We start from the raw sequence: 57,671 nt of genomic DNA on the forward strand, positions 1-57,671 counted from the left end.
CGGGGGGGCCGCCCGGGCGCCCCCCCCGGCCCCCCGCCCTGGTGTGTCAGCCCTCGTCCGGCGTCAGCCGCAGCGAGATGGAGTTGATGCAGTACCGCTGATCGGTCGGGGTGGGATAACCCTCCCCCTCGAACACGTGCCCGAGATGCGACCCGCACCGGGCGCACCGCACCTCCGTGCGCACCATGCCGTGCGAGCGGTCCTGCAGCAGTTCCACCGCGGACGAGTCCTTCGGGTCGTAGAAGGACGGCCAGCCGCAGTGGGACTCGAACTTCTCGTTGGACGTGAAGAGTTCCGCGCCACAGGCTCGGCACGAGTAGACGCCCTTGGTCTTGGCGTCGGTGTACTCACCCGTGAACGGCCGCTCCGTGCCCGCCTGGCGCAGGACCTGGTACTCGGCCGGGGTCAGCTCCGCGCGCCACTGCTCGTCCGGCTTCTCGACGTCGTACGACATGAGTCTTACGCCCCTTACTTCGACTGCAGGTGGTCCAGGATCAGCGGGCCGAGGTCCGTGACGTCGCCCGCGCCCATGGTGAGAACCAGATCCCCCGGCTTCGCCATTCCCGCGATCACCGCGGGCACCTGGGACTTGTCGTGGAGCGGCGTCACGTCCGCGCCCGCGGAGCGCGCCGCCTCGATGATCAGCTCGCTCGTCACACCCGGGACCGGGTCCTCGCGCGCCGGGTAGATGTCCAGGACGACCGAGGCGTCCGCCAGGGCAAGGGACTGGCCCATCTCCTTGCCCAGTTCCTGGGTGCGGGAGAAGAGGTGGGGCTGGAAGACGACCAGGATGCGGGCACCGTCCGCCGCCGCGCGCATCGCCTCCAGGTCCGCCGTCATCTCCGTCGGGTGGTGCGCGTAGGAGTCGATCACCTGGACGCCGGCTGCCTCGCCCTTGAGCTGCAGTCGGCGCTTGACGCCCGTGTACGCGGCCAGCGCGGGCGCCAGCTCCGGCGCCGGGATGCCCATGGCCACGCCCGCCGCCAGCGCGGCCACCGCGTTGAGGGCGTAGTGGCGGCCCGGGACCGAGACCGTGAAGGTGCGCTCCGTGCCGTCCAGCAGGACCGTGACCTCGCTCTTCAGGCCCTGGGGCACGATGCCGAGGACCCGGACGTCGGCGTCGGCGGCCTCGCCGTACGTCACCGTCCGCACCGACGGCAGCCGCCGCGTCAGCTCCCGCGCACCCTCCTGGTCCGCCGAGATCACCAGTGTGCCGCCGGGCCGGATCTTCCCGGCGAAGGTCTCGAAGGAGTCGTAGATCTCCTCCATCGAGGCGTAGTTGGCGTGGTGGTCCAGCTCGACGTTGAGCACGATCGCCACCTCGGGCGCGTACTTGTGGAAGCTGCGGTCCGATTCGTCGGCCTCGGCGACGAAGATGTCACCGGTGCCGTGCAGGGCGTTCGAGCCGGGGGCGTCCAGGTCGCCGCCGATCGCGTAGGACGGCTCGAGGCCCAGCTGTGAGAGGGACACCGCCAGCATCGACGTCGTGGTCGTCTTGCCGTGGGTGCCCGCGACGGCGATCGGGCGCAGTCCGTCCATGAGGGAGGCCAGCGCGTCGGAGCGGTGGACCACCGGGATGTCCCGTTCCGCGGCCCGGGCCAGCTCCGGGTTGTCGGCGCGGATCGCCGACGAGACGACCACGCAGGTCGCGTCGTCCGCCAGATGCTCCGCCGCGTGCCCGATGTGCACCGTCACGCCGAGCGCCCGCAGGGCGTCGGCGGTCGGCGACTCCTTGGCGTCGCTGCCCGCGACCTTCGCCCCGCGCTGCGCCAGGATCTTGGCGATGCCCGACATCCCGGCGCCGCCGATGCCGATGAAGTGCGGTCGGTCCATGGCGATAGGAAGGCCGGGTGCCATGCGCGTTTCTCCCAAGGCTGGTACGGGTCCGTCGGCGCCCGAAGGCGCGGGCCCCAGCCTATTGCCTCGCCCTGCCACGCCCCCACTCACCGTCGCTGTCCGGGCGGCCCGCCGGCCGCTACGCCTTGCTGTGCGAGAACAGCTTCAGCACGGGTACGCCCACCTTGTGCCGGGCCCGGGAGGCCCAGTCGCGGTGGAAGAACTCCTCCACGTAGTGCGGATCGGTCAGCACGATCACCTCGTCGGCGCCGGCCTCGTCGACGAGCGTCCTCAGCGCGTCCAGCGGATGATCCTCGACGAGCCGCCCCTCGGCCTCGCTGCCCGCCGCCCGCAGCGCCGTCAGCGACACCTCCAGGGCCTGCCGGCCGAGGGCCGCCGCGTCCTTGCCCTCCGGGGTGTCGCCCTCGTGCGTGGCCTCCTCCAGTTCACCGAGGGCCACGTCGTCGATGGCCCGCAGCAGGCGGTCGGCCTGCTCGCCGCGGGGCTGCAGGAGCACATGGAAGGCGACCGGCTCGTCCCCGTGCAGGGTGGAGACGAACTCCACGTCGGCGGACGTCAGGGCCTTCTCGATCATCAGAACGCTAGTGAACACACCAGGCACCCTTCTCCTGAGTGGGCCGTCCGTAGACCCCGACACAACCATCCTGCCCCTTGAGCGGTCCGGGGCCGTGGGTTTCCGTGTGCCCGGCGAAGAAGAACCGGAACAGTCGACAGTGATCGAGGCCCCCGGTCACTCACCGCGCACGCCGGTAACTCACCGTTCACGCCGGTAACGCCCGAAGAGGAACCCGCCGTCCTCCAGCAGCGAGTCGAGCTCCAGCCGCCGCGGCACCTCGACCCCCGGTCCGCCCGCGATGCGCTGGGCGTCGCCCGCCGTGAGCATCGGTGCCACCGTCAGGCACAGCTCGTCCAGCGCCTGGGCCGCCACCAGCTGGCCGAGCAGCCGCGGTCCGCCCTCCGTGAGCAGCCGGGCCAGGCCGCGCTCGGCCAGCGCGGACACGATCCGCTCGGGTTCCGCGCCGACGCCGTCACCGGCGACCACGACCTGCACGCCCACCAGCTCGGCCGCCGCCCTCCGGTCGGCGGGCGCCGCGGCCCCCGTGACGATCAGCGTGGGCACCAGCGGCGAGGTGAACAGCGGCAGCGAGAAGTCCAGGTCGAGGCTGGCGCTGACCACGGCGACGGCCGGAGCGGGCCCCTGCCCGGCGGCCGCGCGCCGCGCCGCGAACTCCTCACGCGCGCGTGCCGGCCGGTACCCCTCCTTGCGCACCGTCTCCGCGCCCACCACCACGGCGTCCGCGAGCGCGCGCAGGGTGCCGAAGATCCGCATGTCGGTGGGGCTGGAGATGGGCCCCGAGCGCCCGTCGTGCTGGGCGGCGCCGTCGAGGGTGCTCACCATGTTGGCGCGCAGCCAGGGTTCGTCGCCCTCGGGATACGCGTAGGCCTCGGCGAGCTCGTCCAGCCCCCACTCGCGGTCCTTCTCCGTGGTCGCTGCTGTCTGGTCGGTCACAGGGAACAGGCGTCGCATGTCGTGCAGTGTTCCACGACGCTTAGCATGGGTAACCGTGTCGACCTCCACAGCCGCCTCCGGAACCGGCTCCACCTCCGCAGCGGCCCCGCTGTCCCTCTGCGAGCGCGCACCGCACGTCCCCGCGGACCGGCTCGTCGCCGAGATGGTGCCGCCACCGCGCTTCGACTCGGTCCGCTTCGAGACCTACCTCCCGGACCCGAACCAGCCCAGCCAGACCGAGGCGGTACGGGTCCTCAGCGGCTTCGCCGCCGGGCTGGGCGGCGCGCATGCGACGGGCGCCGGCAAGCGCAGGCTGTTCGGATTCGGCAAGCCCGCCAAGAACACCCCCACCGGGCCCCGCGGGGTGTACCTCGACGGCGGCTACGGCGTCGGAAAGACCCATCTGCTCGCCTCCCTCTGGCACGCCACGCCGGCCGAGCCCGCGCTCAAGGCGTTCGGCACGTTCGTGGAGCTGACCAACCTGGTGGGCGCGCTGGGCTTCCAGCAGACCGTGCGCACCCTCTCCGGCCACCGCCTCCTCTGCATCGACGAGTTCGAGCTCGACGACCCCGGCGACACCGTCCTCGTCTCCACTCTCCTCGGCAAGCTGGTCGACGCGGGCGTCGCCCTCGCCGCCACCTCCAACACCCTGCCCGGCAAGCTCGGCGAGGGCCGCTTCGCCGCCGCCGACTTCATGCGCGAGATCCAGGGCCTGTCCGCCCACTTCCGCGCCCTGCGCATCGACGGCGAGGACTACCGCCACCGCGGCCTGCCCGAGGCACCGGCGCCCTTCACGGACGCGCAGGTCACCCAGGCCGCGTACGCGACGCCGGGCGCTTCGCTGGACGACTTCCCGCACCTTCTGGACCACCTCGCGAAGGTGCACCCCAGCCGGTACGGCGCACTGACCGACGGTCTGAAGGCCGTCTGCCTCACCGACGTCCGTCCGGTACCCGACCAGTCGACCGCCCTGCGCCTCGTCGTCCTCGCCGACCGTCTCTACGACCGCGAGGTCCCGGTCCTCGCCTCCGGGCTCCCCTTCGACCGGCTCTTCAGCGAGGAGATGCTGAACGGCGGGTACCGCAAGAAGTACTTCCGCGCCATCTCCCGCCTGACCGCCCTGGCCCGCGACGCGAAGCCCCTGGTTTCCGGCTGACGACAGCCACCCGGTCCAGCCGGGGCCAGGCCGGTCCAGCCGGGGCAAGGCCGGTCCAGCCAGGGCCAGGTCCGCAGGGGCAGTCCGTGGGGCCAGTCCGTAGGGGCAGGTCTGACCCGTCGTGAGAAAAGCCACGGCCCCCGACAGGCGGACCATCGGCGGCGCGCACCCGACCAGCCGCGCCCACCAGCCGCTTCACCCTGCACACCCGCGAATCCAAGTCTCCAAACCCTGAGTTCACGCCACCTCACGTGCCGATTTGCTGCCTCACGAGAGCGAAACGTTACGTTAACCTTGCAACCAACTCCCCGGGTTACCGTAGGCATTCGGCCGGGGCCCAACGGGTAACGGCAGTACGGAGACGGAAGGGGGCGCATGGTTGGCGGAACGACGGCCCGGGCCTTGTTCGCGGCCCTAGCCGCCGTCCTGATGGCCCTTCAGGTCTTCTTCTCGATGGCAGGGCACACCACAGCGCACCGCCCTCCCGCCGTCACGACCGCCGTCACGACCGACGCGAAGGTCGTCACCGAGGCGGTCACCGAGGGCATCCCCGCGGCGGAGAGCGCCAGTTGCGGAAACTCCCGGCACTCCGAAAGCCGAATATCGCCCTTCCGAGCCACTCGCGACCGTTGCCGTCCGGCGGACTCCGCCCCCGGAGACCCCAGCGGCCCGCCGCTCGACCGCGATCCCGCCGTCGGCAGCGGCCCCGACACCGCGCGCCCCGCCGCTTTCCGGACGACGAGATCCTCGGCGTCCCACTCCGCAGCGGCCCTTCAGGTCTTCCGCTGCTGAACCGCCCACTCGGGTGGGCAGAAGGGCATCGGCCACCCTCACCACGCCACGTCCGCCGAGCGCGTCGACGTGGGGCCGTGTCCTCGTGTCCCCGTACCCGCACTGCCACGTTCTCGTAAACCGACGCGCCGCCCGAAGGCGCGCCAGGAGGAACTGACAATGCAGCCCCTCATCGATCACGCCCGTGCACACGGACAGCGCCCGGAGGAGTTCGCCCGGCTGGCCGAGGGCCAGTCCCCGCAGGTGCTCTTCATCACCTGCTCCGACTCGCGGGTCGTCCCCGCCCTGATCACCGGAGCCCGGCCCGGTGAACTCTTCGAACTCCGTACCGCGGGCAACATCGTCCCCCCATACATCTCCCAACAGCCCACCAGTGAAGCCGCCACCATCGAGTACGCCGTGGAAGTGCTCGGCGTGAGCGAGGTGGTCGTCTGCGGTCACTCGCACTGCGGTGCCGTCGGCGCCCTGGTGCGCGACGAGGACCTGACCGCCGTACCGGCCGTACGCGAGTGGCTCGCGCACGCGACGCCCCGCCCGGCGGGCACGGTCGAGGACCCGACCGTCGCGGAGGCGGTGCAGAGCCATGTGCTCACGCAGTTGCTGCGGCTCAGGTCGTACCCGTGCGTCGACAAGCGTCTGTCGGACGGCCGACTGCGCCTGCACGGCTGGTACTACGAGGTCCACACCGGATCCGTACTGGCCCACCGCCCGCAGACCGACACCTTCGCGGCCCTGTGAGCGCCGGCATGGAGAGCACACAGAGCAACAGTCCGCGGCCCAATCCCCGTCAGAGTCACCAGCTGAATCCGAACGCGAACCCGGACGCGGACCGGAACGCGCCCCGGAAACCGGTTCGCCACCCCCATCTGCGGCAGGACTTCGCCGCCTCCCTCGTGGTGTTCCTGGTCGCGCTGCCGCTGTGCGTGGGCGTGGCCGTGGCCTCCGGCGTACCCGCCGAACTCGGCCTCGTCACCGGCATCGTCGGCGGCATCGTCACCGGCCTGATGCGGGGCAGCAGCCTCCAGGTCTCCGGCCCGGCGGCGGGTCTGACCGTGCTGGTCTTCGAGGCGGTGCTGGAGTACGGGCTGCCCGTGCTCGGCGTCATTGTGCTCGCCACCGGGGTGCTCCAGGTCCTCATGGGCGTCCTGAAGCTGGGGCGCTACTTCCGGGCCATCTCGGTGTCCGTGGTCGAGGGCATGCTGGCCGGGATCGGGCTCGTCCTGATCGCCGGACAGCTGTACTCGCTGGCCGGAACCGAGGCCCCCGCGTCGGGCCTGGGGAAGCTGGCGGGCCTGCCCGGGGCGCTGGTCGCGGCGGCCGGGAACGCCGAGGCGCTGGCCTCGGTGGGCCTCGGTGCCGGCACCATCGCCGTGATGGTGCTGTGGAAGCACGTGCCGCGGCAGGTGCGCACGGTCCCCGGCCCGCTCGCCGCGGTCGGCCTGGCGACCCTGGTCTCGGTGGCGTTCAGCCTGCCCGTGGCGACCGTCGAGGTGAAGGGCCTGCTCGGGTCGATCCAGCCGCCGGCGCTCGACGCCTTCGGGGAGCTCGCGAGCGTGGGCGTGCTCGGCACGATCGTCGCGTTCACACTGATCGCGTCGGCCGAGTCGCTGTTCAGCGCCGCGGCGGTGGACCGGCTGCACGACGGGCCGCGCACCGAGTACGACAAGGAACTGGTGGCGCAGGGCGCGGGCAACACCATCTGCGGGCTGCTCGGCGCGCTGCCGATGACCGCGGTGATCGTGCGCAGCGCGGCCAACGTCCAGGCCGGGGCGAGGACCAAGGCGTCCCGGGTGCTGCACGGTGTGTGGCTGCTGCTGTTCGCGGCGCTGCTGCCGTCCGTGCTCGCGTACATCCCGATCCCGGCCCTCGCGGGCATCCTGGTGCACGCCGGCGCCAAGCTCATCCCCATACGGCAGATCGCCGGGCTGTGGCGCGAGCACCGCGGTGAGGTGGTGATCCTGGTGGTCACGGCCGTGTCGATCGTGGTGGTGAGCATGTTCGAGGGCGTGCTGATCGGCCTCGCGCTGGCGGTCGTGAAGACGGCGTGGGAGGCCTCGCACGTACGGCTCGAGGTCGTCGACAAGGGAGCCGGTCCCGTGCAGGCGTATCTGTCGGGCAACGCGACCTTCCTGCGGCTGCCGAAGATCCTCGACAACCTGGAGGCGCTCCCGCAGGACCGCCCCGTCGAACTCGACCTGTCCGGCCTCCACCACCTGGACCACGCCTGCCGTACGGCCCTGGAGACCTGGGCGGAGCGGCACAGCGCGGCCGGGACCGAGCCGGTGAAGGTGACCGCGGACGCGGTCTGACCCGGCGACCGGTGACCCCGGACGCGTGACCCGCAACCGGTGACCCCGGACGCGGTCTGACCCGCAATGGTGACCCCGGACGCGTCTGACCCCGACTCGTCACCCCGCGCACCGCGGCCCGGTGGTGAGACCCCAGTGGTCTCACCACCGGGCCGTTGCCGCACGGGCCGGGCCCCTCACAGCTGCCTCTCGCCTCTGGAACACACCGGGAATATCGTGGCAGAGCAGACATAACAGGCCCCTGCTGTGGGGGCCTCTCCCTGAGGGGGTCGTCATGCTCCAGGACCTGCTGGCAGCACTCGCGTCGGCCGCGGCCGTCGGGCTGGTGTACGTCGCCTCGGCGGCCCGCATCGTCAAGCAGTACGAACGCGGGGTGGTCCTGCGGCTCGGGCGGCTCTCCGGCCCCGTCCGCGCGCCGGGCTTCACCATGGTGGTCCCGGCAGTGGACCGGATGCACAAGGTGAACATGCAGATCGTGACGCTGCCCATCCCCGCGCAGGAGGGCATCACGCGGGACAACGTCACGGTGCGGGTGGACGCCGTCGTCTACTTCAAGGTGGTCGACGCGGCCAACGCCATCATCCAGGTCGAGGACTACCGTTTCGCGGTCTCGCAGATGGCGCAGACGTCGCTGCGGTCGATCATCGGCAAGAGCGATCTGGACGATCTGCTCTCCAACCGGGAGAAGCTCAACCAGGGGCTGGAGCTGATGATCGACAGTCCGGCCGTGGGGTGGGGTGTGCAGATCGACCGGGTGGAGATCAAGGACGTGTCGTTGCCGGACACGATGAAGCGGTCGATGGCCCGGCAGGCGGAGGCCGACCGCGAACGCCGGGCGCGCATCATCAACGCGGACGCGGAGCTGCAGGCCTCGAGGAAACTGGCGGAGGCGGCGCAGGCGATGTCGCGGCAGCCCGCCGCGCTCCAACTGCGCCTGTTGCAGACGATCGTGGCGGTCGCCGCCGAGAAGAACTCCACCCTGGTCCTGCCGTTCCCGGTGGAACTCCTCCGCTTCCTGGAGCGCTCACAGGGCGTGCCCTCGCCGTTGGAGACGAGCAGCCAGCCGGCGGCCGGGCCCCCGGAGACAGGTCGGGGGGAGACAGGGCTCCCGGACGCAGGGCATCCGGACACAGCACTCCCGAAGACGGGACCAGCGGAAACAGGACTCCCGAACAGGGGACTTCCCAACACGGGACTACCGGAGACGGGACTACCGGAGACGGGACTACCGGAGACGGGACTACCGGAGACGGGATTCCCGAAGTCGGCACTTCCGGAGACCGGCCCCCCGAAAGGGAGCCAGAGCCACCCCGACGGCGAGTCATCGGTCAGGGATCCCGGGCGGACTTACCCCGAGTGACAGCTGTTGCAGGCGTGGTTCCCGAGCCCTCCCGCCCGTGATACACACGGCTGGGTCACTGTCCTGTCCGCCAGCAGGAAGGTTGCCCCATGTCCGAAACCCCGTCCGTAACACGCCGTCAGGCGATCGCGCGCACGGCCGCGCTGGGTGCGCTGGGTACCTCGATCGCCTTCGCCGGAGATCTCTCAGAACTCTTCGCGGGCACCGCCTCCGCCCAGAGCGGCCGCGGCGGCTACGGCCCCCTTGTGCCCGACCCCCGCGGGCTGCTCGATCTGCCGGCCGGTTTCCGCTACCGGGTGCTCTCCCGCGAGGGCGACCGACTGCGTTCCGGCGAGGGCGCGGTCCCCGGCAACCACGACGGCATGTCGGCCTTCGCGGGCCGCCACGGCCGGGTCCACCTCGTGCGCAACCACGAGAACCGCCACAACGCCGCACGACCGGTCCCGGTGATCGAGGGCCTCACCTACGACCCGGCGGGCAAGGGCGGCTGCACCGCGCTGACGCTGGACTCCCGAGGCCGGGTCCTCGCCGAGCGCGTGGCTATCGCCGGCACCGCGGTCAACTGCGCGGGCGGCCCGACCCCGTGGGGCACCTGGCTGACCTGCGAGGAGACCGAGGACAAGGCCGGCACCAACGGCTACACCAAGGACCACGGCTTCATCTTCCAGGTCGACCCGGCGGACCCGTACCGCACCGGAGCCGTACCGCTCACGGCGATGGGCCGCTTCCAGCACGAGGCGGTCGCCATCGATCCCGCGCGCGGCATCGTCTACGAGACCGAGGACGCGTTCCTCAAGCCGTTCGGCCTCTTTTACCGCTTCCTCCCCCAGAAACCGCTGGGCGGTGTCGGCTCCCTGCGCGCGGGCGGCAGACTCCAGGCGATGCGCGTACCGGACGTGCCCGACCTCTCCGCCGTCCAGGAGATCGGAGCCGCCTTCGACCGCGTCGAATGGGTCGACGTCCCGGATCCACTCGCGACCGGGACCCCCATCCGTCTGCAGGACTTCGGTCCGAAGGGCATCACCCACGCGCAGAAGCTGGAGGGCTGTTACTGGGGCGGCCGGAGCGTGTACTTCGTGTCGTCGTTCGCGCGCAGCACGGAGGGGTCGGCCGCCGACCACTACGGGCAGATCTGGCGCTACGAGCCCACTGCGCGCCGCCTCACGCTGGTGATCGTCTTCGGTCCGGGCACCGACCTACAGCTGCCCGGTGAGTCCCCCGACAACATCTGTCTCGCCCCCAGCGGCGGGCTCATGGTCTGCGAGGACGGCAACGGCGCCCAGCACGTCTACGGCGTGACCCGGCGCGGCGAGGTGTACCCGATGGCACGCAACAGGCAGAACGTGGGCACGCCCGAGGAACCGGAGTGGGGCGAGTTCGCCGGCGTCACGTTCTCGCCGGACGGCGACACGATGTACGTGAACTGCTACGCCCCGGGCACGACCTTCGCGGTGACGGGCCCCTGGCGCCGCTGACGCCCCGACGCCCTCTCCTCGGGCCTAGTGCCCCAACAGGCAACGTTCACCCCGTCGCGACGCCCGGCACTCCCCCAAGCTCTGCGAGCAGGGGGACCCCCACTCGCCGCACCGGCCGAAAGCCCAAGTACATCCAGTACGAGGACTTCCGGCCGGCACTCCCCCAAGCTCTGCGAGCAGGGGTACCCCCAGAAGACGCCCCGGACGCCGCTCCTTGACGGGCAAGCGTTGCCTGCCGGGGCACTAGCCCGGAGAACTCCCAGGTCGTCTAGGTGCGCGTCGACGGGGTACCCGGGGCCGCATGACCGAGAAGCGCTCGAACAGGTCGTACTGGATGGAGACGGCCCCGGGTACGCCGCTTCCCCCGCTGGAGGCGGACCTCGACGTCGACGTGGCCGTGGTGGGCGCCGGTATGGCCGGGCTCAGCACGGCCTGGGAGCTGGCCCGGGCCGGGCGGCGCGTGGCCGTCCTGGAGGCGGGCCGCGTCGCCGCCGGGGTCACCGGCCGCACCACCGCCAAGCTGACCGCGCTGCACGGTCTGGTCTACGGCCGGCTGCGCCGTACCCGGGGCGTGGAGGGAGCGCGGCTGTACGCGCGCTCGCAGAGCGAGGCCGTCGAGCACGCCGCCGCGATCGTGGAGGAACTCGGCATCGACTGCGAGTGGGAACGCCGCGACGCCTTCACCTACGTAAGGGACCCGAGCGGCGCCGACAAGGTGCGGGCCGAGGCCGAGGCCGCCCGGGAGGCGGGGCTGCCCACCGAGTACGTGACCGAGTGCGGGCTGCCGTACCGGATCGCGGGCGCGGTGCGGCTCCCCGACCAGGTCCAGTTCCACCCGCGAAAATACCTGCTGGCGCTCACCGCCGATCTGCTCGCGCACGGTGCGGCGATCCACGAGGAGACGGTCGTGACGGGCCTCGACGAGGGGGAACCGTGCCGACTGCGGACCCGGACCGGGGCGACGGTGACGGCCCGTGACGTCGTGGTGGCCACGCACTACCCGCTCTTCGACCGGGCGCTGCTGTTCACCCGGCTGTCTCCGCGCCGGGAGCTGGTCGTTGCCGGGACGGTCGATGCCGAGCAGGATCCGGACGGCATGTACATCACGCCGGAGGAGAACACGCGCTCGGTACGGACGGCCCCGTACGGCGACGGGAAGCGGCTGCTCGTCATCACGGGCGAGCACTTCACTCCGGGTTCGGGCGACTCGGCGGAACGGTTCGACCGGCTCGCCCGGTGGGCCGACGAGCACTTCCCGGGCGTAGAGCTCAGTCACCGTTGGGCCACCCAGGACAACGACTCCACCGACACAGTGCCGCTGGTCGGCCCGATGCACCCGGCGGCCCGTCACACCTTCGTGGCGGCCGGGTTCGGCGGCTGGGGCATGAGCGGCGGCATCATGGCGGGACGGCTGCTGGCGGCGCTCGTCACCGGGAACTCCGGGGACTCCCTGGGCGCCGGGCGCGCCCGGGGAGACGCGGACGCCGCGGACGCCGGGGCCGCCCGGGCTTCCGGGCGGAAGCCGCCGTGGGCGGACCTGTACGATCCGCGCCGCGTCCGGTCGGTGGTGCGCGAGGCCCCGCAGTTCCTCAAGTTCCAGGCGAAGTCCGCCGCCCACTTCATCGGCGACCGGCTGCGCCCGCCGAGCTCGCTCGACGACATCACTCCCGGTCAGGGCGCCGTCGTGCGCGTCGACGGCCGCCGCCTCGCGGTCTATCGCGACGACGACGGCAAACCGCACGCCGTGTCGGCCCGCTGTACCCACCTCGGCTGCCTGGTCGCCTTCAACCCGGCGGAGCGCACCTGGGAGTGCCCGTGCCACGGCTCCCGCTTCGACCCGGACGGCCAGGTCGTCCAGGGCCCGGCCATCCGGCCGCTGAGGCGAAAGGACGTGTGAGTCCGGTGCTGGGCCGCACGGTCCGGCACCGGCCTACGCTGGAGGTATGAGCGACTACTGCAGCGCAGGCCCCGCCGCCGAGGCATCGCGGGGCGAAGGCGTGGCCGCGGTCGAGGGCGCGGTCACCGGGGGCCCGCCCTTCGCCGAGTGCGTGCTGTGCCGGGAGCCCACCGAATACCCCGAGTCCTACAAGGGCATCACGCTCTGCCCCGTCTGCGAGTGGCGGGAGGCCGAGCGCACGGCCTGCTCCGGCTGAGGAGCGCCGGCTGGGCACGCTCCACCCGAGCACGCTCCGGCTGAGGGGCTCCGGCTGAGGGGCGCCGACCGTCACCGGCGCGAGGTGATCGCGCAGGCCACGGCGGTCGCTGCTGCCGTGAGCAGTGCGGCGGTCAGCAAGGGGAGCACCGAGGACGGAACGGTCCCCGACTCGGAGCCGGTGACCAGGTCCGAAACCGCTGTGCGGGCCGGTGAGCCGGAGACCACCAGCGCGAGGAGCGTGGCGAGGAGCATCGCGGGGACGGCCTTGCCCGGGGAGCGCAGCAGCGGCCAGGTGGTCAGGGCGCCGACTCCCGTTCCGAGCAGGGCGCAGACCAGCGCCGCCAGCAGCCCCGCCGTACCGGCCGCGAGGACGGACACCTCCGTCCGCTGGTCGTTGCTGGCCGGGTCGCTGATCGCCGTGACCAGGACGGCCCCGACGACACCGAGCCCGACCGCCGCGACCAGCGCGACCAGCAGACATGCCAGGTGGGCCCGTCCGGGCCCGGCCGCTGCGGCGGCCGGGCCGCGGACTTCGGGCGGCTCGTTGGTGGCGCAGATCCGCACCAGCCAGGCCGCGACGGGTACCAGGGGCGCGGCCGCGTACCCGAGGGAGTCCAGCACCGGCTGGCCGGTCTGGACACCGATGCCGAGGAAAGCCGCGTAGAGGATGACGGGCGGCAGCCAGCGCTGTGAGCGCAGCAGCAGCGATGTCTGGTAGCGGAGCAGAGCGGTCATCGGTCGGCCTCGGTCCGTCGGGGATGGGCGGTGGCGTTACGGGGACCGTCCTCGGCCAGGGAACGAGGCCGAGGAATCCCACCGGCCCCGGCCCCCGCGGTGGCCCCGACACCGGCCCCGGCCTCTGCCAGGCTCCCGACGCCGACGTCGGCCTCTGCATCTGCCCGGCGCCCAATTCCGGCCCCGGCCCCGGCCTCTGCATCTACCAGGCGTCCAACTCCGGCTCCGGCCTCTGCCGGGCTCCCAACGTCTGGCCCAGCACCCGCCAAACGCCCGGCCCCGGACCCAATTCCCGCCGAGGTCCCAGAGTCGGCCGCAGCTCCCGCTGTGGTCCCAGCGTCGGCTCCCGGCCCCGCCATACTCCCTGCGCCGGGCTCAGCACCCGCCATACTCCCGGCCAGGGCCCCGGACCCGGACCCCGACCCGGACCCCGCCGTACTCCCCGTCCCGGCCGTGCCGGGGTCGTCGCCCGCCGCTCGCCCACCGGCAGCGTCACTGGCCGGTCCTGCCGACCTGGTCGGTTCTGCGAACCTGGCCGGTCCCGCCGACCTGGCCGGTCTTCCCGACCGGGCATCACCGCCCGCAGGCCCCTGCCGCTCGGCGTCGGCCCCCACTCGCGCCTCCGTGCCGAGCAGCCCCCGGTGCTCCGCCCTTACGGACGGCTCACGTGCCACCGTCACCACGTGCCACGCGGGGCGGGCGGTCAGCAGGGCGTGCAGGACCTCGTCCGAGCCGGACTCGGGGACGGTCAGCAGGAGCCTGCCGGGCTCGAGGTGTTCCACGAGCGCGGCCGGCGCCACCGCGTCGGCCGGCGGGGTCGCGCCGACGGGGCCTTCCGCCTCGATGACCAGCCGGGGGCCCGAACCGGCCTCGGGCGCACGGGCTTCGACGGAGCCGTCGACGATCTCGTACGTGGCGTCCGTCACGCCACCCAGGCGGCCCGGGTCGTGTTCCGTGAAGACCACGGCGGTACCGGCGGAGAGCCGCTCGGTCACCACACGGTCCAGTTCGGCGCGGGCCGCCGCGTCGAGGCCGGTCCAGGCCTCGTCCAGGACCAGGAGTGCCGACTCCGCGAGCAGCGCCTGTGCGACCGCCACCTTCTGGCTGCTTCCCTTGGACAGCTCCGACAGGGGGGTGTCGGCGTACTCCGCGGCGCCGAATCGTTCCAGCCACTCGTCGGCGGCGTCCGCGGCGGCCGGCCGGGACAGACCGTGCACGGCGCCGAGGTGGATCAGGTAGTCGGCCGCCGTGAAGGGCAGCACCGCGGGGAAGCGCTCGGGCACGTAGGCGGTGCGCGGGCGTCCGCTGATCCGGCCCTCGGTGGGGGCGTCGATCCCGGCCAGCAGTTTCAGAAGGGTCGACTTGCCGACGCCGTTGGCGCCTTGTACGCGCACGAGGGTGCCGGGGGCCACCACCAGGTCCACACCGCGCAACACCCAGCGGCCACGCAGCCCGTAACGGCCGCGGTAGCGGCGCCCGACCCCCTCCAGTCGCAGTTCCCCTGAGGTACGGAGGTCTCGCTTCATGGGGGCCATCCTCGCGCGAGCGCACGTCGGCGCGCAGTAGAACCGATCTTCCGCCTGGCAGACTGGGGTCTGTGAGCAGTGACCAGACGACCACCGCCGACCCCACCGGCGCCGCCGGCACCCCCGCCGTACCCGCCGTACCCGCCGCACCAACCGTACCGGCCGCGCCCGCCTCACCCGGTTCGAAGGACGACACCCCCTTCCGTACGGAGCGGACGTTTCGCGACGAAGTACCCCAATTCGTCCTGCCGTTGGTCGTCCGGATCGAGAGGGCCGCTCCCCCGCCGCGCACCGACGCGCTGGAGACCGCCGCCCGTGCGGTACTGGTGATGCTCGGCGACGAGCGGTCGACCGGCGACGGGGATTGGGCGCAGGCGATGCGGAACTGGCAGGACGCCCGGATCCGCAAGGTGGTGCGGCGGGCGCGCGGTGCCGAGTGGCGGCGGGCGGAGGCGCTGCCCGGCATCACGGTGACGGGCAAGTCGGCCGAGGTAAGGGTCTTCCCTCCGGTACCGCTCGACGGCTGGCCCAAGGACCTGGCCCGGCTGCAGGTCTCCGGCACGGACCTGGACGATCCGGAGCCGCCCGGGGACACCGACCCCGCGCAGCCCGTGCTGTGGCTGAACCCGGAGCTGGAGATGTCGGCGGGCAAGGCGATGGCGCAGGCGGGCCACGGCGCCCAACTGGCCTGGTGGGAGCTGACGGACGAGCAGCGCACGGCCTGGCGCGATGCGGGCTTCGCGCTCGCCGTACGCACCGCGGACCCGGCCCGCTGGCCCGGACTCACCACCAGCGGACTGCCGTTGGTCCGGGACGCCGGCTTCACGGAGATCGCCCCCGGCTCCTGCACGGTGGTCGCCGACCATCCGGCCCTGCGCCGCTGAGGCGGAGCCCGGGCGACCGGTGACACCGGGCGGCAGGTCGGGGCAGCACTTCGGGGCCGCACGTCGGGCGGCGCCGCGGGGCCGCACGTCGGAGCGCCACTTCAGGGCGGCACTCCGGGGCAGCCCTTCGGCACTGCGGGGCAGCCCCCTTCGGAACGGCGGGGCAGCCCCCTTCGGAACGGCGGGGCAGCACTCCGGACGGCGCTCCGGAACGGCGCTCCGGGACGGCACGTCGGTGCGGCCCCCGAGCCACACCTGCCCATGCCCGGTTGACGTGTGTGATCAGGACCGCTGGGCGTGATTGAACAACTCGGTGACCTCTCCCGTACCTGGTGGCAGGCAAGTAGGTTGCCCCGACGAGCCAGTTGGGGCGTCCCTCTCGGGAGGCACATTGCAGCGCGTCAACGGATCGATCATCGCGGCCGTGGCTCTGACGGTCACCGTCGGAGCGCTGGCGTTCCCCATGTGGGATTACGAGGACCGTTCGGGCACGACGCAGGCCTATGCGTCCGCCAGCTCGGTCGACACCCAGTGGGGGCCGCTCACCGCGCAGGACCGCGACCTGATCTACCGTGTCCGGCTGGCGGGTCTGTGGGAGATGCCCGCCGGGAAGCAGGCGATGGAGCGCGCACCCACGCCGGAGATCAAGGAGGCCGGTGACCACCTGGTGAACGGCCACGCCGACCTGGACAGGCGGGTCCGGGACGTCGCGAAGAAGCTCGGTATGACGTTGCCGAACGAACCGACCCCCGAGCAGCAGGGCTGGCTGGCCCAGATGGACGCGGCGCAGGGCAAGGAGTACGAGCGCACGTTCGCGCAGTTGCTGCGCAGCGCGCACGGCAAGATCTTCCCGGTGATCGGGAAGGTCCGCAACGAGACCCGGAACTCGCTGGTGCGCCAGCTGGCCTCGGACACCAACCAGACCGTGCTGGACCACATCACCATGCTGGAGAAGACCGGAGCGGTCGATTTCGACGCCATCGCCAACGCACAGTGACCCGTCCGCGGCGACGCGGATGCCGCGCACGGCGACCGGCCGATCAGCCGGTCGCCCGGTGACCGCGGTTTACGAACGCGGCTGCGGCACGGTGCGGCGAGGTGTCGGCCACCGCGGTCCGGTCGGACATCCCGACCGGCCCCGTTGAACATGCCGACCGGCACGTACGTATGTCCTTGCACCGACCAAGTAACAGTTCACCCCCAACGACCAGTTGGTTTCCTTCGGGAGGCTCCTTTGCGGCGTATCAACGGTGCGCTCATCGCTTTGGCGATCACCGGCACGGTCGGCGCCCTCGCGTACCCCGTGTTCTACTCGTACCCCCACCGAAACGACGCCGCGAAAGCCGGCGCGGTGGTGACCGAGGCCCCCACGATCAACACCCGCTGGGGCCCGCTCACCGCCTCCGACCGGGACCTCATCGTGCGAGTGCGGCTGGCAGGCCTGTGGGAACTGCCGGCCGGACAGCAGGCGCTCGAGCGTGCACCCTCCCAGGCGATCAAGGAGGCCGGTGAGCATCTGATCACCGGTCACAACGACCTGGACAAGCGGGTCCGGATCATCGCGGCCCAACTCGGCGTGGAGCTGCCCAACCAGCCGACCGCCCAGCAGCAGGGCTGGCTCGACGAGATGACGGCCGCTCAGGGCAAGGACTACGAGTACAAGTTCGCCAACCTGCTGCGGGCCGCGCACGGCAAGATCCTCCCGGACATCGGAACGGTGCGGAACTCCACCCGCAACTCGCTGGTGCGTCAGCTCGCCTCGGACACCAACAACACGGTGCTCGACCACATCACGATCCTGGAGAAGACCGGCGCGGTCGACTTCAACTTCATCGCCGAGAACTCGATGAAGGGCGCGACCGCCAGCCCGAGCGGCCCGCCGGCTCCCGTTCCCGGTCAGCAGGTGCCCGACCCGCCCGCGGTGACGCCGCCCCCGGGGCTGAACCCCACATCGGGGATCTCCCCGAGCCCGGGCGGGATCAACACCAACCGGCCGGAGCCCGAAGACCCGGACGGCATCCTCCAGTAAGCACGGCAGGACCGTCATGACCGACGCGGACCGGCGTCGCGGGGGCCACCGCGACGCCGGTCCGCGTCCGTCCCGGCGAACCTCAAATGTTGCTCTGAACCTCCGCTCCTCCGGATTCGGAGCGAGCCGCCGGGGCCATGACCTCCACACGCCGGCACAGCGGTCCGTCGAAGGAGACAACCACACAGCGTTCGGTGCAGGGGCGGGGTCATGGCGAAGGAGGGGACGATGAGGCGTCTGGGTACGGGAATCGGTTGGCGGCCGGAGATCGCCGAGGCCGTGGAGGCCATGCCGGGCATCGACTGGGTGGAGGCCGTCGCCGAGAACCTGTGCCCCGGTCACCTCCCCGAGTCGCTGCTGCGGCTGCGCGAACGCGGAGTCACCGTCGTCCCGCACGGCGTGGGCCTCGGCCTCGGCGGCGCCGACCGCCCCGACGAGGGCCGGCTGACCGCGCTCGCCGAGCGGGCCGAGGCCCTCCGTTCACCGCTGGTCACCGAGCACATCGCGTTCGTACGGGCCGGAGGACCGCTCACCGCCTCCGAGCGGCTGGAGGCGGGCCATCTGCTCCCCCTGCCGCGCACCCGGGACGCGCTCGACGTCCTGTGCGAGAACGTCCGCATCGCTCAGGAGTCCCTGCCGGTGCCGCTCGCCGTGGAGAACATCGCGGCGCTGATCTCCTGGCCGGGCGAGGAGATGTCGGAGGGCCAGTTCTTGTACGAGCTGGCGGACCGCACCGGCGTACGCCTCCTCATCGACGTGGCCAACCTCCACACCAACCACGTCAACCGCGGCGAGGACCCCGCCAAGGCGCTCACCGAACTCCCCCTGGAAGCCATCGCTTACGTCCATGTGGCGGGCGGCTTCGAGCGCGACGGCGTCTGGCACGACAGCCACGCCCACCCGGTCCCGCAGCCGGTCCTCGACATCCTCACCGACCTCGCCTCGCGGGTGACGCCACCGGGCGTTCTCCTGGAACGCGACGAGAACTTCCCCGCCCCGGCCGAACTGGAACGCGAGCTGCGTTCGATACGTGGTGCGTTGGCCAAGGGAGCGGCGACCACGGGCCGGACTCCCGCCGCCGGGGCCGAGCCCGGGCCCGCCGCCGTCCGCGACGCGGTCCCCGCCACCGTCGGCGTCGCGAGCAGGGGCGGTGCCGGGGACGGCGACGGCCACGGCGTGGGCGTGGGCGTGGGAGTGGGAGTGGGCGTCGAAGCCGAACGCCAGCGGCTCGCCCTCGCTCAGACCGCCGTGCTCTCCGCCCTGGTCGCCGGGACGCCCGTACCCGAGGGGTTCGACCGCGTGCGCATGGGAGTGCAGGCCCGCGCCCTCGCCGCCAAGCGGGCGGGGGTCGTCGCGAAGGTCGCCCCGGAGCTGCCGGAGATCCTCGGTGACGCTTACCGCCCGGCCTTCCTCGCCTACGCCCACCGCCGCCCGATGACCGACGGCTACCGCCGTGACGCACTGGACTTCGCGGAGTCACTGCTGCTGGCCGGGTCCCCCGAGGACGCCGAGGTGCGCCGCCGGCTGTCCGACTGGTGGCTGGACCGCTCGGGCCCCGCGCCACGGTCGCACCGTCCGACGGCCCGACTGGTCCGTGCGACCCGCCGGGTACTGCTGCGCCGCTGAATCCCTGCGCTGCTGCTGAATCCCTGCACTGCTGCTGATTCCCTGCGCTGCTGCTGAGTGCATGCGCTGCTGCTGAGTGCCTGCGGTGCATTGCCGGCGCGAGTGTGCCCCGACTAACACAACACCGCGCCCCACACCGGAATATCCGCATATCCTCCAGTTCGCCGCCCCCAGTCGTCCTCTTTTGCTCCATCACCTGACGTCGGCCACCCACACTGAACAGAACTCACGGGTACTGAAGTTGGCGTACGCAGCGCGTTACGATTCCAGCTCCCACCCACCAGCGCACTAACGTGCGGTGCCGCGACAGGAGGCACCATGCGATCCATCGACAGCCGCACCGTCTTCAGCGGCACCGGGCTCATCGTGGCGGGCCTGGCGGCGACGCTCGTCGCGTTGATATTTCCCGTGTGGTCGTACGCGGACCGCGCGGGAACCGGCCTGGACACACTGAACGCACAGTCGGTCGCGACCAGGTACGGACCGCTGTCGGCACTGGACCGGGAGTTCATCACCAAGGTGCGGCTCGCGGGCCTGTGGGAGCTGCCCGCCGGACAGCAGGCGCAGCAGCGAGGGACCACCCAGGCCGTCCGGACCGCGGGCGTGCACCTGATGGAGGGTCACACCTTCCTGGATGCACGTGTAAGGGAGGTCGCGTCGCAGCTGGGCCTCGAACTGCCGAACCAGCCCAGCGAGCAGCAACAGCAGTGGCTCGCCACCCTCAGCGCGGCCCAGGGCGAGGACTACGACCGCGATTTCGCCAACATCCTGCGTGCGGCGCACGGCAAGGTCTTCTCGGTGGTCGCCCAGGTCCGCGCGACCACCCGCAACTCTCTGGTGCGGGCACTGGCGGACGACGCGAACACCACCGTGCTGGACCACATCAAGGTCCTGGAGGCCACCGGTTACGTCGACTTCGACGCGCTGGCGCGGGACGCTGCCACCGCCGCCCCACCGCCGATCAGCAACTCCCCCGCCCCGCCGGGCCCGGTGGCCTCACCGACCCCGGCCACACCGGTGACCCCGACGACCGGCATCTCCACGAACCCGGTGTCCCCGGTGTCGTCGGCGCCCTCGTCCCGGGCGTCCCCCTCGTACTCCCTGCCCCCGCCCGCCAACCCTTCCCACAACTGAGCCCATGACAATGCACCTTCACCGGAACTCAACATTCCGTCCACATCCTGAACACGCCGTGGCCTCCCCCGGCCGCGTCGCATAAAACACCGCCATGTCGTGGGTTCTCCTTCTTCTCCTGGCCTGGTCGGTGGCGGCCGTCAACTGCACCCGGCTGTGCCTGGCCGCCCTGCGCGCCGCACGGATCGACCCCGGCATCGGCGACGGACACCGGCTGACGCTGTACGAGGCCGCGTTCCTGTCCGGCGGTCCGGTCCGGGTGGCCGAGTTGGCGATGGTCTCGATGGCCCGCCAGCGGCGGCTGCTGCTCGCGCACACGGGCTGGGTCACCGTCGTGGACCCGGAGGGCCGGGACGGGCTGGAGCGGTCGGTGATGAGCGCGATCGGCTCGTACGGTCAGGCCCGGATCGCTCCCGTGCGGTCACGGGTCGCCACCGGTGCCGCCGTCCGCGACCTCGCCGACCGGCTGGTCGCGGCCGGCCTCGCCGTGCCCGAGGGCTCCGGCAGCAGCCTCGCGGCCGCGGTGCGCCGGGTGCGGGCCACCGCGGTGGGGGTGGTGGTGCTGGGTGTCGTCGTGGCGCTGCGGTTCCCGTCGCCCGGGGCGGGCGGCGTGCCGGTTCCCGTCTGGTTCGCGCTGCCCCTGATCCTCACCCTGTGCTCGCTGGCCCTGGCCCGGCTGGAGGCCCACCCCTACACGCGCTGGGCGTCCCCGGCCGGACAGCGGCTGCTCGGCACTCTGGCGACCCACGGCGTCGACGAACGCACGTATCTCACCTCGGTCGCCGTGCACGGTGTCCGTGCGGTGCGCGATCCCCAGCTGCGCGCGGCGTTCGGCCACCACTCCGGAACGCCGAGCGCCCACCGCGCCCGCCACGAAATCGCCGACTGAAGGGCCCGCCCCCGCGGCCGGCCGACAGCCTTGGGCCAGGCCCGCCGTGGCGGGCCGACAAAACCTGGGCCGCACCAGGCCGCCCTGGCCGTGCCCTAGGCCAGGCCCGCCACCAGTTCGCCGATGTCCTTGCGGCGCCCGGTGAAGAAGGGCACCTCCTCGCGGACGTGCCGCCGGGCCTCCGAGCCGCGCAGATGACGCATGAGGTCGACGATGCGGTACAGCTCGTCCGCCTCGAAGGCGAGGATCCATTCGTAGTCGCCGAGCGAGAAGGAGGCGACCGTGTTGGCGCGGACGTCCGGGAAGCCGCGGGCCATCTTGCCGTGGTCGGCGAGCATCGTCCGGCGCTCCTCGTCCGGCAGCAGGTACCAGTCGTAGGAGCGGACGAAGGGGTAGACGCTGACGTAGTTGCGCGGCGTCTCGTCGGCGAGGAACGCCGGGATGTGCGAGCGGTTGAACTCGGCGGGGCGGTGCAGCGCCATGTTCGACCAGACCGGCTCCAGGGCCCGGCCCAGCCTCGTACGGCGGAAGAGGTTGTACGCCTCCTGCAGCTGGTCGGCCGTCTCCGCGTGCCACCAGATCATGACGTCGGCGTCCGCGCGCAGGCCGGACACGTCGTACGTGCCGCGGATCGTCACGTCCTTCGCGGCGAGCTGGTCGAAGAGCTCCTGGACCTCGTCCGCGTACCCGGCACGGTCCTCGGGGAGCGGCTCGCGCAGCTTGAAGACGGACCACAGCGTGTAGCGGATGACCTCGTTGAGGTCCTTGGCCAGCTTGCCCTTGTTGGGGATGCGGGCGGAGGCTGCGGTGGGGTCGTTGGTGGGGGCGTCGTCACTCATGGGGCTATTCTCCCGCTCCGCCGTGCAGGCTCTGCACCGGGTTCGCGGTCAGCGCATCGAGCCCGGCGCGGTCGCCCTTGAGCTGGTCGACGGCGGCGTACGCGCTCGCGACGCAGGCCGGGATGCCGACGCCGTCGTAGGCCGCGCCGCACACCGCGAGACCCGGCAGCTTGGCGATGTGCTCGCGGATCCGGGCCACGCGCGCGTGGTGGCCGACCGGATACTGCGGCAGCCCGTCGTCCCATCGGGTGACCCGGGTCGCCACGGGCACGGCGTCGAGTCCGGTGGCCTCGCGCAGATCGTGCCGTGAGACGTCCACGAGGTCGTCGTCCGCGCGCTGGAGCGCCTCGGTCTCGCCGTACCGTCCGACGGAGGTCCGCAGGACGAGCAGATCGGGGTTCTCCTCCGCGATCCACCCCCACTTCTGGGAGGCGAACGTCGACGCCTTGATGGTGCGCCCGTCGACGGGCGGCACCAGGAAACCGCTGCCTTCGGGCAGACGGATGTCACCGCGGCGGTAGGCGAGGGTGATGAGGGCCATGGATGCGTACTCGACGGCCGCCAGCTCCGTCGCGGCCGCCGGGGCCTCGGCCCGCAGCAGTTCGGCGGCTGCCCGGGCGGGAAGGGCGACGACCACCGCGTCGGCGTACAGCACCTGCCCTCCGGCGACGACACGCCAGGCCGGGCGCTGCCGCGCCGCCGCCTCATGGCGCGCCGCGCCACCCTCCCGTGCCGCGCCACCCTCCCGTGCCGCGCCACCCTGCTCGCCGGAGCCGGCCGTCGCGCCGTGCTGCTCCGCCCCGGCCCTGCGCAGCTCCGTCACCGGCGTCCCCGTGCGGATGTCCGCGCCCCGCGCCCGCACCGACTCGGCGACGGCGAGCGGGAGTTCGCCGACGCCGCCCTCGATGCCCATGAAGACCGGGCCGCTCTGGCCGGCCTCAGCCGCCTTCGCCTGGATCCCACGGACCGCCTCCGTCAGGGAGTCATGGGTCCGCGCGGCCTGGAAGAGCTGGGGCACGGCCGAACGCAGCGAGATCCGGTAGGCGTCGCCCGCGTACACGCCGCCCAGGAGGGGTTCGACGAGGCGGTCCACGACCTCCCGGCCGACGCGGGCCGCGACGTACTCGCCCACCGCCACGTCGTCCCCGACCTCGGTGCGCGGCAGGTCGGCGTCCTGTTCGACGCGGCGCAGGCCCTCTTCGGAGAGGACCCCGGCGAGGGCCGACGCGGTGCCGGGCACGCCCATCACATGGCCCTTCGGCATGGGCCGCAGCGCCCCCCGGGTCCACAGCGACGCGGAGGCGGTGGCCGGCGGCTGCAGGCGGCCGGCGAGGCCCACCTCGCGGGCGAGCGCGACCGCCTCAGGGCGTCGCGCGAGCATCGACTCGGCGCCGAGGTCGACCCGCGCCCCGGCGATCTCGCCGGGCAGCAGTTTCCCGCCGACCCGCTCCGAGGCCTCCAGCACCGTCACCCGCGCCCCGCCGTCCAGCAGCCGGTGCGCGGCCGCCAGACCCGCGATGCCGGCCCCGATGACGACGACGTGCCCCGCGCCCGTATCCCTGTCCGCACCCGATTCGCGCATGTCCCCCACTGTGTCAGACCGCATCGACAGCCCGGCCGGGGCCCGGTGTCCGCAGCGAGTCCCGACCGTGACCGCATCGGGACCGTTCGATGCCAACGTTTCGTCCGGCCCGGGCGTCGAAGAGGCATCACCGATCACAACCCGGGGGGTATGCCGACATGCAGGTACTTGGCACGAGCAGGGCGAGCAGTGACCGATCACGCCGGGCACCCGGATCCTGGCGCTCGGCACGGCCCGTCCAGGTGCTGGCCGCGCTGCTGATCACCGCCTCGCTGGCCCTCGCGGGCTGCAGCGGGGTCTCCCCCTCCGGCGGGGAGGACAGCGCCGCGGGCGCGGCCGCGGACGCCGGGGACAAAAAGCAGGCCGAGGGCGCCGCCGGCCTGAACGGTTCCCGGGGCAAGGCCGACCAGGCCGACGCTCCCCCGAAGATCACCGCCTCCCACATCATCCGCACCGCCTCGCTGACGGTGCAGGTCAAGGACGTCCCCAAGGCCCTCGACGAGGCCCGTACGGTGACGGAGAACGCGGGTGGGTTCGTCGGGCAGGAGACCACCAACCGCGACGACGAGGGCCGCGAGCACACCCGGGTCGTCCTGCGGGTGCCCACGGACAAATACGCCGGTGTCCTCGGCGATCTCGAGGGCACGGGCAAGCTCCTGGAGCGTAACTCCAAGGCCCAGGACGTCACCGACCAGGTCGTGGACGTGGAGAGCCGGATCAAGACGCAGCGCGCCAGCGTGATCCGGATCCGGGAACTGATGGACCAGGCCACCAAGCTCAGCGATGTGGTCACCTTGGAGGGTGAGTTGAGTTCCCGCCAGGCCGACCTGGAGGCACTCCTCGCCCAGCAGGCGTCCCTGAAGGACCGCACCAGCCTCGCCACGATCACGCTGTCCCTGACCGAGACCCGGGTGGAGCCGGCCAAGGACGAGGCCGGGTTCGCGGACGCGCTCACGGGTGGCTGGGACGCGTTCGTGACGATGCTGCGCTGGATCGCGCTGGCCTTCGGCGCGGTGCTGCCGTTCGCCGCGACGGCCGCGATCATGCTGCTGGTCTGGGTTCGGGTGGCCCGCGCCCGCCGCCCCGCCACGGCGAACCCGGCACCCCTCACCACCGCGGGCCCGCTCCCGCCCGCGCCCGGCGGGGGTGAGCGCGAGGAGGACTGACCGGGGCGCCTGCCGACCGACCGCGGGCCAGGACGACCGACGGCGGCGCTGAAGAGGACCGACGGCGGCGCGAGGAGAACCGACTGCGAACCGGCACAGCGCTCGCCCGTAGCGTGTTCGCATGAACATGATCCGGGCGAGAGAGCGACTGGTTGTCATCGGCGGTGACGCGGCGGGGATGTCCGCCGCGTCCCAGGCGCGCCGTCTGAAGGGTCCCGACGAGCTGGAGATCGTGGCGTTCGAGCGGGGGCACTTCTCCTCGTACTCGGCGTGCGGCATCCCGTACTGGGTGGGCGGTGACGTCGCGGAACGGGACGACCTCATCGCGCGGACGCCGCAGGAGCACCGCGGACGCGGTATCGATCTGCGGATGCGCACGGAGGTCACCGAACTGGACGTGCCGGGCGGCCGGGTCCGCTTCCGCGAACTCGAGTCGGGTGGGGAGTCCTGGCTGTCGTACGACCAGCTCGTGCTGGGCACGGGCGCCCGGCCGACGCGTCCGCCGCTGCCCGGCATAGACGCTCCCGGGGTGCACGGGGTGCAGACCCTCGACGACGGTCAGGCGCTGCTCGACACCCTGGAGGGCCTGGAACTGACCCCGGGCCGGCGCGCGGTGGTGGTCGGTGCGGGCTACATCGGCGTGGAGATGGCCGAGGCGATGATGAACCGCGGCTACGAGGTGACCGTCCTCAACCGGGGCCCCGAGCCCATGTCGACGCTCGATGCGGACATGGGCCGGCTGGTGCACCGGGCGATGACGGGCCTCGGCATCACGATGGTCGACGACGCCGAGGTCACCGAGGTGCTCACCGACGGCGACGGGCGGGCCCGCGCGGTCCGCACCGAGGACGCCGAGTACCCGGCGGACGTGGTGATCCTGGGCATCGGCGTGCGACCGGAGACGACGCTCGCCGAGGCCGCCGGGCTGCCGCTCGGCGAACACCGGGGGCTGCTGACCGACCAGGCGATGCGGGTGCGCGGGTACGAGAACCTCTGGGCGGGCGGCGACTGCGTCGAGGTGCTGGACCTCGTCTCGGGCCGCGAACGGCACATCGCGCTGGGCACCCACGCCAACAAGCACGGCCAGGTCATCGGCACCAACATCGGCGGCGGTTACGCCACGTTCCCCGGTGTCGTCGGCACCGCCGTCAGCAAGGTGTGCGACCTGGAGATCGCGAGGACAGGCCTGCGCGAGAAGGACGCGCGCCGGGCGGGCCTGCAGTACGAGAAGGTCGTCATCGAGTCGACGAGCCGCGCGGGCTACTACCCCGGGGCCGCCACCATGACCGTGAAGATGCTCGCCGAGCGCCGGACCGGGCGGCTGCTCGGGGTGCAGATCGTCGGCCGTGAGGGCGCCGCCAAGCGCGTCGACGTCGCCGCGGTCGCGCTGACCGCGGGAATGACCGTGGAACAGATGACGTCCCTGGACCTGGGATACGCCCCGCCGTTCTCCCCGGTGTGGGACCCGGTGCTGGTCGCGGCCCGCAAGGCGGTCGCGGCGGTACGAGCGGGACGGACCTGACCCGCGGGCGCCGGGAGCCCGGAGGTCCGGGAGTCCGGAGGGGCACGCACGCGGGGGCACGCTGGGAGGCCTCACGCGCGTGACTTGCCTGAAGACCACGCGCGCGTGACTTGCCCGAAGACCACGCGCGCGTGACTTGCCCGAAGACCACGCGCGCGTGGCCTGTCCGAAGCACCACGCGCGCGTGCGCTCACGACGTGGCGGGGCTACGCCCCCTGGGCGGTTCCGTGGTGGGCCGGGTGCGGCGAGGTTCCGTTGATCTTCTCTATCGCCTGGCGGGCCTGGTCGGCCGGGGAACGGGGCAGGGAGGAGACGGCCGCGGGCGCGGCCTGGGGGCGCGCGTGGTGGCCCGGCTGCCGGCTGCGCAGCCGGTGGCTCGCGGCCTCGTCGAGGGTCACCGGGCGCTGCATCGTGGCGGCCAGGCGCGAGGCCTCCTGGCCGAGCGCGGCAATGTCCTCCCAGGGCAGGTGGAGTACCACGGCGAGTTCCGCCTCGCCGTCGGGTGTGGCGTGCAGCGACGGAATGCCTCGGTCGTTCATGGCCTGTTCCCCTCGGATTGCGAACGGTTGCCGACTCATACGCACCGTCACGCGCACGTGTTCACCGTCTCGATTCGCGGGACGCATCGGGGGCACACATTCCTTGTGGTCATCCCGGTCCATGACGTGAACCCCGTGCGCCGTACGCCCTATGTGACGTATGCGCTGATCGCCGCGAACATCCTGGTCTTCCTGACCATGCCCGGCGGCCCCCTCTCGCTGACGGGCGAGTCGGGGCTCGCGCAGCTGTGCCAGACGCACGCCTTCCTGGAGCGCTGGGCGGCCGTACCGCGCGAGCTGATCCACGACCAGTTGCCGCGGCTCGTCCCCACCGGCGAGATCGGCGCGAGCAGGTCCGGCCCCGGCTGCGTGGTGGGTCCGCCCGGCTACGACAAGTCGCCCCCGCTGTCCGCGCTCTCGGCGATGTTCCTGCACGGCGGCTGGCTGCACCTGCTCGGCAACATGCTCTTCCTGCTGATCTTCGGCAACAACATCGAGGACCGCCTCGGCCACGTCCGGTTCCTGCTGTTCTACGCGGCGTGCGGCTACGCGGCGACCTATGCGTACGCGCTGGTCAACGCCGATTCCAGTGAACCGCTGATCGGCGCCTCGGGGGCGATCGCGGGCGTGCTGGGCGCTTACCTGGTGCTGTATCCGAAGGCCAGGATCTGGGTCCTCGTACCCTTCCTGATCTTCCTGCCGTTGCGGTTGCCGGCCTGGCTGGTGCTGGGCTTCTGGTTCGGCCTGCAGGCCTGGTACTCGTCGGGCGGCGCCGTCTCCGACGCCGGGACGGTGGCGTACCTGGCGCATGTGGCCGGCTTCGTCGTGGGGATGCTGCTGGCGTGGCCGTTGCGCCCCGGGACCCCGCCGCCGCCCGAGCCGCGCGGTCTGCTGTTCGGCAGGAGAGCGCGGCCCGGCCTGCAGTGACGGCGTCAGCGGGCGGTACGGGTGTGCACGTGCTCCACGAGACGGGTCAGGGCGTCCGGGTCCGTGCTGGGCATGACGCCGTGGCCGAGGTTGAAGACATGGCCCTCGAGGCCTGCGGCGGAGTCGAGGACCTCGCGGGTCTTCGCCTCGACCGCCTCGGTGGAGGCGAACAGGACGGTGGGGTCGAGGTTGCCCTGGAGCGCCTTGCCGGGGCCGACCCGCCGGGCCGCCTCGTCCAGGGGCACGCGCCAGTCGACGCCGACGACGTCCGCGCCCGCCTCACCCATGAGGCCGAGCAGCTCACCGGTGCCCACGCCGAAGTGGATGCGCGGAACGCCGTACGGGCGCACGGCCTCGAAGACCTTGCTCGACGCGGGCATGACCGAGCGCCGGTAGTCGGCGGGCGCGAGCGCCCCGACCCAGGAGTCGAAAAGCTGGATCGCGGAGGCGCCCGCCTCGATCTGCACCTTGAGGAAGGCGGCGGTGATCTCCGCGAGCCGGTCGAGGAGATCGGCCCACAGCTGCGGGTCGCCGTACATGATCGCCTTGGCGTTCTCGTAGGTGCGTGACGGGCCGCCCTCGACGAGATAGCTCGCGAGCGTGAAGGGCGCGCCGGCGAAACCGATCAGCGGGGTCTCCCCCAGTTCGGCCGTGAGCAGCCGGATCGCCTCGGTGATGTAGGGGACGTCGTCGGGCGTGAGGTCGCGGAGCCGGGCGAGGTCGGCGCGGGTGCGGACGGGGTTCTCGACCACCGGGCCGACGCCGGGCTTGATGTCCAGGTCGATGCCGATGGCCTTCAGCGGTACGACGATGTCGCTGAAGAAGATCGCCGCGTCCACGTTGTGCCGGCGCACCGGCTGCAGCGTGATCTCGGTGACCAGCTCGGGCCGCATGCAGGACTCCAGCATGGGGATGCCCTCGCGCACCTTGCGGTACTCCGGCAGAGACCGCCCGGCCTGCCGCATGAACCACACCGGCGTGTGCGGCACGGGTTCACGCCGGCACGCCTTGAGGAAGGCGGAGTCGTACGCGGCTGTCGGCTGGGGGCCCGTAGGGCGGTCGTTCGCGCTCACGCGGAAAGTCTCGCACGGCGCCAAGACCCCGGAAGCCCGGCCCTGGTGGGCGCCAACCCGCACTCCGCCGGTCAAACCCCGCGAGGCCACTTGTTTCGTTCGCGGAGGGCGATCCGGACAGTGTCCCCGCGCACGGGTGTCCTCCCTGCGCGAAGCCGTGGTTCCCCTTACTCTTCCCCGCATGGCTGCGGCTCAGGGACGACTGTCGGACGGCGCTGGCGGAATGGACGACGCGAAGGAGGGGGACCGCGATGCGATGGCGACGGCACCGCGGCCTTTCCGCGCGGCCGTCGACGCGTTGCGGACCGCCCGGCTGCGACCGGAGCTCGAAATGGAACCGACGCGCCCGCCACAGCGCCTCGCCCCGTACGCGTACGCCCTGGAGGCCGCGGTCGTCGACGGTGACGAGGACCTGGCCGACGGCCGCCTCGTCCTGCTGCACGACCCGGCCGGTCACGACGCCTGGCACGGCACGTTCCGCCTGGTGACGTTGGTGCGCGCGGAGCTGGAACCGGAGATGGCCACCGATCCGTTGCTCCCCGACGTGTGCTGGTCCTGGCTGACCGGCGCGCTGACGTCCCGCGGCCTCGGCTACGGCGAGGCCAGCGGCACGGTCACGCGCGCCGGCTCGCACTACTTCGGCGGCCTGGCCGACCGTCCCGCCGCCTCCCAGATCGAGATCCGGGCGTCCTGGACCCCTCGCGAGGGGCTCGGCGGCGTCCCGGACACCGCCTCCCACCTCGCCGCGTGGTGCGAGCTGCTGTGCCAGGTCGCCGGCCTGCCCCCGGCGGGCCCGGGCGACGGATCGGTGGTCACCCTGCCCCAGCGCAGAGGCCCGCAGCCCCGCTGAGACCCAACCACCGAGCAATCACCAAGCACCAAGCACGAAGGGCGGGCGCCCCAGGCGCCCGCCCTTTCACATGCCCACGCTCCGCACCCGCGCCCCGCAAACCGCGCCCCGCGCCCCGCGCGCCCCCGCACCGCCCACGACGTTTTGTCGATTCGACCACTTTCGTGCGCGTAACGACTCGGATCGACCCGGTTCGACCTCCGCGTGATCGACCGTGCGTCCGAATTGCACAGATTGTTACTCACTAAATCGTGATCTTTCTCTAAAGGCGGACGGGTTTGGTGCCGAAGACGTCTGTGACCTTGGTTCCGTCCCTTCCCCAGGAGGCCTGGTGTCCGTTCTCCTCGAGCAGCCCGCAAGCCTGGTCGCCTACCGCCCGAACAAGCCGACCGCCATGGTGGTCGTGGCGGACCCCCGGGTCCGCTCCACCGTCACCCGTCACCTCTGGGCGCTCGGAGTGCGCGATGTCATCGAGGCGTCGTCCATCGCGGAGGCCCGTCCCCGTATCGGCAACCCGCGCGACATCTGCGTCGCCGACGTCCACCTGCCGGACGGCTCCGGCCTCACCCTGCTGTCGGAGACCCGCGCCGCGGGCTGGCCCAACGGCCTCGCCCTCTCCGCCGCCGACGACATCGGCGCCGTACGCAACGCCCTGGCGGGCGGTGTGAAGGGCTACGTCGTCACCGGTACGCGCACCAACGTCGGGCTCCCCACCCGGCCCGGTGCCGCTCCCATCGGTGCCGCCGCCGCGCGGATGCACCGCCGCCCCCCGGGTGCCCCGAGCCACCCGGGCGGCTACCGCGAACTGTCCGGCCGTGAGGTCGAGGTCCTGCGACTGGTCGCGGAAGGCCAGTCCAACAAGGCCATCGGCGTCTCCATGGGCCTGTCCGCACTGACCGTCAAGAGCCACCTCGCCCGGATCGCCCGCAAGCTCGGCACGGGCGACCGCGCGGGAATGGTCGCCGTGGCACTGCGCACCGGGATCATCCACTGACCACCGGATCGCCCATTGCCCACCACCCCACCGACTCCACCGACCCCGACGACCCCACCGCCCGCCGCCCACCGCGGCACAGTCGGCCGCAGACCGCGGCTCTCCCCACGCACACCAGGATCATCAACTGACACGTGACTTGTTTACGCCCTTGAAGCGCCCGTGGACGGAACGTTACGTCGGCGGGCGCTGTGCATGCCCGGATACCCTTGACAGGTGACCGACGCCCAAGAGACCGCAGCAGACAGTCCACTGCGAACCACCGGAGGCGCCCCTCCGGACGACGGCGGCTCTGGCGGCGCCGGCGGCCTTGTCGACAAGACGCCGATCCCCCTGCTCGAGCCCCAGGAGGGCATCCCGCCCGTCATCGCCGACGAGGCCTCGCTCGCCGAGATGATCTCCGCCTTCGCGGCGGGCAGCGGCCCCGTGGCCGTGGACGCCGAGCGAGCCTCCGGCTACCGCTACGGCCAGCGCGCCTATCTGGTGCAGCTGCGCCGCGAGGGCGCCGGCACCGCGCTGATCGACCCGGTCGCCTGCCCCGATCTCACCGGCCTGGGCTCGGAGATCTCCGGTGTGGAGTGGGTCCTGCACGCGGCCACCCAGGACCTGCCCTGCCTCCGCGAAATAGGCATGGTCCCCTCCCGCCTCTTCGACACCGAGCTCGCCGGCCGGCTCGCCGGATTCCCGCGGGTCGGCCTCGGCGCGATGGTCGAAGGGGTGCTGGGCTATGTACTCGAGAAGGGACACTCCGCGGTCGACTGGTCGACCCGGCCCCTGCCCGAGCCCTGGCTGCGCTACGCCGCTCTCGACGTCGAGCTGCTGGTCGACCTGCGGGACGCCCTGGAGAAGGAGTTGGACCGCCAGGGCAAGCTGGAGTGGGCCCGGCAGGAGTTCGAGGCGATCGCGTCGGCGCCGCCGGCGGAGCCGCGCAAGGACCCTTGGCGCCGCACCTCCGGCATGCACAAGGTGCGCCGACGTCGGCAGATGGCCGTGGTGCGCGAACTGTGGGAGACCCGGGACAAGATCGCGCGACGCCGTGACATCTCCCCCGGCAAGGTGATCGGGGACGCGGCGATCGTCGAAGCCGCGCTGGCCATGCCGGCCAATGTGCACGCGCTGGCCGGGCTGAACGGCTTCGGGCACCGCATGGGCCGTCGCCAGCTGGAGCAGTGGCAGGCGGCCGTGGACCGCGCGAAGGCGCTGCCGGACACCGAGCTGCCGCAGCCCGGCCAGCCGGTGGCCGGCCCCCCGCCGCCGCGGGCGTGGGCGGACAAGGACCCGGCTGCCGCGGCCCGTCTCTCGGCCGCGCGCGCGGCGGTCTCGGCGCTCGCCGAGGCCCTGGCGATGCCGCAGGAGAACCTGATCGCGCCGGACACCGTGCGCCGTGTGTGCTGGGAGCCGCCCGCGACACCCGACGCCGAGTCGGTGGGCGCCACCCTGGCCGGACTCGGGGCCAGGCCGTGGCAGGTCGAGCAGGTCACACCGGTACTGGTGAAAGCACTCCAGACCAGGGCACCGGGGGTCTGACCGCACTGGCTGGGGTTCGGGGGCACCGACGACCGACGCCCCTTGCAGCGGGAGATGCCGAATCGAAGAGCCGAACCGGGGAAGCCGAACCACCGGACAAGCCGAGTCGGAGAAGGTGAACCGAAGAAGCCGTTTCGAGAAAGCGGCGAAATCGCGCCAAGATCCGTGCCCCTGAGCGAGCCGGATGGGCCCGGACCTCGTGCCGGACCGGCGGAGGAGTACCTGCCCGTCCGGCGACTCCCGTCCGTCCGGCGATCCCGTCCGTCCGGCCATCGAGGACGAGGCCGTTCAGGCCGGTACGGGAGCCGGAGGCCGAGGCCGGAACGGGACGAGCGGGCACAAGCCCGCCGAACGGGTGGTCTTCCGGCACCTTGCCCCTGCTCAGCGATGTGACCTTCAACGCTCCAGTCGAGAGGACTGGGCAGCATGGTTACCCACAAGTAGCATGGGGAGGTGAGCGCGCGCTCAGGCGCGTACGCAGCAGCCGTCCCGCATCTGGAGGAGAGCCATCGTGCCTCGTACCGTCAGGGACGTCGTCTTCGTCGACGGCGTCCGCACCCCGTTCGGCAAGGCGGGCCCGAAGGGCATCTACCACGAGACCCGCGCCGACGACCTCGTCGTGAAGGCCATCCGGGAGCTGCTGCGCCGCAACCCCGGTCTCGACCCGAAGAAGATCGACGAGGTCGCCATCGCCGCGACCACGCAGATCGGCGACCAGGGCCTGACCATCGGCCGCACCGCGGGCATCCTGTCGGGTCTGCCGCAGTCCGTGCCCGGCTACTCGATCGACCGCATGTGCGCCGGCGCGCTCACCGCCGTAACCACCACCGCGGGCTCCATCGCGTTCGGCGCGTACGACGCCGTCATCGCCGGTGGTGTCGAGCACATGGGCCGTCACCCCATGGGTGAGGGCGTGGACCCGAACCCGCGGTTCGTCTCCGAGAAGCTGGTCGACGAGTCGGCCCTGTTCATGGGCATGACCGCGGAGAACCTGCACGACCGCTACCCGCACATCACCAAGCAGCGCGCCGACGAATACGCCGTGCGCTCGCAGGAGAAGGCCGCCAAGGCGTACGCCAACGGCAAGATCCAGCAGGACCTGGTGCCGATCTCGGTGCGCCGGACGAACCCCGAGGGGGGCGAGACGGGCTGGGGCCTGGTCACCGCCGACGAGCCGATGCGTCCGGGGACGACCCTGGAGAACCTGGCGGGCCTCAAGACGCCGTTCCGCGTCCACGGCCGGGTCACCGCCGGTAACGCGGCCGGTCTCAACGACGGCGCCACGGCCTCGATCATCGCCTCCGAGGAGTTCGCCCGCGAGAACGGCCTCCCGGTCAAGATGCGCCTGGTCTCCTACGCCTTCGCGGGCGTCGAGCCGGAGGTCATGGGCTACGGCCCGATCCCGGCGACGGAGAAGGCGCTCGCCAAGGCGGGCCTGTCCATCGAGGACATCAACCTCTTCGAGATCAACGAGGCCTTCGCCGTCCAGGTCTTGGCGTTCCTCGACCACTACGGCATCGCGGACGACGACGAGCGCGTCAACCAGTACGGCGGCGCGATCGCCTTCGGTCACCCGCTGGCATCCTCGGGTGTCCGTCTGATGACGCAGCTGGCCCGCCAGTTCGAGGAGCAGCCGCAGGTCCGCTACGGCCTGACCACCATGTGCGTCGGCTTCGGCATGGGCGCGACGGTCATCTGGGAGAACCCGAACTTCGAGGGGGACAAGTGAGCACCACAACCGAGTTGCTCAAGGGTGCGGCCGAGCTGTTCCCCGACGAGGTCGTGACGCAGGCGCACGTACGCCACCTCGACCTCCCCGCCGGCGCGGGCACGTTCGCGCTGATCACGCTGGACAACGGCCTGGACCACACCAAGCCGACCACCTTCGGCCCGGCCTCGCTGGCGAACCTCAACACCGCCCTCGACCAGGTCGAGAAGGAGGCCGCGGCCGGCGAGATCGTCGGTGTCGGCATCACCGGCAAGCCGTTCATCTTCGCGGTCGGCGCCGACCTCAAGGGCGTCGAACTGCTGAAGGAGCACGAGCACGCGCTCGCCATCGGGAAGGGCGGCCACGAGGTCTTCAAGCGCCTCGCCTCGCTCGCGGTGCCCACCTTCGCGTACTACAACGGCGCGGCTATGGGCGGCGGCGTCGAGGTCGGTCTGCACTGCTCGTACCGGACGGTGTCCAAGGCGATCCCGGCCTTCTCGCTCCCCGAGGTCTTCCTGGGCCTGGTCCCGGGCTGGGGCGGCTGCACCCTGCTGCCGAACCTGATCGGTGCCGACAAGGCCATCTCGGTGATCATCGAGAACTCGCTCAACCAGAACAAGCAGCTCAAGGGCGAGCAGGTCTACGACCTCGGCATCGCCGACGCCATCTTTGAGGGCGCCGACTTCCTGGAGCAGTCGCTGGTGTGGACGGCGTCCGTCCTCAAGGGCGACATCGGGGTCGAGCGCCCGGTGATCGACCGCGGGGACGCCTGGGACCAGGCCGTCGCCAAGGGCCGCTTCATCGCGGACAGCAAGGTGCACGGCGCGGCCCCGGCCGCCTACCGCGCCCTCGACATCATCGCCGCCGCCAAGAACGGCGACCTGCAGCAGGGCTACGACGCCGAGGACGTCGCCCTCGCCGACCTGATCATGGGCGGTGAACTGCGCGCCGGTATCTACGCGTTCAACCTGGTGCAGAAGCGCGGGAAGCGTCCGGCGGGTGCGCCGGACAAGAACCTGGCGCGTCCCGTCACCAAGGTCGGTGTCGTCGGCGCCGGTCTGATGGCCTCCCAGCTGGCGCTGCTCTTCCTGCGCCGCCTCGAGGTCCCCGTCGTCCTCACGGACATCGACCAGGAGCGTGTCGACAAGGGTGTGGGCTACGTCCACGCCGAGATCGACAAGCTGCTGCTCAAGGGCCGTATCAACCAGGACAAGTCCAACCGCCTCAAGGCGCTGGTGACGGGTGTCCTGGACAAGGCCGAGGGCTTCGCCGACGCGGACTTCGTCATCGAGGCCGTGTTCGAGGAGATCGGCGTCAAGCAGCAGGTGTTCGCGGAGGTCGAGGCGGTCGCCCCGGCACACGCGATCCTCGCCACCAACACGTCCTCCCTCTCGGTGACGGAGATGGCGTCGAAGCTGAAGAACCCCGAGCGGGTCGTCGGCTTCCACTTCTTCAACCCGGTGGCGATCCTCCCGCTGCTGGAGATCGTGCGCGGCGAGCAGACGGACGACGCCTCGCTGGCCACGGCCTTCGCAGTGGCCAAGAAGCTGAAGAAGACCGCGGTACTGGTGAAGGACGCCCCGGCGTTCGTCGTGAACCGCATCCTGACCCGCTTCATGGGCGAGATCCAGAACGTCATCGACGAGGGCACGCCGGTCGAGGTCGCCGAGAAGGCGGTCGAGCCGCTGGGTCTGCCGATGTCGCCGCTGGTGCTGCTCGAGCTGGTCGGCCCTGCCATCGGCCTGCACGTCTCCGAGACGCTGCACGGCGCCTTCCCGGACCGCTTCAAGGTCTCCCCCAACCTCAAGGCGGTCGTCGAGGCGGGCAAGCGCGGCTTCTACGTCTATGACTCCGGGAAGCCGGAGCTGGACCCGGAGGTCGCGGCGCTGCTGAAGCAGGGCGACAGCGTCCTGACCGAGGAGCAGGTGCGGGCACGGGTGCTGGACGCGGTGGCGCAGGAGATCGGGCTCATGCTCGACGAGGGTGTCGTCGCCGAGGCCGAGGACGTCGACCTCTGTCTGATCACGGGCGCCGGCTGGCCCTTCCACCTGGGCGGCATCACGCCCTACCTGGACCGTGAGGGTGTCAGCGAGCGGGTCAACGGCAAGCGGTTCCTGGAGCCGGGGGTCGCGAGCGTCCCGGCGTAACCGCCTTTCGTTTCGGGAAGTACGCTGCCCGGCACACCTACGGGGTGTGCCGGGCAGCGGCATGACGACGGCGGCCACGGCGGTGGATCCGGTGCGCCGCGAAGCGTCAACTGTGGCCTGCGCTACCGGAGTTGTCAGCTCCGCGCAACGTCCCTCACGATACGGCCATGACAGCTTCCGGCCGTAGACGGCAGTCGAGTCCCTGTCCCGCCGACGCACCGTACCGTCGATGAGCACGCCGTCCAACGAGGAGGAGTACCTCCTGGCGATCGCCGCCGACCCGGAGAACGACGAACTGCGACGGTCGTTCGCCACGTACCTGCGTCCCTACGAACCAGAGCTCTCGGAGTTCGTCCGGACACAGGTGGACAGGGTCAGCCGGCAGCGCGCCCAGGGAGAGATCGACACCTCCCAAGCAACGCCCGAGGAACGCCGGTTGCTGACCCGGCACGCGCAGACCTGGTCGCAGTGGGTCGACCGGTTCACCACGGAGCCGGGCATTCCGGGTCCGCGTCTGATGTTCCACCGGGGCCTCGTGGCCCATCTGACCATGGACGCCGACCTCTTCGTCGAACGCGGTGGGCTCCTGCTGCACACCACTGTGGTCCGGCACATCGACTTCACCCTGCCGCGCCCCGGCTCGCTATCCCGGCTGCTGCGGTGCGAGCATCTGGCCGGCCTGGACTCGATCGGGTTTCCGGGGGCAGGCCTGGACGACGACGCTGTGGCGGAACTCGCGGGCAGTCCGCTGCTGACGGACTGCCTGCATCTGGACCTGACCGGCAACCGGCTCGGCGCGCGGGCGTTCGAGGCCATCGCGGCATCTCCCCATCTGAAGAACCTGCTGGTCGTCCAGCGGGATCCGCATCCTGAGCCGGCGTGCGCGTGGCACCCCGGCGAGCGCTCGGTGATACGGGCGGTCGCGGGAGGCGTGACCGCCCATGTGCAGCCCATGAGCGCCGACGGACACACCTTGGAAGACGCCTACGGCCATGTGCCGTGGCTGCATCTGCGCAACCTGGTCTCGCGTTTCGACGCCCGCTGGTACGCCGAGCGCGGCAAACTCCCGGTGGGGGTGTCCGGCGTGGTCCGCGTACCGGACACGGTGACGGCGGTGTTCCGGGACGCGCTGCGGGAACACGCACGGCACTCGGACCTGCTGCCGCAGTCACTCGAGGTCGGCCGCGTCTACCGGGTGGACGACCCGGTAGACCTGCACGGACAGGACCTGCGCGTGCTGGTCGGGATCGGGGCGGACGGACGGCTGCATCTGGACTACGTCGTGCTGCCGGACGACCTCACCTACCACGGGCGCATCCATGCCGACGGCCGCCACGAGAGCCTGGAGACCTACGAGGGCCAGCACGGGCGCACGGTGCCGGCCACCGCCGAGGACGCCGAGCGGGAGCGGATCCGGATCGCGGACCACAACCGCCGGGTGGCGGCGCTGCTCCGCCGCAAGGGCTTCGAGGACGAGCCCGGCGTCGCACGGAGGCCGGCTCCGCCCACGGCCGCCAACCCGACGGCCGCGCTGGCCGCCAACACCCCACGCTGTGTGGGATGCCGCCGCCCCGTGCTGGAACTGACCGGGCAGTTCACCCGCTTCGACTCGTACCTGTCGACCGGGGACGGGGGCCGTCCGGAGACCGCGGGGACCTGGCACCTGTCCTGCCTGGACAGATCCGACGTGGGCGATTCCTGGCGCGAGCCCAGGCTCCGCAGCCTCGGGATGCGCGGCTACCGCACGCTGGCGGAGGCCGGCGGGTGGACGGTCATGGACCGGGACGTCGGCTCCGGACAGGCGGGGGGAGAGCGGCTCGCCGTCTCACCCCGTGGCGCCCTGCTGCCGCTGGCGTTCCCCTCGGCAGGACGGCGGGAGACCGAGGGCGGCGTGGCCTGTGCCACCGAGGTGCGGGAATACGGTCTCCAGCTCAACTCCCGGGGCATGGCGCCGATCCACGAGGCCCTGGCCGCCACCGGCTCGTACCCGCTGCTCCAACTCGCCGAACTGCTGGGCATCCGCGACCGGCTGACCCGTCCCGATCTGCTGGTCCACGCGGCTTTGCGGTTCGACCGGGATCTCGCGCTGGAATGGTTCCCGTACTTCGTCCTTGCCCGGGTCTACCACCACGTCTTCGTGGACCGGGAGTTGATCCCGTTCCTCACCGACCCGCCACTCCTCTGACCCGCCCTGGAGGGGAGCTCGGTCGTCGCGGACGCCATGAAACGTGTGGAAGGAGGCCCGGCAGCGGGTAACCCTCTGCTACGTGTCGTCGAACGTCGTTGCGCATCCGCCTGTGCTGTATCCCTCCGACCACGCGGCAAGAGGAGAAGACGATGCACGAACACCCTGACGGTGTCCCGGCACAGCCCGATCCGCAGCCGCAGTCCCAGCCCGAGCCCCAGCCGCAGCCCCAGCCCCAGCCCGAGGCGCAGCTTCAGCCCGCGCCGCAGTCACAGCTCCCTTCCCCGCCCCCCTCGCAGCCGACCGCCTACCCCTACCCCAGTCCTCAGTCGCCGGCCGGGTACGGCACCCACGCCGGGCCAGTGCCGACACAGCACAATCCGTACGCCCCTCCGCCGGGCGCCTTCCCGCCTCCCGCGCCGCCGTCCGCCGGGAGTGGACCCGCCGGGCGTGCCGTCCTGTGGGCGGCGCTGGGCGCGGTGGTCGCCTCCGCTGGCTGGGCGGGCGGAGTCTTCCTCCTCGGCGGGGATCCCGAGGCGGATCTGCGCGGCTACGAGTCCAAGGCCAACCTCTGCTCCTCGGTCGACTACTCGTCCGTCAAGAGCGAATACCCGGAGGAGGACGGCTCTCCCGTCCACAACTCCCTGGAGCACGAGGCCCTGGACCAGAGCTACTGCAGCATCTCCCTGAAGGCGTCCTCCGCCTCCTCCTACGCCGACGCGTACTTCTCGGTGCAGGTGGACCTCCACAAGAGGACCGACCCCGCTCCCGAGTTCACGGCCTTGTGGTCCGAGTACGACCAGCGCTACGACGACTACGACGTCGACGAGCTCAGCGGCTTCGGTGACGAGGCCTATCTCGTCACCGAGGACACCACGACCGGTTCCGGCACGAGCGGCAGCCGGGCGGTCACCCTCGCGGTGCGGGACGGCTGGATGACCTACCAGATGAGCTGGAGCGCCTACTCCTCCTCCTACGACGAGGAGGACGTGCCCGAGGTGAACGAGGTCGCCCGCTGGCTCAAGGCCGACACCGAGTCGACACTGGAGAAGCTCAAGTCCGACTGAGTCCGTCGACGGCGCCCGACGGACCACACGCCCGGGCTCCGCGGGCCCCGCCCGATACTCCGCCGGCCGGCTCGGGCCCCCGGCCCCGCCGATACACCACCGACCCGCTCGGATCCCCCGGCACCGCCCGTGCTCACGCGCCCCGCTCGGATCCACCGACCCCGCCCGATGCTCCACCGACCCGCTGGGATCCCCCCGGCACCGCCCGTGCTCACGCGCCCCGCTCGGATCCACCGACCCCGCCCGATGCTCCACCGACCCGCTCGGATCCCCCGCCCCCGCCCGTGCTCACGCGCCCCGCTCGGATCCACCGACCCCGCACGATGCACCACCGACCCGCTCGGATCCCCCGCCCCCGCCTGTGCTCACGCGCCGCGCTCATGCTCACCGGCCCCGCGCGACGCTCACCGAGATCGCCAGGGCCACCGGCCGCGCTCGTGCTCCGCTAGTGCCCCGGCAGGCAACGTTTGCCCGTCAAGGAGCGGCGTCATGGGGGTCCCCCTGCTCATGGGGGTCCCCCGCTCGAGCGCAGCCGAGAATGGGGGAGAAGTCGAGAGCTTGGGGGAGCGTGCTCTGGGGGTACCCCCTGCTCGAAAAGCTTGGGGAGTGCCGGCCGGAAGTCCTCGTGCTGGATGTACTTGGGCTTTCGGCCGGTGCGGCGAGTGGGGGTGCCCCCTGCTCGAAGAGCTTGGGGGAGTGCCGGGCGTCGCGACGGGGCGAACGTTGGCTGTCGGGGCCACTAGTCGCGCTCGATCCGCCGCCAGGCCTCCAGCGCCAGACCCGGTTCGTCCTTGCGTCGCGTGAGGTACAACTCGCCGTCGGCGGACATGGTCGCGGCCACCACCCTGCCCTGGGCGTCCTCGGTCAGTGCCACCCGGGTGTCCTGCGGGAGCTGCGGGCCCGACTCCGTCCACCAGGCCCCGGCCGACTCCTGCTCCGTGGGGTAGGCCGCGAACGCCACCCGGCCGCCGGTCGAGCGCTGGGCCAGCAGGGTGCAGTCCTGGTCGTCCAGGAGACAGCGGACGGCCGACACGGGGCCGGGACCGGCCGCCGCCAGCAGCGGCACCGGATCGCTGCCGGGCCGCCAGGCGCACAGCATGTCCGCCTGGTCGGTGAAGAAGAGGGTGACGTGCTCCTCGGAGGTGGCCAGGGCGCGCAGTGTCCCCGGCCGCACGCCCACCTTCAGCGGCTCGTCGTCGAGCGCGGGGATGTGCCCGGGACCGGCCTGCGTCCAGCGCAGGATCCCGTTCGGGGTGGCCGCGAAGAGCTCCACGCGCCCCGACTCCCGGGTCACCGCCGCGAGCTCGCCCTCCACGTCGCGGCCCTTGAGGTCCCGCCAGGGCCCCCAGCCGCCGCGTTCCTTCTGGCCGCGCATGGACACCCCGCCGCCCATGTTGCGTACGAAGACGTGGGCGCGCCCCTCGGCGTCCACGGTGACGGCGGGTACGCCGGTCCGGTCGCCCGTGCGGTTGGGGTGGCCGAGCGGGTTCCAGTCGAGCGACGCTAGGTGGCCACGGAAGTGCGTGGAGTGCACGAGACCGGACTCACCGGGCACGGTGGGGCGCCAGGAGACCAGATGCGCGTATCCGTCGGTGCCCCGGCCGACCGCCAGCACCGGGTGCAGCCGCTGGTCGCCGCCCACGCGGCGGGGTGGCAGCAAGGGTCCGCCGGGGTGCTTCTCCGCACGGCACACGGCCGCGTCACCCAGCGGGGAGTACGCGCTCAGTCGGCCGTCCCGACCGCGTATGAGCCAGTTGCCGTTCACCGCCGAGGGCTGGGCGGAAGTCGTCGTAGATGGAGCCATTGGCACCGGACCACTTTAATCGGCGGCCCCTGGAGGTACTCGGCCAGTACCGTCCTCGTGCGACCCCGAACCTCATGGAAGCGTGAACCCCCATGGATGCTCCGCTGCTGCTCATCGTCGACGCCGCCAATGTCGTGGGCTCGGTTCCCGACGGCTGGTGGCGCGACCGCCGCGGCGCGGCCGAGCGGCTCCGCGACCGGCTGGTGGCGGTCGCGGAGGAGGGGCTCGCGGACCGTCCCGGGCCGGTGGAGGTCGTGCTGGTGGTGGAGGGCGCGGCGCGGGACGTGGAGTCGGTTCCCGGCGTACGGGTCGAGCGGGCTCCCGGCACCGGGGACGACCGCATCGTGGAACTGGCCCGGGAGTTCGCCGACCGGTACCGACTGGTGGTCACGGCGGACCGCGAGCTGCGGCACCGGGTGGGCGAGTTGGGCGCGGAGGTGACGGGGCCGCGTACGGTACGGCAGGGCTGAGCGCCGCCCGGGGTTGCTTCGCCCCCTCCGCCCCTGCCCGTCCCTCCCCCAAGCTCTCGACTTCGCTCGAGCAGGGGGACCCCATCTCGGGAACCCCAATCTCGGGAACCCCCATCGCGGGGATCCCATCCCGGGGATCCCATCCCGGGGATCCCATCCCGGGGATCCCATCCCGGGGATCCCATCCCGGGGATCCCATCCCGAGGGCTGCCGCCCCCGGCCTCCCGCATCGGCCTTGCGGCCTTCTCCTCAAATGACGGACGGGCTGAAAGCTCAGCGAGCGGTGTCCGCAGGAGCCGCTTTCTCCCGCTGGAGGCGACTGTGCTGTCGCCCGTAGAGGAAGTAGACGAAGAAGCCGACCACCATCCAGCCCGCGAAGCGCAGCCAGGTCTCCGTGGGCAGGTTCAGCATCAGCCACAGCGAGGCCAGCACCGACAGGATCGGCACGAACGGCACCAGCGGGGTGCGGAAGGCGCGGGGCAGGTCGGGGCGGGTGCGGCGGAGGATGATCACGCTGATCGCGACGACGATGAACGCGAAGAGCGTGCCGATGTTCACCAGTTCGGCGAGTTCGCTGAGGCTGGTGAAGCCGGCGAGGATCGCGATGATCACGCCCAGCAGGATGGTCGGCCGGTGCGGGGTCTTGAAGCGGGGGTGGACCACGGAGAAGAACCGGGGCAGCAGTCCGTCACGGCTCATGGCGAAGAAGACCCGGGTCTGGCCGAGCAGGAGGATCATGCAGACGGTGGTGAGTCCGACGGCGGCGCCGAAGCTGATGACACCGGCGAAGAAGGGGTGTCCGGTGGACTTGAAGGCGTCGGCGAGTGGGGCGTCGACGGACAGCCTGCTGTAGTGCTGCATACCGGTGACGACGATCGAGACCAGCACGTAGAGCATGGTGCAGATGAGCAGGGAGCCGAGGATGCCGCGCGGCATGTCCCGCTGCGGGTTCCTGGTCTCCTCGGCGGCGGTGGCGACGATGTCGAAGCCGATGAAGGCGAAGAAGACCACGGACGCGGCGGTGAAAATGCCCAGCACCCCGAAGTTGGAGGGTGCCCAGCCGAAAATCACCTGGATGAGCGGCGCCTGGAGGTTGCTGCCCGCCTCCACCGTCTGGGTCTTGGGGATGAACGGGTCGTAGTTGGCGCCCTTGACGAGGAAGGCGCCCGCGATGATCACGATCAGGACGACGGTCACCTTGATGGCGACGACGAGTTGGGTGACCCGGGCGGACAGCTTCATCCCGAGCACGAGGATGCCGGTGAGCACCAGCACCAGCGCGGCGGCGAGGATGTCGAAACCGAAGCCCTCGGCCCCTTCGCGTCCGGCCAGCGCCTCGGGCATCTGCCAGCCCGCGTTGTCCATCAGCGAGCGGATATAGCCAGACCAGCCGACGGCGACCACCGCGGTGCCCAGGGCGAACTCCAGCACCAGGTCCCAGCCGATGATCCAGGCGGGCAGTTCGCCCAGCGAGGCGTACGAGAAGGTGTACGCGGATCCGGCGACCGGAACCGTGGAGGCGAACTCGGCATAGCAGAGCGCGGCGAGCGCGCAGGCGACGCCGGCGGCGACGAAGGCCAGGGAGACCGCGGGTCCGGCGGTCTCCTTGGCGACCTTGCCGGTCAGCACGAAGATGCCGGTGCCGATGATGACACCGACGCCGAAGACCGTCAGGTCCAGGGCGGACAGCGACTTCCTGAGCGCGTGCTCCGGTTCCTCGGTGTCTCTGATCGACTGCTCGACGCTTTTGGTCCGGAAGAGTGTGCTGCTCACGGGCGTACCTCCACGCCAGTCGTCCTCGACATGATCGAGAGGGTTCAGGCATCGCCTGCCCGGACAACGGGAAGTTCACGCCATTGGGCCGGTTTCGCCACCGTAAAGGGTGGCGAAACCTGCCCAAGAGGTGCCTGGAGGTGCGTCAGTCGCGTGCGGGCTCCACCGAGTCCGCGCCGCTGCGGGCGGCGGGGGTCGCGTCGGAGGCCGGCAGCTGCGTCGGGGCGTGCCCGTCGAGTTTTGCGACGAGCCCGGTGACCTGGCGGGCGATGTCGGGCGCGGTCAGCCCGATCTCCGCCAGGACCTCGGCCCGGGAGGCGTGGTCGAGGAAGCGCGGCGGGATGCCGAAGTCGCGCAGCGGGACGTCCACCCCGGCGTCGCGCAGGGCCTGTGCGATCGTCGAACCGACACCGCCGACGCGGGAGTTGTCCTCCACGGTGACGACGACGCGGTGCTGCTCGGCGAGCGGGGCGAGGGCCTCGTCGACGGGCTTGACCCAGCGCGGGTCGACGACCGTGGTGGAGATGCCCTGCTTGTCGAGGAGATCGGCGATCTCCAGGCACATGGGTGCGAGGGCACCGACGGAGACCAGCAGCACGTCCGGGGCGTCGGTGCCCGCCTCGCGCAGCACGTCCATCCCGCCGATCCGGCCCACGGCGGGCACGGCCGGGCCGACGGCGCCCTTGGAGAAGCGGACGACGGTCGGCACGTCGGTGACCTCGACGGCCTCGCGCAGCTGGGCGCGTACCTGGTCGGCGTCGCGCGGTGCCGCGAGCCTGAGGCCCGGGACGACCTGGAGGATCGACATGTCCCACATGCCGTTGTGGGAGGCACCGTCGGTGCCGGTGATGCCGGCCCGGTCGAGCACGAAGGTGACACCGCACTTGTGCAGGGCCACGTCCATCAGGACCTGGTCGAAGGCGCGGTTGAGGAAGGTCGCGTAGACGGCGAAGACGGGGTGCAGTCCGCCGGTGGCGAGGCCCGCCGCGGAGACCGCGCCGTGCTGCTCGGCGATGCCGACGTCGAAGACCCGCTCGGGGAACGTCTTGGCGAACTTGTCCAGGCCGACCGGCTGGAGCATGGCCGCGGTGATGGCGACGATGTCCTCGCGCTCGCGGCCGAGCTTGACCATCTCCTCGCCGAAGACGGAGGTCCAGTCGGCGCCGGAGGACGCGATGGGCAGGCCCGTGTCGGGGTGGATCTTGCCGACGGCGTGGAACCGGTCGGCCTCGTCCTGGAGGGCGGGCTGGTAGCCGCGGCCCTTCTCGGTGAGGCAGTGCACGATGACGGGGCCGCCGAAGCGTTTGGCGCGGGCGAGCGCGGACTCCAGTGCCTCGATGTCGTGTCCGTCGATGGGGCCGACGTACTTCAGGCCCAGGTCCTCGAACATGCCCTGCGGGGCGATGAAGTCCTTCAGGCCCTTCTTGGCGCCGTGCAGGGTCTCGTAGAGCGGCCGGCCGACGACCGGGGTGCGCTCCAGGATGTCCTTGCCGCGGGCCAGGAAACGCTCGTAGCCGTCGGTGGTGCGCAGGGTGGCGAGGTGGTTGGCGAGGCCGCCGATCGTGGGGGCGTAGGAGCGCTCGTTGTCGTTGACGACGATGACCAGCGGGCGGTCCTTGGCGTCGGCGATGTTGTTGAGCGCCTCCCAGGCCATGCCGCCCGTGAGGGCCCCGTCACCGATGACCGCGACGACGTGGTCGTCGCGGTCCAGGAGCTGGTTGGCCTTCGCGAGGCCGTCGGCCCAGCCGAGGACCGTGGAGGCGTGGCTGTTCTCGATGACGTCGTGCTCGGACTCGGCCTGCGAGGGGTAGCCCGACAGACCGCCCTTCATCTTGAGTTTGGAGAAGTCCTGGCGGCCGGTCAGCAGCTTGTGGACGTAGGACTGGTGACCCGTGTCCCACAGCACCTTGTCCTTGGGCGAGTCGAAGACCCGGTGCAACGCGATGGTGAGCTCGACCACACCGAGGTTGGGGCCGAGGTGGCCGCCTGTCTTGGAGACCGCTTCGACGAGAAAGGTCCGGATCTCGCCGGCCAGCTTCTGAAGCTGCTCCGGACTGAGCCGGTCCAGATCGCGCGGTCCCGTGATGCGGGTCAGCAGCGGCACCCGTGCCTCCTTGCGATAGAGCTGTTCGAGCTTGACGGGTCTGTCGAGTCTAATGTTCCGCTGTGCGCCACCGTTCCCGGGCAGCCGGTACGAGGTCACGCGATCGGACGTACTACCCAGCCGGAGCTGTTCCATGACATGCCTGTGCCCGGCACCTTGCGGATACCGGGCACAGGCGCCCCTCAAGGGCGCGGGGCTGTGACATTGCGCGGCTCGCCGCGTGGGCACGACCAGCCACGACGAACCCTCAGCCGGCGAGCGACCCCTGGGGCCGGGCTCAGGCGAAGACGGCTAGGCCCGGCCCGCGGTCTTCTGCGTCCTCCGGGTGATCGCGTCGATCACGACAGTGGCGAGCAGCACACCACCGGTGATCATGTACTGAACCGGCGAGGCGATACCTTCCAGCGCGAGCCCGTACTGGATGGACACGATCACCAGCACGCCCAGCAGCGCGTTCCACGTACGCCCGCGACCGCCGAACAGCGAGGTACCACCGATCACCGCGGCGGCGATCGCGTTCATCAGCAGGTCACCACCACCGGCACCCTGGTTGGCCGAAGCGATCTTCGAGGCGATGAAGAGACCACCGATCGCGGCGAACGTACCCGCGATCGCGAAGACGGAGATCCGCACCATCTCGACGTTGATGCCCGCGCGCCGCGAGGCCTCCACGCTGCCGCCGAGCGCGAAGATCTTCCGGCCGTAGGACGTGCGGCGCAGGACGAAGTCCGTGAGCAGCAGCACCGCGATGAAGATCACCACGGCCAGCGGCAGGCCCTTGTACTGGTTGTAGACGGCCGCGACGGCGAAGGCGACGATCGCCAGCAGCACGGTGCGCAGGATGGTGTCACTCAGCGGCTGGGACGGCACACCGGCGGCCTCGCGGCGTCGGTTGCCGAGGAAGGAGCTGAGGAAGAAGCCCGCGGTGACCACGGTCGCGAGACCGTAGGCGGCGGCCACGTCGGTGAAGTAGTAGCTGGTCAGCTTGGCGACGAGGCCTTCGCTGTCCAGGTTGATGGTGCCGTTCTCGCCGAGGATCTGGAGCATGAAGCCGTTCCAGAACAGCAGTCCGGCGAGGGTGACGGCGAAGGCGGGGACACCGATCTTCGCGAAGACGAAGCCGTGGATCGCGCCGGCCGCCGTACCCGTGAGGATGGCCAGCACGAAGGCCGTCCATTCGCTCATGCCGTTCGTGACGTTGAGCACGGCGAAGGTCGCGCCCGCGACACCGCTGACGGAACCCACCGACAGGTCGATCTCACCGAGCAGCAGCACGAACACGATGCCCACGGCGATCATTCCGGTGCCGACCATGGCCACGGAGATGTCGGACAGGTTGCCCGCGGTGAGGAAGTTGGAGTTCAGGCTCTGGAAGATCACCCAGATGACGACCAGGCCGAGGACGACCGGGATGGAGCCGAGGTCGCCCGCCTTCAGCTTGCGCTTGAACTCGGTGAGGTAGCCCGCGAAGCCCTGTTCGCGCACCAGCAGCCGGGGGTCGACGGCGACGTCGGAACCGGCGGCCGCCTCGGGGTTCTCCACGACGTGCGCGTCGGCCGTCGTCGTGGTCTTGTCGATGCTCACTTCTGGATCTCCCCAGTGGTGCGCGCCGCACGACGGGTCACGGCGTTGTCCGTGGCACCCGTGATGGCGGAGATGATCTCTTCCTGCGAGGTCGACTTGACCTCGAAGACGCCGTTGTTGCGGCCGAGGCGCAGTACGGCGACCTTGTCGGCAACGGCCTTAACATCGGCCATGTTGTGGCTGATGAGGATCACGGCGTGACCGCGTTCGCGCAGCCGCTCCACCAGGTCGAGGACCTGCGCCGTCTGTTCCACACCGAGCGCCGCGGTGGGCTCGTCGAGGATGACCAGCTTGGGTTCGCCGAGCATGGAGCGGGCGATCGCCACGGTCTGGCGCTGACCGCCGGAGAGGGAGGCGATCGGGATCCGGACACTGGGGATGCGGATCGACAGCGTCTGCAGCAGCTCGCGGGAGCGGCGTTCCATCTCCACCTCGTCCAGGACACCGCGCTTGCGGATCTCCCGGCCCAGGTAGAGGTTGCCGACGACGTCGATGTTGTCGCACAGCGCGAGGTCCTGGTAGACGGTCGCGATGCCCAGGTTCTGGGCGTCGTGCGGCTTGTTGATCTGGACGGACTTGCCGTCCCACACGATGACGCCCTCATCGATGGGGTGCACGCCGGCGATCGTCTTCACCAGCGTGGACTTTCCGGCGCCGTTGTCGCCGACCAGGGCGACCACTTCACCGGCGTGGACCTCGAGCTCTACGTCGGTGAGCGCCTGGACGGCACCGAACCGCTTGGAGACCCCGCGCAACGCCAGGACAGGCGTAGCGGACACGTCAATCATCTCCTTCGCCGCCTGACCCGGCGGAAGGTAGTGCAGCAATATTTGGGGTGTTGTTCCGTCCGGCGCCCCGCGCGAGCTTGCGGGGCTGTTGAGTGGCGGGGCGCCGGAGGAGCTTTTTCGTACGCACGGTTCGCACCCTTCACGCCTTCAGCACGGTGCGAAGATGCGCGCGTACGCGACTGCGCGGGTACGCGCGTCAGCACATACACGCGACATACATGCGTCCCGTACGGGAATTCACGGGCGGACAATTGCGCTCGGTGTGAATTCCCGTACTGCGTAAGGGACTTACTTGAGGCCGATCTTGTCGCAGTCGGCCTTGTACTTGGCCGTGCAGATCTCGGCGACCGTGTAGATGCCGTCCTTGATGACCGTGTCGTTGATGTTGTCCTTGGTCAGCGAGACAACCGGGATGATGGAGGACTTGACGCCCTTGGTGGTCGGGCTGTCGACCGAGTCCTTGGCGATGGAGTCGAGCTTCTCGCCCTTGGCGAGCGCCACGGCCATCTCCGCGGCGGTCTCGGCCTCCTGCGGGTACGGCTTGTAGACGCTCATGTACTGCTCACCGGCGACGATGCGCTGCACGCCCGCGAGTTCGGCGTCCTGGCCGGTGACCGGGACGGAGATGCCGGCCGCCTTCAGGGCGGTGATGATGCCGCCCGCCATGCCGTCATTGGCGGAGTAGACGCCGATGATCTCGTTCTTGCCGAGGGCGGAGATGGCGCCCTCCATGTTGGCGTTGGCGTTCTCCGGCTTCCACTCCCTGGTGTCGTACTCCTTGCCGATGTTCACCTTGCCGTCGAGGACGGAGTGGGCGCCCTTCTTGAAGAGGGCGGCGTTCGGGTCGGTCACCGACCCGTTCATCATGACGATCTCGCCGTCCTTGGCCTTGGAGCCCAGGGCCTTGAGCAGGGCCTCACCCTGGACCCGGCCGACCTCTTCGTTGTCGAAGGAGGTGTAGGCGTCGATCGGGCCCTCGGCCAGGCGGTCGTAGGCGACGACGGGGATGCCCGCGTCCTTGGCCTTCTTCACCGAGCCGGCGATGGCCTTGGAGTCCACCGCGTCCACGATCAGCACGTCGACCTTGTTGGTGATCATCGTGTCGACCTGCTGGTTCTGGGTGCTGGCGTCCTGCTTGGCGTTGGCGTAGACGACCTCGCCCTTGTTGTTCGTGAGCTCCTTGACCTTCTTCTCGATCAAGGGCTGGTCGAACTTCTCGTAACGCGCGGTCTGGTTCTCCGGAAGGAGCAGACCGACCTTGATCGCGTCCCCCTTGGCGGCGGTGCCCGTGGAGTCGCTGTCGTTGCCCGACTCCTTCGCGCTGCCACAGGCGGCCAGCGAAACAGCCATCGCACCGGCGGCAACCGCGACGGCGGCACGACGCATACGCGTGTTCACTTCAGAAACCTCCCTGACGAGGCCGCGTCGTTGCGGCCGAGGTGACTGGAAGTCAACTCGGCCACTTGTGCGACGTCAAGAAGTAAATCCTTAACGAGATGGCAACGGTGCCATCCGTTCTCTAAGTGAAGACAGGGGTCGCTGCGGGCAGCGTGCCGTCCAAAAGGGTCGAATCACCCATCTCGCTGAGTGCGAGAGCGAGCGCTCCGAGCACCTCCGCACGGCCCCCAAGTGCACCCGGAAGAACGGAGAGTTGGCGCGCCGCACTGGGGATCGCATAGCGCCCGACAGACTCCCTTATGGGCCCGAGGACGAGCTCCCCGGCCTCGGCGAGGTCGCCACCGAGAACGACTCGGCTCGGGTTCAGCAAATTACAGAGATTGGCCACTCCACTCCCGATGTGGCGGCCGACGTCCGCGATCACCCGTCGACATCCCGGGTCACCGTCCCGCGCCAGCCGGACGACTCCCTCCATGGTCAGGCCGGTCCCGTGGCTGGACTGGAGGAGCGGCAGCACATAGCGGGCCGCCGCGAAGGTCTCCAGGCAGCCCCGGTTGCCGCAGCGGCAGACGGGACCGGACTCATCAAGAGTAATATGCCCGATTTCTCCCGCTGTGCCACCCGGGCCGCGGTAGATCCTGCCATCGATCACCAGCCCCGCGCCGACACCGCTGGCGACCTTGATGTACGCGAGGTCCTTGACCCCCCGGCCGCTGCCCCACACCAGCTCACCGAGGGCGCCGAGGTTGGCGTCGTTGTCCACGTGCACCGGGACGCCGAGCCGTCCGCGCAGCTCCGCGGCGGGCTTGGCACCGGTCCAGCCCGGCAGGATGGCGGTCGACCCCAGCGTGCCGGACTCCACGTCGATCGGACCGGGTACGCCGAGCCCCACCCCGGCGATCTTGGAACGGTCCACCCCGGTCGCCACGATCAGCCTGCTGACCAGTTCCTCGGCCCGGTCGAAGCCCTGTGCGGCGGAGGCGTCCACGTCCAGCGGCTCGGACTCCTCGGCGAGCACCTGGTGCGCGAGATTCCCGACCGCGACGCGCAAATGCGTGTGCCCGAAGTCGACACCGATGACGATCCCGGCGTCACCGCTGAGGCTCACGCTGCGGGCCCGGCGGCCTCCCGCCGATGTGGGCGTGACCTCGACCGTTCCGCCCTCCTTGAGCTCGCGGACGATGTTGGAGACCGTCGCCGCGGACAGGCCCGTCGTCCTCGCGATCTCCGCCTGCGTGAGCGATCCGGCGAGGCGCACGGCCCGAACGACCCGCTCGAGATTGGCTCGGTGCAGCGACGACTGCGACCCCGGAGTCTCCATCGACCCATCCACTCCTGCCCTCAGCCGGGCGGACCCTGGGCCGCCCGTGCGCCCGGACCGCACTGAGCGGCCCGGACTCATTACAAGTTGTGAACTCCAAGCTCGACTGAACGGGTTACCGCAGTCAAGTCCTTGACAGAAATCCGGGCAACCTGCACAACGCCGTTCGGATGGCCGGACATGCCCTGGAGGCGTCGTGGACATGACCGTGGGGGCCGCATCCCGGACGGATGCGGCCCCCACGGACGGACTGCCTTCGACTGCGTGCGGACTATTTCAGGGCGCCCGCGGTGAGCCCCTGCACCACCTGGCGCTGGAAGACGATGTACGCGAACAGCACCGGCAGCATCGCCATCACCAGGCCCGCGAACAGTCCCGACCAGTCGCCCTTGTAACCCTGGCTGGCGGCCAGCTGGACCAGGCCCTGGGTGAGGACCCGCTTGTCCTCGTCGGTGTTGAGCACCGTCGGCAGCATGTACTGGTTCCACTGCCCCAGGAAGTTGAAGATCCCCACGCTGATCAGGCCCGGCTTGGCCATCGGCAGCATGATCTGGAAGAACGTCCGGGTGTGCGAGGCCCCGTCGACGAACGCCGCCTCCGCCACCGAGGTGGGCAGGGTGCGGAAGAACGCGGTCAGGAAGAACACCGTGAACGGCAGCGAGTAGGCGATGTAGACGAGGATCAGGCCGTGGATGGTGTTCAGCAGGCCCATGTTGTTCACGACGTAGAACAGCGGGACCAGGGCGAGCATGATCGGGAAGCTCATGCCGCCGATGAACAGGAAGTAGATGAACCGGTTGCCCGGGAACTCGAAGCGGGCGAGGACGTACGCCGCCATGGAGCCGAGCACCAGCGTCCCGATGAGCGAACCGCCCACCACCAGAATGGTGTTGAGGAAGTAGTCGCTCATATTGGCGTCGGTCCAGGCGCGCGCCCAGTTGTCGAAGTGGAGCTTGTCGGGCAGCGCCCAGGGCGAGCTGAAGATGGAGTTGTCGTCCTTGAAGGACGTCATCACCGCCCACAGCAGCGGCAGCACCACCATGAACGCCCAGAGGACGAGGATCCCGTGCGAGAAGGCGTTGAGGACCGCGCCCTCACTCTTCTCCTGCTGCCCCTTCCGCTCGGGAAGGTCCACCTTGGTGACGGGGACCCCGGCGGACTCGGCCGGTACGGGGGCGGGGGTTTCGGTCGTCTTCATGGCAATCAGAACTCCAGCCGCTCGCGCCGGCCCAGCCGCATCACGATCGCCGCGAAGGCGAGCGTGACGACGAGCAGGGCGACGCCGATCGTGGTCGCGTAGGCCGCCTGACCGTCACGGAACGCCTTCTGGTAGACGTACAGCACCATGACGGTGGTGGAGTAGTCGGGTCCGCCGGGGCCCGTCGTCATGATCTGGACCACGGCGAACGACTCGGCGCCCAGCGCAAGGATGCCCATGTAGACCCAGCCGGACTGCACGGTGTCCCACAGCAGCGGCAGGGTCAGCCGGAAGAAGGTGTTCACCCGGTTGGCGCCGTCCAGCAGAGCCGCCTCGTACAGCTCCGCCGGGATGGAGGCCATCCCGGCGGAGAACAGCACCACGAAGAAACCGACCGTGGACCAGACGAGCACCGCCATCACACACCACAGCGCCAGGTCCGGGTCGCCCAGCCACAGCGGCTGGACGCTGTCGAGACCGATCGCCTTGAAGGCGGAGTTGATGGCGCCACTGTCCGGGTTGTACGCGAAGGCGAACAGCAAAGCGACGATCGCGATCGAGAGGACCTGCGGGAAGAAGTAGACGATCTTGTAGAACGACGAGCCGCGAACACCGGAGACGACAGGTCCGCCCCGGCGCCGCCGGCCGCCCACATTGATCATGAAGGCGAGGAACAACGCGAAGCCGATCGTCACCAGCGGCAGCACCAGCGCGAACAGCAGGCTGTGCCACAGGGACTTCCAGAAGACGTCGTCGTCGAGCATCCGGCTGTAGTTGTCGAACCCGACCATCTTGAACTCGGGACTCAGGCCGGTCCAGTCCGTGAACGAGTAGTAGATGGACTGGATGAACGGCCAGATCACGAAGAGGACGTACAGCCCGAGCGGGACTGCCAGGAATCCGACGATGAACCGGTACTTGCCGTGCTGCATTCCTACCGACCCCGTTCCTCGAGCGGGTGCCGCCGCTGGTGACGCGTACTCACTGGTGCTTGTAGTGCTTGATGCTGGAGTCCTTGGCGGCCGTGTCGGCGAAGCCCTGGATCTTCTTGATGGCCTCCGCCGGAGTGAGCCGGCCGGCCATCATCTCGCCGAGTCCGGACACACCCACCTGCTCCTTGTTGAGCTGTACGTACCAGTCCTGCAGCCGCGGGTTCAGCACATTGTCACCGGCCTTGTCCAGCGCCGCCACACCGGACTTCAGACCGGGCGTCAGCTCGATCCCGTCGGTACCGCCGTTGAACGCGGTCAGCGACTTGACCTTGCTGGTGAAGTTCTTCGAGGAGGCCTCGCTGAGCATGATGCGCAACTGCTCCATTCCGCCGGACGGGTTCTTCGCCTTGGCCGGGACGATGAAGGGCTCACCGCCGGAGGCCCAGATCGCGCCGAAGGGCAGCTTGTCGGAGGAGTCGAGACCGGTGGGCCCGGAGACCGCGAGGTCGAAGTCGGCCGGAATCACATTGGCGGACTCGTTCTCCACCCATGAGCCGTTCGGGATGAACAGCGCCTTGCCCTTGGCCCAGGCGGTCTGCGACTGGATGTGGTCCAGTCCGGGGGTGCCCCGGAGGATGTAGCCCTTCTTGTAGAGCTCGTAGTAGGCCTCGAAGCAGGCCTTGACCGCCGGATGCTTCCACGCGTTGGGCTCAAGGTTGTCGATGGCGTCCAGGACCTCCCGGCCGCCGACCTTGCCGATCATCGGGAAGAGCGAGAAGGGGAGGTAGTACGGGTACTTGCCCGCGTACGTCCAGCCCGCCATACCCTTCTTCTTGGCCTTCTCGCACACGGCCAGCATCTGGTCCCAGGTCTCCGGGTACTGCTCGTCGAGCGAGTCCAGGGCCTTCTGCGAGTACCAGACGCCGTAGACCGTGTAGGCGTAGTACATGATCCACACCGGGTCGCCGTCGAACTGGCCCATCTCGACGATGCCGGGACGCAGCGTGTCGCGGACCTTCTTCGCGGGGTCGTCGTACGAGGGCGCGTCCAGCAGCGGGGTCAGGTCGGCGAGCTGCTTCTTGCCGACCAGGACGCCCATGTCCATCTGCTCGGCGCCGGAGTTGTCGATGAGGTCCGGCGGGGTGCCCTGGTTGAAGCGCGGCTGGAGGGTGGTCTGGATCTTCTGGGTGGCGGAGAACTTGACGGAGGCCTTCGGGAACTTCTGCTCGTAGACCTTGACCGCGTCCTCGGCGTACTCCTTGCCGAAGCCGCCGTCGAAGAGCACGAACTCCATCTGCGCCGTATCGTTGACCCCGAGCGGGTTCGCCTTGGTCTTCTTGCCGGACTCCGCCTTGTCCTCGGAGTCGCCGCCGCTGCTCGCACACGCAGACAGGAAGCCGACCGCCGGCACGGAGACCAGCCCGAGCGCGGCGGACCGCAGAATCAGATCGCGGCGGCCGACGCTCTCACGGCCGTTGTGAGCGGAAGTGGATCCCATGCTCAAGTCCTCGCCTCCAGGACTCAGGCGGTGAACCGGAGCCACCCGGCACCGCGGTGTCGTGGTACTGCATTACCCCGGGCAGATCCCGGACCTCCGGAAGAGAAACGCAGGTCACGCCGTGTGCCCTGCGCTTCGATCGGAGGGATCTTGCTGGAGCTGGGTCGTGCTCGATGTTGAACCGGAAACAGGGAAAGTCGCGGCATTTGGCGCCTGCGACACGGCGTCCGAACGCATCCCCCCACAACCGTGGTACCTGCCCTACGGCCATCACGTGGCACCGCTGACGCCGACAGGTATAGTCCACTTCCCGGCGGCGGAGCAAGATCGAACCCGCGGTTGGCCGTCCTTCTTTCCCTAAGTGAGACCTCTCGGAAATGTGAGCCGCCCGTGACATGCATACACGGATGCGTACCCACCGTCATCAGCAGTCCAAGCAGTCCGACAATCGCCTTTCATCCCCGGCGTCACGGCCAACACCCTTGACACAGAGTTCACTTGACTCCCTACTGGACCTTGCGCAGCCAAGCTGACAACGTTGTCCAAGCGCAGGGAGGGTGCTCGCGCATGCAGCACGGGAACAGGCACAGACAGAGCGGGGCGGTCATCTCGGTGGCCGCCTTCGCTCTTCTGGTGGGCTCACAGGGGGCCGCCGTCGCCCGTCCGGCTCAAGCCGTGGCGGCCGATCGAGAGTTCGTTTCCTCGTTCGAGGCAGGGGATCCGGCGCCCGACTGGCTCAACACCGTGGACATGGCGCCGGACGGCTCCAAACGGACCTCCGGCGTCGACGGCGGCTTCACCACCGGCATCCCGGGCAATGTTATCGACCATGTCACGGACATCCGGGCCAGCGGTGAGAACACCGGCGCGGGCGAGGTGAAGGAGAACCTGCTCGACGGCGAGCCGGGCACCAAGTGGCTGACCTTCGACAAGAGCGGCTGGGTGGAGCTCGAACTGGACGCGCCGGTCACCGTGGTCACCTACGCGCTGACGTCGGCCAACGACCACGCCGAGCGGAACCCGAGGGACTGGACGCTGCAGGGCTCCACGGACGGCAAGGAATGGAAGACCCTCGACACCCGTTCGGGGGAATCCTTCAGCGAGCCTTTTCAGACGAAGACCTACGACATCGCCAATGACCAGGAGTACCGGCACTTCCGTCTGGAGATCACCAAGAACCAGAGCGGTGACATCGTGCAGCTCGCCGATGTGCAGTTGTCCACTGGTGCCGTGGAGGAACCGGCGCCCAAGGACATGCTGTCCCTCGTCGACCGCGGCCCGACCGGCTCCCCGACGGCCAAGGCGGGGGCGGGCTTCACCGGGAAGCGGGCGCTGCGCTACCTGGGCACCCACAAGACGGACGGCAGGGCGTACTCGTACAACAAGGTCTTCGACGTGAACGTACGCGTCGAGCGGGACACCACGCTGTCGTATCGGGTCTATCCGGCGATGGCGAGCAAGGACCTCGACTACGACGCCACCAACGTGTCGATGGACCTGGCCTTCACGGACGGCACCCATCTGAGCGACCTGAAGGCCGTCGACCAGCATGGATTCCGGCTGTCGCCGCAGGGCCAGGGCGCTGCCAAGGTGCTCTACGTCAACCAGTGGAACAACGTCGTCTCACGGATCGGCTCGGTCGCGGCCGGCAAGACCGTGGACCGGATACTGGTGGCGTACGACTCGCCGAAGGGGCCCGCGAAGTTCCGGGGCTGGGTCGACGACGTGTCGCTGAAGGTGCAGGCACCGGAAAAGCCCAAGGCGCACCTCTCCGACTACGCGCTGACCACCCGGGGCACCAACTCCACCGGTGGTTTCTCCAGGGGCAACAACTTCCCGGCGACGGCCGTGCCGCACGGCTTCAACTTCTGGACCCCGGTCACCGACGCGGAGTCGCTGAGCTGGCTCTACGACTACGCGCGCGCCAACAACGCGGACAACCTGCCGACCGTCCAGGCGTTCAGCGCCAGCCATGAACCCAGTCCCTGGATGGGCGACCGGCAGACCTTCCAGGTGATGCCGTCGGCCGCGACGGGCACCCCGGAGCTGGGCCGCACCCAGCGGGCGCTGGCCTTCCGGCACGAGAACGAGACCGCCCGGCCGTACTACTACGGGGTGCGCTTCGAGAACGGGCTGAAGGCGGAGATGACGCCGACGGACCACGCGGCGATGCTCCGCTTCACCTACCCCGGTGACGACACCAGCGTCATCTTCGACAACGTCAACGACCAGGCGGGACTGACGCTCGACAAGGAGAACGGCGTCGTCACCGGCTACTCGGACGTCAAGTCCGGCAAATCGACCGGGGCGACGCGGCTGTTCGTCTACGGGGTCTTCGACGCGCCGGTCGTGGCGGGCGACTCCGCCAAGGAGAAGGGATACCTGCGCTTCGACGCGGGCAGGGACCGCACGGTCACCCTGCGCCTGGCCACCTCCCTGATCAGCGTCGACCAGGCCAAGGACAACCTGCGCCAGGAGATCCCCGAGGGGACGTCCTTCACTACGGTGCGGGACCGGGCGCAGAAGCAGTGGGACCGGCTGCTGGGGAAGGTACGCGTCGAGGGCGCCACCCCCGATCAGCTCACGACCCTCTACTCCGGCCTGTACCGGCTGTACCTGTACCCCAACTCGGGCTTCGAGAAGGTGGGTTCGACGTACAAGTACGCATCGCCCTTCTCCCCCATGCCCGGTCAGGACACCCCGACGCACACCGGCGCGAAGATCGTGGACGGCAAGGTGTACGTCAACAACGGCTTCTGGGACACCTATCGGACCACCTGGCCGGCCTACTCGCTCCTGACACCCTCTCAGGCGGGTGAAATGGTCGACGGGTTCGTCCAGCAGTACAAGGACGGTGGCTGGACCTCGCGCTGGTCCTCCCCCGGCTACGCGGACCTGATGACCGGCACCTCATCGGACGTGGCGTTCGCGGACGCCTACGTCAAGGGCGTCGACTTCGACGCGAAGTCGGCGTACGACGCCGCCGTGAAGAACGCGACCGTGGTGCCGCCGTCCTCGGGCGTCGGCCGCAAGGGCATGGGGACCTCGCCATTCCTGGGCTACACGAGCACGGACACCCATGAGGGCCTGTCGTGGGCGCTCGAAGGCTTCCTCAACGACTACGGCATCGCGAAGATGGGCCAGGCGCTGTACAAGAAGACCGGAGACAAGCGCTACAAGGAGGAGTCCGAGTACTTCCTCGACCGCGCCCAGGACTACGTCAACCTCTTCGACTCCA

45 protein-coding genes and 1 pseudogene (1 of these 46 only partly in view) are annotated in these 57,671 nt (G+C 70.6%); 26 read left to right on the forward strand and 20 right to left on the reverse strand.

Translation table 11 applies throughout. From position 1 onward, the window contains the following. Nucleotides 1-46: 46 nt before the first annotated feature. From msrB to EF387_RS02350, 4 genes are all read right to left on the reverse strand, one after another. On the reverse strand, nucleotides 47-454 hold the full coding sequence (msrB, locus tag EF387_RS02335) for a peptide-methionine (R)-S-oxide reductase MsrB (protein WP_128374775.1): 408 nt from the start codon (nucleotides 452-454) through the stop codon (nucleotides 47-49). A gap of 14 nt (nucleotides 455-468) precedes the next feature. Next, nucleotides 469-1,857, reverse strand: a complete 1,389-nt coding sequence (gene murC / locus EF387_RS02340; RefSeq protein ID WP_128374776.1) for a UDP-N-acetylmuramate--L-alanine ligase — start codon at nucleotides 1,855-1,857, stop codon at nucleotides 469-471. Between the two features lie 118 nt (nucleotides 1,858-1,975). Next, the gene (locus EF387_RS02345; RefSeq protein ID WP_202918121.1) at nucleotides 1,976-2,449 is read right to left on the reverse strand and encodes an indole-3-glycerol phosphate synthase; all 474 of its coding nucleotides are present in this window, start codon (nucleotides 2,447-2,449) and stop codon (nucleotides 1,976-1,978) included. A 162-nt stretch (nucleotides 2,450-2,611) separates the two neighbouring features. Beyond that, complete coding sequence (locus EF387_RS02350) at nucleotides 2,612-3,385, reverse strand: pyrimidine reductase family protein (protein ID WP_128374777.1); 774 nt, start codon at nucleotides 3,383-3,385, stop codon at nucleotides 2,612-2,614. A gap of 37 nt (nucleotides 3,386-3,422) precedes the next feature. On the opposite strand from EF387_RS02350, the gene zapE reads away from it, so the two are divergent. From zapE to EF387_RS02390, 8 genes are all read left to right on the forward strand, one after another. After that, entirely contained in the window at nucleotides 3,423-4,523 is a 1,101-nt protein-coding gene (gene zapE / locus EF387_RS02355) for a cell division protein ZapE (RefSeq protein WP_128374778.1), read from the forward strand. Between the two features lie 375 nt (nucleotides 4,524-4,898). Further along, nucleotides 4,899-5,315: a hypothetical protein gene (locus EF387_RS02360; protein WP_128374779.1), complete on the forward strand. Its 417-nt coding sequence runs from the start codon at nucleotides 4,899-4,901 to the stop codon at nucleotides 5,313-5,315. A 159-nt stretch (nucleotides 5,316-5,474) separates the two neighbouring features. After that, nucleotides 5,475-6,053 (forward strand): carbonic anhydrase, encoded by a 579-nt coding sequence (locus tag EF387_RS02365; protein WP_128374780.1) that lies wholly within the window; start codon nucleotides 5,475-5,477, stop codon nucleotides 6,051-6,053. Nucleotides 6,054-6,061: 8 nt separating this feature from the next. Further along, nucleotides 6,062-7,624, forward strand: coding sequence for a SulP family inorganic anion transporter (locus EF387_RS02370; protein WP_128374781.1), 1,563 nt, complete (start codon nucleotides 6,062-6,064; stop codon nucleotides 7,622-7,624). A 274-nt stretch (nucleotides 7,625-7,898) separates the two neighbouring features. Next, nucleotides 7,899-8,984 (forward strand): slipin family protein, encoded by a 1,086-nt coding sequence (locus EF387_RS02375; protein WP_128374782.1) that lies wholly within the window; start codon nucleotides 7,899-7,901, stop codon nucleotides 8,982-8,984. 89 nt (nucleotides 8,985-9,073) lie between these two features. After that, the gene (locus tag EF387_RS02380) at nucleotides 9,074-10,459 is read left to right on the forward strand and encodes an alkaline phosphatase PhoX (protein ID WP_128374783.1); all 1,386 of its coding nucleotides are present in this window, start codon (nucleotides 9,074-9,076) and stop codon (nucleotides 10,457-10,459) included. A gap of 301 nt (nucleotides 10,460-10,760) precedes the next feature. After that, nucleotides 10,761-12,356 (forward strand): FAD-dependent oxidoreductase, encoded by a 1,596-nt coding sequence (locus EF387_RS02385; protein WP_128374784.1) that lies wholly within the window; start codon nucleotides 10,761-10,763, stop codon nucleotides 12,354-12,356. Nucleotides 12,357-12,402: 46 nt separating this feature from the next. Next, nucleotides 12,403-12,612: a hypothetical protein gene (locus EF387_RS02390; protein WP_128374785.1), complete on the forward strand. Its 210-nt coding sequence runs from the start codon at nucleotides 12,403-12,405 to the stop codon at nucleotides 12,610-12,612. 71 nt (nucleotides 12,613-12,683) lie between these two features. Here the strand turns inward: EF387_RS02390 and EF387_RS02395 are convergent, their stop codons facing one another. Both EF387_RS02395 and EF387_RS02405 read right to left on the reverse strand, forming a co-directional pair. Then, entirely contained in the window at nucleotides 12,684-13,349 is a 666-nt protein-coding gene (locus EF387_RS02395; protein WP_128374786.1) for an ABC transporter, read from the reverse strand. A gap of 671 nt (nucleotides 13,350-14,020) precedes the next feature. After that, nucleotides 14,021-14,875: pseudogene (locus tag EF387_RS02405) on the reverse strand (ABC transporter ATP-binding protein); the annotation flags it as partial. Nucleotides 14,876-15,120: 245 nt separating this feature from the next. Between EF387_RS02405 and EF387_RS02410 the strand changes: the two are divergent. The 6 genes from EF387_RS02410 (at nucleotide 15,121) to EF387_RS02435 (ending at nucleotide 21,437) form a co-directional block, all read left to right on the forward strand. After that, nucleotides 15,121-15,759, forward strand: a complete 639-nt coding sequence (locus EF387_RS02410) for a peptidyl-tRNA hydrolase (protein ID WP_420802519.1) — start codon at nucleotides 15,121-15,123, stop codon at nucleotides 15,757-15,759. Nucleotides 15,760-16,183: 424 nt separating this feature from the next. Further along, nucleotides 16,184-16,756 (forward strand): DUF4142 domain-containing protein, encoded by a 573-nt coding sequence (locus EF387_RS02415; RefSeq protein ID WP_420802514.1) that lies wholly within the window; start codon nucleotides 16,184-16,186, stop codon nucleotides 16,754-16,756. Between the two features lie 237 nt (nucleotides 16,757-16,993). Continuing rightward, nucleotides 16,994-17,788, forward strand: a complete 795-nt coding sequence (locus tag EF387_RS02420; protein ID WP_202918123.1) for a DUF4142 domain-containing protein — start codon at nucleotides 16,994-16,996, stop codon at nucleotides 17,786-17,788. 228 nt (nucleotides 17,789-18,016) lie between these two features. Continuing rightward, complete coding sequence (locus EF387_RS02425; protein WP_128374789.1) at nucleotides 18,017-19,414, forward strand: MbnB/TglH/ChrH family RiPP precursor modification enzyme; 1,398 nt, start codon at nucleotides 18,017-18,019, stop codon at nucleotides 19,412-19,414. Between the two features lie 318 nt (nucleotides 19,415-19,732). Next, complete coding sequence (locus EF387_RS02430; RefSeq protein WP_128374790.1) at nucleotides 19,733-20,548, forward strand: DUF4142 domain-containing protein; 816 nt, start codon at nucleotides 19,733-19,735, stop codon at nucleotides 20,546-20,548. 94 nt (nucleotides 20,549-20,642) lie between these two features. Then, complete coding sequence (locus EF387_RS02435; protein WP_128374791.1) at nucleotides 20,643-21,437, forward strand: TIGR04222 domain-containing membrane protein; 795 nt, start codon at nucleotides 20,643-20,645, stop codon at nucleotides 21,435-21,437. 95 nt (nucleotides 21,438-21,532) lie between these two features. Here the strand turns inward: EF387_RS02435 and hemQ are convergent, their stop codons facing one another. Continuing rightward, nucleotides 21,533-22,276 (reverse strand): hydrogen peroxide-dependent heme synthase, encoded by a 744-nt coding sequence (gene hemQ / locus EF387_RS02440; RefSeq protein WP_128374792.1) that lies wholly within the window; start codon nucleotides 22,274-22,276, stop codon nucleotides 21,533-21,535. 4 nt (nucleotides 22,277-22,280) lie between these two features. Then, the gene (hemG, locus tag EF387_RS02445; protein WP_128374793.1) at nucleotides 22,281-23,858 is read right to left on the reverse strand and encodes a protoporphyrinogen oxidase; all 1,578 of its coding nucleotides are present in this window, start codon (nucleotides 23,856-23,858) and stop codon (nucleotides 22,281-22,283) included. 158 nt (nucleotides 23,859-24,016) lie between these two features. On the opposite strand from hemG, the gene EF387_RS02450 reads away from it, so the two are divergent. Both EF387_RS02450 and EF387_RS02455 read left to right on the forward strand, forming a co-directional pair. Next, nucleotides 24,017-25,024: a DUF4349 domain-containing protein gene (locus EF387_RS02450; protein WP_128374794.1), complete on the forward strand. Its 1,008-nt coding sequence runs from the start codon at nucleotides 24,017-24,019 to the stop codon at nucleotides 25,022-25,024. A gap of 121 nt (nucleotides 25,025-25,145) precedes the next feature. Beyond that, nucleotides 25,146-26,546 (forward strand): FAD-dependent oxidoreductase, encoded by a 1,401-nt coding sequence (locus EF387_RS02455; protein ID WP_128374795.1) that lies wholly within the window; start codon nucleotides 25,146-25,148, stop codon nucleotides 26,544-26,546. A 206-nt stretch (nucleotides 26,547-26,752) separates the two neighbouring features. On the opposite strand, the gene EF387_RS02460 is transcribed toward EF387_RS02455, so the two are convergent. Further along, on the reverse strand, nucleotides 26,753-27,085 hold the full coding sequence (locus EF387_RS02460; RefSeq protein WP_128374796.1) for a hypothetical protein: 333 nt from the start codon (nucleotides 27,083-27,085) through the stop codon (nucleotides 26,753-26,755). Nucleotides 27,086-27,190: 105 nt separating this feature from the next. On the opposite strand from EF387_RS02460, the gene EF387_RS02465 reads away from it, so the two are divergent. After that, a complete protein-coding gene (locus tag EF387_RS02465; protein WP_128374797.1) occupies nucleotides 27,191-28,012 on the forward strand; it encodes a rhomboid family intramembrane serine protease in 822 nt (273 codons plus the stop codon). 5 nt (nucleotides 28,013-28,017) lie between these two features. Here the strand turns inward: EF387_RS02465 and hemE are convergent, their stop codons facing one another. Then, nucleotides 28,018-29,085 carry a uroporphyrinogen decarboxylase gene (hemE, locus tag EF387_RS02470; protein ID WP_128374798.1) on the reverse strand — a complete coding sequence of 356 codons (1,068 nt, stop codon included), beginning with the start codon at nucleotides 29,083-29,085 and terminating at the stop codon, nucleotides 28,018-28,020. 223 nt (nucleotides 29,086-29,308) lie between these two features. Here hemE and EF387_RS02475 point away from each other — a divergent pair, with 223 nt between their 5' ends. From EF387_RS02475 to EF387_RS02505, 7 genes are all read left to right on the forward strand, one after another. Beyond that, nucleotides 29,309-29,935 (forward strand): DUF3000 domain-containing protein, encoded by a 627-nt coding sequence (locus tag EF387_RS02475; RefSeq protein WP_202918132.1) that lies wholly within the window; start codon nucleotides 29,309-29,311, stop codon nucleotides 29,933-29,935. 331 nt (nucleotides 29,936-30,266) lie between these two features. Continuing rightward, nucleotides 30,267-30,929: a response regulator transcription factor gene (locus EF387_RS02480; RefSeq protein ID WP_128374800.1), complete on the forward strand. Its 663-nt coding sequence runs from the start codon at nucleotides 30,267-30,269 to the stop codon at nucleotides 30,927-30,929. 216 nt (nucleotides 30,930-31,145) lie between these two features. After that, nucleotides 31,146-32,456, forward strand: coding sequence for a ribonuclease D (locus EF387_RS02485; RefSeq protein WP_128374801.1), 1,311 nt, complete (start codon nucleotides 31,146-31,148; stop codon nucleotides 32,454-32,456). 511 nt (nucleotides 32,457-32,967) lie between these two features. After that, on the forward strand, nucleotides 32,968-34,185 hold the full coding sequence (locus EF387_RS02490; protein WP_128374802.1) for a thiolase family protein: 1,218 nt from the start codon (nucleotides 32,968-32,970) through the stop codon (nucleotides 34,183-34,185). Next, nucleotides 34,182-36,311: a 3-hydroxyacyl-CoA dehydrogenase NAD-binding domain-containing protein gene (locus EF387_RS02495; RefSeq protein WP_128374803.1), complete on the forward strand. Its 2,130-nt coding sequence runs from the start codon at nucleotides 34,182-34,184 to the stop codon at nucleotides 36,309-36,311. The genes EF387_RS02490 and EF387_RS02495 overlap by 4 nt, the downstream gene beginning before the upstream one ends. 229 nt (nucleotides 36,312-36,540) lie before the next feature. Then, entirely contained in the window at nucleotides 36,541-38,496 is a 1,956-nt protein-coding gene (locus EF387_RS02500) for a hypothetical protein (protein ID WP_128374804.1), read from the forward strand. A 152-nt stretch (nucleotides 38,497-38,648) separates the two neighbouring features. Continuing rightward, nucleotides 38,649-39,563: a hypothetical protein gene (locus tag EF387_RS02505; protein ID WP_128374805.1), complete on the forward strand. Its 915-nt coding sequence runs from the start codon at nucleotides 38,649-38,651 to the stop codon at nucleotides 39,561-39,563. Nucleotides 39,564-40,302: 739 nt separating this feature from the next. Here EF387_RS02505 and EF387_RS02510 read toward each other — a convergent pair. Then, a complete protein-coding gene (locus tag EF387_RS02510; RefSeq protein ID WP_128374806.1) occupies nucleotides 40,303-41,328 on the reverse strand; it encodes a PLL family lectin in 1,026 nt (341 codons plus the stop codon). A gap of 131 nt (nucleotides 41,329-41,459) precedes the next feature. On the opposite strand from EF387_RS02510, the gene EF387_RS02515 reads away from it, so the two are divergent. After that, nucleotides 41,460-41,837 carry a PIN domain-containing protein gene (locus EF387_RS02515; protein ID WP_128374807.1) on the forward strand — a complete coding sequence of 126 codons (378 nt, stop codon included), beginning with the start codon at nucleotides 41,460-41,462 and terminating at the stop codon, nucleotides 41,835-41,837. Nucleotides 41,838-42,110: 273 nt separating this feature from the next. On the opposite strand, the gene EF387_RS02520 is transcribed toward EF387_RS02515, so the two are convergent. The 9 genes from EF387_RS02520 to ngcE form a co-directional block, all read right to left on the reverse strand. Then, nucleotides 42,111-43,610, reverse strand: coding sequence for an amino acid permease (locus EF387_RS02520; RefSeq protein ID WP_128374808.1), 1,500 nt, complete (start codon nucleotides 43,608-43,610; stop codon nucleotides 42,111-42,113). 145 nt (nucleotides 43,611-43,755) lie between these two features. After that, nucleotides 43,756-45,714 (reverse strand): 1-deoxy-D-xylulose-5-phosphate synthase, encoded by a 1,959-nt coding sequence (gene dxs, locus EF387_RS02525; RefSeq protein WP_128374982.1) that lies wholly within the window; start codon nucleotides 45,712-45,714, stop codon nucleotides 43,756-43,758. A 291-nt stretch (nucleotides 45,715-46,005) separates the two neighbouring features. Beyond that, on the reverse strand, nucleotides 46,006-47,298 hold the full coding sequence (locus EF387_RS02530) for a sugar ABC transporter permease (RefSeq protein ID WP_128374809.1): 1,293 nt from the start codon (nucleotides 47,296-47,298) through the stop codon (nucleotides 46,006-46,008). Beyond that, nucleotides 47,295-48,086, reverse strand: coding sequence for an ATP-binding cassette domain-containing protein (locus EF387_RS02535; protein ID WP_128374810.1), 792 nt, complete (start codon nucleotides 48,084-48,086; stop codon nucleotides 47,295-47,297). The genes EF387_RS02530 and EF387_RS02535 overlap by 4 nt, the downstream gene beginning before the upstream one ends. Before the next feature lie 288 nt (nucleotides 48,087-48,374). After that, the gene (locus EF387_RS02540; RefSeq protein ID WP_162467073.1) at nucleotides 48,375-49,472 is read right to left on the reverse strand and encodes an ABC transporter substrate-binding protein; all 1,098 of its coding nucleotides are present in this window, start codon (nucleotides 49,470-49,472) and stop codon (nucleotides 48,375-48,377) included. 133 nt (nucleotides 49,473-49,605) lie between these two features. After that, nucleotides 49,606-50,805 (reverse strand): ROK family transcriptional regulator, encoded by a 1,200-nt coding sequence (locus EF387_RS02545; protein ID WP_128374812.1) that lies wholly within the window; start codon nucleotides 50,803-50,805, stop codon nucleotides 49,606-49,608. 271 nt (nucleotides 50,806-51,076) lie between these two features. Then, nucleotides 51,077-52,003 carry a carbohydrate ABC transporter permease gene (locus tag EF387_RS02550; protein ID WP_128374813.1) on the reverse strand — a complete coding sequence of 309 codons (927 nt, stop codon included), beginning with the start codon at nucleotides 52,001-52,003 and terminating at the stop codon, nucleotides 51,077-51,079. A gap of 5 nt (nucleotides 52,004-52,008) precedes the next feature. Next, nucleotides 52,009-52,935: a carbohydrate ABC transporter permease gene (locus EF387_RS02555; protein WP_128374814.1), complete on the reverse strand. Its 927-nt coding sequence runs from the start codon at nucleotides 52,933-52,935 to the stop codon at nucleotides 52,009-52,011. Nucleotides 52,936-52,984: 49 nt separating this feature from the next. Continuing rightward, on the reverse strand, nucleotides 52,985-54,433 hold the full coding sequence (ngcE, locus tag EF387_RS02560; protein ID WP_128374815.1) for an N-acetylglucosamine/diacetylchitobiose ABC transporter substrate-binding protein: 1,449 nt from the start codon (nucleotides 54,431-54,433) through the stop codon (nucleotides 52,985-52,987). Between the two features lie 567 nt (nucleotides 54,434-55,000). Between ngcE and EF387_RS02565 the strand changes: the two genes are divergently transcribed. Further along, nucleotides 55,001-57,671: the 5' portion of a GH92 family glycosyl hydrolase gene (locus tag EF387_RS02565; RefSeq protein WP_128374816.1), read on the forward strand. It continues 1,127 nt past the right edge of the window; only the first 2,671 of its 3,798 coding nucleotides appear in the window; the start codon lies at nucleotides 55,001-55,003; its stop codon lies off the right edge, out of view.

Origin of the sequence: Streptomyces cavernae (assembly GCF_004023625.1) — a bacterium.
Classification (GTDB): Bacteria; Actinomycetota; Actinomycetes; order Streptomycetales; family Streptomycetaceae; genus Streptomyces; species Streptomyces cavernae.

Coding starts and splice junctions, on each gene's coding strand:
- EF387_RS02370 (WP_128374781.1), top strand. CDS start 6,062: ATGGAGAGCACACAGAGCAACAGTCCGCGGCCCAATCCCCGTCAGAGT.
- EF387_RS02550 (WP_128374813.1), bottom strand. CDS start 52,003: ATGAAGACGACCGAAACCCCCGCCCCCGTACCGGCCGAGTCCGCCGGG.
- EF387_RS02360 (WP_128374779.1), top strand. CDS start 4,899: ATGGTTGGCGGAACGACGGCCCGGGCCTTGTTCGCGGCCCTAGCCGCC.
- hemQ (WP_128374792.1), bottom strand. CDS start 22,276: ATGAGTGACGACGCCCCCACCAACGACCCCACCGCAGCCTCCGCCCGC.
- EF387_RS02425 (WP_128374789.1), top strand. CDS start 18,017: ATGAGGCGTCTGGGTACGGGAATCGGTTGGCGGCCGGAGATCGCCGAG.
- ngcE (WP_128374815.1), bottom strand. CDS start 54,433: ATGGGATCCACTTCCGCTCACAACGGCCGTGAGAGCGTCGGCCGCCGC.
- EF387_RS02460 (WP_128374796.1), bottom strand. CDS start 27,085: ATGAACGACCGAGGCATTCCGTCGCTGCACGCCACACCCGACGGCGAG.
- EF387_RS02385 (WP_128374784.1), top strand. CDS start 10,761: ATGACCGAGAAGCGCTCGAACAGGTCGTACTGGATGGAGACGGCCCCG.
- EF387_RS02350 (WP_128374777.1), bottom strand. CDS start 3,385: ATGCGACGCCTGTTCCCTGTGACCGACCAGACAGCAGCGACCACGGAG.
- EF387_RS02395 (WP_128374786.1), bottom strand. CDS start 13,349: ATGACCGCTCTGCTCCGCTACCAGACATCGCTGCTGCTGCGCTCACAG.
- EF387_RS02515 (WP_128374807.1), top strand. CDS start 41,460: ATGGATGCTCCGCTGCTGCTCATCGTCGACGCCGCCAATGTCGTGGGC.
- EF387_RS02455 (WP_128374795.1), top strand. CDS start 25,146: ATGAACATGATCCGGGCGAGAGAGCGACTGGTTGTCATCGGCGGTGAC.
- EF387_RS02535 (WP_128374810.1), bottom strand. CDS start 48,086: ATGATTGACGTGTCCGCTACGCCTGTCCTGGCGTTGCGCGGGGTCTCC.
- EF387_RS02540 (WP_162467073.1), bottom strand. CDS start 49,472: ATGCGTCGTGCCGCCGTCGCGGTTGCCGCCGGTGCGATGGCTGTTTCG.
- EF387_RS02430 (WP_128374790.1), top strand. CDS start 19,733: ATGCGATCCATCGACAGCCGCACCGTCTTCAGCGGCACCGGGCTCATC.
- EF387_RS02450 (WP_128374794.1), top strand. CDS start 24,017: ATGCAGGTACTTGGCACGAGCAGGGCGAGCAGTGACCGATCACGCCGG.
- EF387_RS02375 (WP_128374782.1), top strand. CDS start 7,899: ATGCTCCAGGACCTGCTGGCAGCACTCGCGTCGGCCGCGGCCGTCGGG.
- EF387_RS02365 (WP_128374780.1), top strand. CDS start 5,475: ATGCAGCCCCTCATCGATCACGCCCGTGCACACGGACAGCGCCCGGAG.
- EF387_RS02435 (WP_128374791.1), top strand. CDS start 20,643: ATGTCGTGGGTTCTCCTTCTTCTCCTGGCCTGGTCGGTGGCGGCCGTC.
- EF387_RS02505 (WP_128374805.1), top strand. CDS start 38,649: ATGCACGAACACCCTGACGGTGTCCCGGCACAGCCCGATCCGCAGCCG.
- EF387_RS02475 (WP_202918132.1), top strand. CDS start 29,309: ATGGACGACGCGAAGGAGGGGGACCGCGATGCGATGGCGACGGCACCG.
- EF387_RS02380 (WP_128374783.1), top strand. CDS start 9,074: ATGTCCGAAACCCCGTCCGTAACACGCCGTCAGGCGATCGCGCGCACG.
- EF387_RS02500 (WP_128374804.1), top strand. CDS start 36,541: ATGAGCACGCCGTCCAACGAGGAGGAGTACCTCCTGGCGATCGCCGCC.
- EF387_RS02555 (WP_128374814.1), bottom strand. CDS start 52,935: ATGCAGCACGGCAAGTACCGGTTCATCGTCGGATTCCTGGCAGTCCCG.
- msrB (WP_128374775.1), bottom strand. CDS start 454: ATGTCGTACGACGTCGAGAAGCCGGACGAGCAGTGGCGCGCGGAGCTG.
- murC (WP_128374776.1), bottom strand. CDS start 1,857: ATGGCACCCGGCCTTCCTATCGCCATGGACCGACCGCACTTCATCGGC.
- hemG (WP_128374793.1), bottom strand. CDS start 23,858: ATGCGCGAATCGGGTGCGGACAGGGATACGGGCGCGGGGCACGTCGTC.
- EF387_RS02390 (WP_128374785.1), top strand. CDS start 12,403: ATGAGCGACTACTGCAGCGCAGGCCCCGCCGCCGAGGCATCGCGGGGC.
- EF387_RS02545 (WP_128374812.1), bottom strand. CDS start 50,805: ATGGAGACTCCGGGGTCGCAGTCGTCGCTGCACCGAGCCAATCTCGAG.